Origin of the sequence: Rhodococcus wratislaviensis (assembly GCF_900455735.1) — a bacterium.
Lineage (GTDB): Bacteria > Actinomycetota > Actinomycetes > Mycobacteriales > Mycobacteriaceae > Rhodococcus_F > Rhodococcus_F wratislaviensis.
The window spans coordinates 911,989-961,375 of the sequence record NZ_UAUI01000011.1 but is presented as its reverse complement, the minus strand read 5'-3'; the positions used below and the strand labels follow the sequence as shown (position 1 = coordinate 961,375).

Here is a 49,387-nt window from a genome sequence, read left to right as displayed (position 1 = left end):
GCCCGAAGCCAAGTTCGGGCGGGCGCTGAGTCGCCTGGCCCCCGGCAGCATGCGGCTCGGCGCCCGCTTCGACCTCGGCTGATCCGAAGCATCAGGGGGTCGGGGCCTGCACCCGGCCGGTGTAGGCGTCCATGCTGTGGTACACACCGAGCCGGTCGGCCAGACGGTCCCAGGCACGCACGGGCAGGACGGCTTTCGCCACCCGCGACAAATACAGCGACCGCGGCAGCATCAGCAGCGGCCTCCCCTGCTTCATCGCCCGCCAGGACCGGGCCGTGACGTCCTCCGGGCTGAGGATCGGGGCGAACATGGGGTTCTTCACACCGTCGAACATGCCGGTGGAGATGTAGCTCGGGCACACGGTGGTGACCTTGACGTGCCCGTGGCCGGCCTGGACCAGTTCGAGTCGCAGCGAATCGCTCCACCCCAGGGCAGCCCACTTCGACGCGGCGTACACGGCCATCCTCGGCGTCGCCACGGTCCCGGCGGCGGACGCGATGTTCACGATGCGGCACTCCCGGCCCCGGTCCTCGATCATGGCGGGCAGGAACTCGTTGGTGACGTACATCGGGGCGAGTGTGTTGACGTCCATCACGAATTTCGTGTCCGACTCGTGGTCGTGGTCCCAGAAGTACTTGCCGCGCACCACACCGGCGTTGTTGACGAGCACGTCGGGGCGGCCGAACGCACCCCGCACCTCGGCGGCCGCCGTGCGGACGGATTCGAGGTCGGCGACGTCGACGACCTGTGCGCTGACGATGCACCCCGATTCGCGCAGTTCCTGCGCCGTGCGTTCGAGCGCGTCGGCGTCGATGTCCCACAACACCACCGCGCCCGCGTGCTCGGCGGCGGCGAGCCGGGCGAACAGACGTCCCATCCCCATTGCCGCCCCGGTGATCAGGACCGTCTTGCCCGCTGCCGAGAATCCCACGTCATGCTCTCCTTCGGTCGAGACCGGCCGGGTCGGCGGGCTCGTGGTAGAGGGTTTCGATCCGGTCCTTCAACGTCACCTGTGCGCGTCGCAGCGCCTGCCACACCATCGGTGCGGCCACACCGCCGAGCAGTTGTCCTGCCGGTCTGCCGGGAGAGTGGTAGCGGAAGTCGACGGTGAGCTCCGTTTCGTCCGGGCTGAGCGCGTCGAACGTCCAGACCGATCCGTGCACGCCGTGATCGGCCTCGACGACGAGCCGGCGACCCGGGTCCGATGCGACGACCCGGGCACGGGACGGCAGCGCGATCGCATCGAGCACGGTCTCCGGATCACCGAGGTACTCGAGGGCCATCGCGGGCGGAACGACGATCACCGTGGTGCTGCGTAAGCCGATCATCGAACGCCCGGAACTGCGGGGGTCGGACAGGCAGAGCTGAATGGACAAGACGGATATCCCAACGTGTCGACGTCCGAGGCGGAGAGTGTGTGGTACATCGATGTACCGCATACTGCCGACGGTATACGGAAACCCACCGACAGGGAAGACTACGATTCGATCCGATGACGAAACCCCAGCAAGACGCCGGTGACGGGCGTGCTGCCCGGTGGCGCGGCCAACGCGAGAAGCGGCGCTCGGAGTTCGTCGAACGGGCACTCGTCGCCATCGACGCAGAAGGTCCCGACGTGTCGGTCGCGACGATGGCCGTCTACGCCGAGGTCGCGCGAACCCGCATCTACCGGCACTTCGACGACAGCACCGACCTCAGGAACGCCGTCGCCCGGCGGGTCGCGGCGATGATGCTCCTCGAATACGCGCCCGTGATCACCGTCGACGGCGCACCGCACGCGATCCTCACCCGCGCCGCCCGCACCCACCTCGACTGGGTCACCGAACACGCCAACCTGTACCGCTACCTGATGTCGTTCTCCCCCGCGGCCGGAGAGGTGCGGCGGGCCATCAGCACCGCGGTCTCCGACATGCTCCACCCGTACCTGGACGCCCTCGGCGCCCCCGCCACCGCGACACCGCTCGCCAATGCGCTGATCGGGATGGTCGAGTCGGTGTCCGCGGAGTGGATCGAACGTCCGGGCGGCACCGACGTCGGCGCGCTGACCGAACAGCTGGCCGCGTGGGCGTGGGCGCTGGTCGACACCACGATGCGCAGCCGCGGCGCGGTCCTCGACCCCGACAGTCCCCTACCGGCCCCCGACGACCTCCGCACGTGAGTGGGAAAGCGTGCGGGAACACACTTTCGCACTCACGTGCGGGACCAGCGGCTCAGGTACTCGCGCTCGGTGGCGGTGATGCGGCGTAGTCGCTGGGCATCGACATCCGCGACGGCCATCTGAGTGGTGGCGGTGACGGCGGGCGGATCGGTGATCGGGGTACGCGCACCCCGGACCTCGTAGCCGATCGTGAAGTCGACCGCCCGGTGCTTCGCGATCCACATCGTGATCCGCAGGGGACTGTCGGAGTGGCGCAACTGTCCCCGGTACTTCACGTGGATGTCGGCGATGAATGCGCTCGTGATGAGCGACGAGTTCTCGCTGCCCTCGCTGAGCAGCCAGTCGATCCGGGCCTCCTCGAGTAACGTCACCATCCGCGCATGGTTGATGTGCTGGAAGGCGTCCATGTCGGACCACCGAACGGTCACGAAGGCGTCGTAGCCGACGACAGCGGCAGGGGTGTCAGTCACGTCGGACATCATCCCCTGCCGCCGTCAGCCGAACTCACGCGATGTCGCGCAACCAGTTCCTCAGCCACGTCGTGGCGGGCGTACCCGATCCGTCGACCGCGTAGCTGGTGTAGTCCTGGTGAGCCTGCGACTTGTAGAACTGCTCCAGTTCGTCGATGCGCTTCTCGTTGGACTGCTCGTCCAGCTGAGCCATCAGGGCCGGAACACCGCCGACAGCGAGGATGTCGTTCCAGATCGCGAGCGCTTCCTGCTGGTAGCGGCCGAACAGTGTCGGCGTCGGATCCGACGTCTGCGCGAGGAATCCCGCGAGCCGGGTCACGAAGTCTTCCTTCGGCGTGGAGCAGTACAGGTCACCGTATGCGCAGAACGTGCGGGTGTTCTGGCTGACCCAGCCGAACCCGCCGATGCGGGGACCGCCGGCACCGCTACCGGCGACGGCAGGGCCGACGAGGGCATCGGTCGGCGACCGCCGCGGATCGGAGACGAGTCCGACGGCCGCGATCTTGTCGGCGGGGACGACACCGAGGCCGGTGCCGATCTCCGCAGCGAGATCACCTGCGGCGTCGGCGCCCTGGCTGTACCCGATGATCGACAGCTTCGTGTCGGGGCACTGCTGCGACATCGACGACAGCATGCCCTTGGCATTGCTGACCGCCTGCGCCTTCGAGCGCCCGTACACCTCGGACTCCCACGGGAAGGCCGTGGCGGCGTACGTGACGTAGTCGGTGCGGATCGACGACGGCAGACCGTTCGTCACCGCGGACAGCAGACCCGGCGTGGGCCTGACGTTGTCCTTGGTGGACGTTTCCCACGTCCCCGGAATCGCGACCACGTACAGACTCGGGCAGGGGTCAGCGTTCGCCACTGCGCTCGTGCCCGCTACTCCCGATACCACCGGGATGGCTGCCGCAGCAGCCACTGCGGTCAGAAATGCGACAACCCGTTTCATTGCCATGGCCTCAACCTGTTCTCCCCTTCGCCGTCCTGCAGACGGGATGCTGCCAGGGCGACGTGACCTAAAGATGCACGATCGGTAAATGAACGTTACCGACCGAACGTGACCCCCGCACGATAAACCGACACCCCGGTAGGAAAACCTACCGGGGTGCGGATTGTACGAGCAGTTACAGCTACCGCTGCGGGGCGGTGGTGGTCTCGATCGGAGACGGCAGCGCCGACTCGCCCTCGAGGTACGCATCGACCGCGGCGGCCGCGGAGCGACCCTCGGCGATGGCCCACACGATCAGCGACTGTCCACGTCCCATGTCGCCGGCCACGAAGACGCCGTCGACGTTGGTGGCCCACTTCGCGGAGCGGGCGACGTTGCCGCGCTCGTTGAGGTCGACGCCGAGATCTGTGAGCAGGCCCGGCTTCTCGGGTCCCACGAAGCCCATCGCCAGCAGGACGAGGTCGGCCTCGAGCTCGAAGTCCGAACCCTCCACCTTCTCGAAGCGACCCGACTTCATCTCGACCTCGTGGGCCTTCAGTGCGGTCACCTTGCCGTCGGCACCGACGAACCGTTCCGTGTTCACGGAGAAGAGACGTTCGCCGCCCTCCTCGTGTGCGGACGCGACCCGGTACATCAGCGGGTACGTCGGCCACGGGGTGTGCTCGGCGCGGGTCTCGGGAGGTCTCGGCATGATCTCGAACTGGTGAACGCTCTCGGCACCCTGACGGTGCGAGGTGCCCAGGCAGTCCGCGCCGGTGTCGCCGCCGCCGATGATGACGACCTTCTTGCCCTCCGCGGTGATGGTCGGCTCCTCCAGGTCGCCGAGCTGCACGCGGTTGGCGATCGGCAGGAACTCCATCGCCTGGTGGATGCCGTCCAGCTCGCGGCCGGGGATCGGCAGGTCGCGGGCCTCGGTGGCACCGCCGGCCAGGACCACGGCGTCGAACTGCGCGCGCAGTGCATCCGCGGTGATGTCGACACCCACGTTGACACCCGTCTTGAAGACGGTGCCCTCGGAGTTCATCTGGTCCAGACGGCGGTCGATGTGCCGCTTCTCCATCTTGAACTCGGGGATGCCGTACCGCAGCAGCCCGCCGATGCGGTCGGCCCGCTCGAACACCGTGACCATGTGCCCGGCACGCGTCAGCTGCTGCGCTGCAGCGAGACCCGCGGGACCGGAACCGACGACGGCGACCTTCTTGCCCGTCGAACGGGTCGGGTGGACCGGCTTGACCCAGCCCTCGTCGAAGGCGCGGTCGATGAGCTCGACCTCGACCTGCTTGATGGTGACGGGGTCCTGGTTGATGCCCAGGACGCACGACGCCTCACAGGGTGCGGGGCACAGCCGCCCGGTGAACTCCGGGAAGTTGTTGGTCGCGTGCAGACGCTCGATGCCGTCGTGCCACCGGTCCCGGTACACCAGGTCGTTCCACTCGGGAATCAGGTTCCCCAGCGGACAGCCGTTGTGGCAGAACGGGATACCGCAATCCATGCACCGGCTGGCCTGAGTCTTCAGGGTGTCCGACGAGAACTCCTCGTAGACCTCGTTCCAGTCGAGCAGGCGCAACGGCACCGGCCGGCGAACCGGAAGTTCGCGTGACGTGTGCTTCAGGAAGCCGCTTGGATCACCCACGAGCTGCCTCCATCACTGCCTCGTCCACGTTCTTTCCATCCTTCTTCGCGGCCTCGATGGCCAAGAGCACCTTCTTGTAATCGCGGGGCATCACCTTCGCGAAATGATTGACCTGCTGCGACCAGTCGGACAGGATGCGCGCGGCAACCTCGGAGCCCGTCTCGTCGCGGTGACGCTCGATGGCGGCCTTCAGCCAGGTGAAGTCGTCACCCGTCAGGTCCTCGAGATCCACCAGTTCCGTGTTGAGGTTGTCCTCGAACACCTTGTCCGGGTTGTAGACGTACGCGACGCCACCGGACATGCCGGCACCGAAGTTGCGTCCCGTCGCACCGAGGATGACGACCTTTCCGCCGGTCATGTACTCGCAACCGTGGTCGCCGACTCCCTCGACCACCGCGGTGGCGCCGGAGTTACGGACCGCGAATCGCTCGCCCACGACACCGCGGAGCAAAGCCTCACCGCTCGTGGCACCGAACAGGATCACGTTGCCGCCGATAATGTTGTCCTCGGCGACGAAGCCGGGGGCGGTCTCCAGCGGCGGGCGCACCACGAGGCGTCCACCGGACAGACCCTTGCCGACGAAGTCGTTGGCATCGCCGTGCAGGCGCAGGGTCATGCCCTTGGGGACGAACGCACCGAAGCTGTTACCGGCCGAACCGGTGAACGTGATGTCGATCGTGTTGTCCGGCAGGCCCTCGCCGCCGTACGCCTTCGTCACCTCATGGCCGAGCATGGTGCCGACCGTGCGGTTGACGTTGGTGATCGGCGACTCGAACGTGACCTTCTGGCCCTTGTCGAGAGCGTTGCGGCTCTGGACGATCAGCTGCTGGTCGAGCGCCTTGTCGAGGCCGTGGTCCTGGGTGCCCGTGCAGTACAGGTCCTGATCCATGAACGCCGACTCGGTCTCGTGCAGGATCGGCGACAGGTCGAGATTGCCGGCCTTGCTGCCCTTCCAGTGCTCGAGCGCCTTCGTGGTGTCGAGGACGTCGACCTGTCCGACGGCCTCGTCGAGGGTGCGGAAGCCGAGCTCGGCGAGGAGTTCGCGCACCTCTTCGGCGATGAAGAGGAAGAAGTTCTCCACGAACTCCGGCTTACCGTTGAATCGCTTGCGCAGAACAGGGTTCTGCGTGGCGACACCCACGGGGCAGGTGTCGAGGTGGCAGACCCGCATCATGATGCAGCCCGACACCACCAGCGGAGCGGTCGCGAAACCGAACTCCTCGCCACCGAGCAGCGCGGCGACCATGACGTCGCGGCCGGTCTTGAGCTGGCCGTCGACCTGCACGACGATGCGGTCGCGCAGACCGTTGAGCAGCAGCGTCTGCTGGGTCTCGGCGAGGCCGAGCTCCCACGGGGCGCCCGCGTGCTTCATCGACGTCAGCGGGGTGGCACCGGTGCCACCGTCGTGACCGGAGATCAGCACGACGTCCGCGTGTGCCTTGGACACACCTGCGGCGACGGTGCCGACACCGACCTCGGACACCAGCTTCACGTGGATCCGGGCCTGCGGGTTGGCGTTCTTCAGGTCGTGGATCAGCTGCGCGAGATCCTCGATCGAGTAGATGTCGTGATGCGGCGGCGGCGAGATCAGCCCGACGCCGGGCGTGGAGTGCCGGACCTCGGCCACCCACGGGTACACCTTGTGCGCCGGCAGCTGGCCGCCCTCACCGGGCTTCGCTCCCTGCGCCATCTTGATCTGGATGTCGGTGCAGTTGGTCAGGTAGTGCGACGTGACACCGAAGCGTCCCGACGCGACCTGCTTGATCGCGGACCGCCGCCAGTCGCCGTTCTCGTCCGGGGTGAAGCGGGCCGGGCTCTCGCCGCCCTCACCGGAGTTGGACCGACCGCCGAGGCGGTTCATGGCGATGGCGAGGGTCTCGTGCGCCTCGGCGGAGATGGAGCCGTAGCTCATCGCACCCGTCGAGAAGCGCTTGACGATCTCGGTGGCGGGCTCGACCTCGTCCAGCGGGACGGGCTCGCGGACGCCCTTCTTGAACTCGAAGAGGCCGCGCAACGCTGCGAGGCGCTCGGACTGGTCGTCGACCAGCTTCGTGTACTCCTTGAACACCTCGTACTGCCCGGTGCGCGTGGAGTGCTGCAGCTTGAACACGGTGTCCGGGTTGAACAGGTGGTACTCGCCCTCACGACGCCACTGGTACTCGCCGCCCACCTCGAGCTCGCGGTGCGCGCGCTCCTCGGGACGGTCCAGGTACGCGTTGGAGTGGCGGACCGCGACGTCGGCGGCGATCTCGTCGAGACCGATGCCGCCGAGGCTCGACTGCAAGCCGGTGAAGTACTCGTCGACCAGTTCCTGCGACAGGCCGATGACCTGGAACAGCTGGGCGCCGGTGTAGGACGCGAGGGTGGAGATGCCCATCTTGGACATCACCTTGAGCACACCCTTGCCCGCGGCCTTGATGTAGTTCTGGATGGCCTTGTCGAGCGTGACACCCTGCAGTTCGTTGTTCTGCACCGCCTCGTCGACGGTCTCGAATGCCATGTACGGGTTGACCGCTGCCGCACCGAAGCCGATGAGGAGCGCCATGTGATGCACCTCGCGGGCGTCGCCGGCCTCGACGATGAGGCCGACCTTGGTGCGGGTCTTCTCACGCACCAGGTGGTGGTGCACGGCCGACGTCAGCAGCAGCGACGGGATGGGCGCGTACGTCTCGTTCGACTCGCGGTCGGACAGGACGACGAGGCGCGCACCGCCGGCGATGGCCTCCGACACCTGGTAGCGGACGTCGTCGAGGGCCTTGCGCAGACCCGCTCCGCCCTCGGCCACCGGGTACAGACCGCGGACGATGACGCTGCGGAAGTTCGGGAATTCACCGTCGTCGTTGACGTGAATGAGCTTCGACAGGTCGTCGTTGTGCAGGATCGGCTGCGGCAGGAAGATCTGCCGGCAGGACTCTGCGGTGGGGTGCAGCAGGTCGTGCTCGGGGCCGATGGTGCCGCCGAGGCTGGTGACGACCTCCTCGCGGATGGCGTCGAGCGGCGGGTTCGTGACCTGCGCGAACAGCTGCGAGAAGTAGTCGAACAGCATCCGCGACCGGGAGGACAGCACGGCGATCGGGGTGTCGGTGCCCATGGAGCCGAGGGCCTCGGCGCCAGAGAGCGCCATCGGCTTGACGAGGAGGTTGACCTCTTCGTTGGTGTACCCGAACATCTGCTGACGCAGAACGACACGCTCGTGCGACATGTAGGTGTACGGGCGGTCCGGCAGGTCGTCCATGTGGGTCAGACCCTGGTCGAGCCACTCCTGGTAGGGGTGCTCCGCGGCCAGTTCCGACTTGATCTCGTCGTCGCTGATGATGCGACCCTCGGCGGTGTCGACGAGGAACATGCGGCCGGGCTGCAGCCGGATCTTCTTCACGACGGTGGCGGGGTCGATCGGCAGGACGCCGACCTCGGAGGCCATGACGACGAGGCCGTCGTCGGTCACCCAGAGACGCGAGGGACGCAGCCCGTTGCGGTCCAGGACGGCGCCGATGACGGTGCCATCGGTGAAGCACACCGACGCCGGTCCGTCCCACGGCTCCATGAGCGACGAGTGGTACTGGTAGAACGCCCGGCGTGCGGGGTCCATGCTCTCGTGACGCTCCCAGGCTTCCGGGATCATCATCAGCACGGCGTGCGGCAGGCTGCGGCCACCGAGGTGCAGCATCTCGAGCACCTCGTCGAACCGCGCGGTGTCGCTGGCGCCGTTCGTACAGACCGGGAAGATCTTCTCGAGCTGCTCGCGGCCGCCGAAGATGTCGCTGTCGATGAGCGCCTCACGGGCACGCATCCAGTTCTCGTTGCCGGTGACGGTGTTGATCTCACCGTTGTGGGCAACCCGCCGGAACGGGTGGGCCAGCGGCCACGACGGGAACGTGTTGGTGGAGAAGCGCGAGTGCACCAGGCCGAGGGCCGACTCGACGCGCTCGTCCTGCAGGTCCAGGTAGAAACCCTTGAGCTGCGGGGTGGTCAGCATGCCCTTGTAGACGAACGTCTGGCTCGACAGGCTCGGGAAGTACACGGTCTCGCGGCCGGGGCCGTCCTTGCCGGCGCCTTCGCTGCCCAGCTCGTGCTCGGTGCGCTTACGGACCACGTAGGCGCGACGCTCGAGGTCGAGTCCGGTGAGGGCGTCGTTCTCGCTGCCGATGAAGATCTGCCGGAACGTCGGCATGGCGTCGCGGGCCAGGGCGCCGAGCGACGAGTCGTCGGTCGCGACCTCACGCCAGCCGAGGACCTTCAGGCCCTCGCTCTCGACGATCTTCTCGACGGCGTCGGCTGCGCGCTGCGCGTCGGCCTTGCTCTGCGGCAGGAACGCGATGCCGGTGGCGTACGTGCCTTCCGCGGGCAGCGGGAAGTCGACCACGGCGCGGAAGAACTTGTCCGGGACCTGGAGGAGGATGCCGGCGCCGTCACCCGTGTTGGGTTCGGAGCCTGCGGCACCACGGTGCTCGAGGTTCACCAGCGCGGTGATCGCCTTCTCGACGATGTCCCTGCTGCGGCGGCCCTTCATGTCCACGACGAACGCGACACCACAGGAATCGTGCTCGTTCGACGGGTGATACAGCCCCTGGGGGCCTGGAAGTTGCTTCATACCTAGCCTTCGTATGCCAAAAGATGCACCGACGACCAGCAGCGCTGATGGCCATCAACTTGCAAAGCAGGTGCCGTCACGACGTGATCGGCACCACCGATCGGCTATCGCCCTTTTGCAGCACGCTGGGTGTGGTCCTCGCACCGGGCGACGTGGCTTTTCGGTCGGGTCGGACTTTCGTGGGTCCAACGTGTAACGAAAACGATAATTCAGAACCCCCGACGAAACACAACTTAGGTTGGCCTATTTACCCTCTGAACTGGGCATTGTCGAGGGCGGACCTCGTCCGACTGCACTGAGTACATGTTAAGTGAGAGCGCCGAGCACCGCTGTAATTCCCGCAGTCGGATCGAAATCGGGATCCGGGACGGTGAGTTGATGAAGGATTACACCGTCCAGGTAGTCGGTGATCACCACTGCGTCGGACGCCGGATTCCTCGAACCCACGAGGGCCAGCATGTCCGCGCCCCATTCTACGAGCGCTCGGCGCGCCGACCCGATCTTCGCGTCCAAGCCCGGTGTCACGGACGCCTCGACGAAGAGCGCGTAGCGGGCACTCGTGCGCACGCGGTCCGGACCAGTGGAGAAAGTCACGAAGGCCACCAGCGCCTCGACCAGCGCATCCGTGCCGGCGGGCCGGAGGTGCGCGAACTTCTGCCAGTCCTCCCGGTCACGTTCGACGAGCCGTGTGACGATCCCCTCGAGCAGCGCGCCCCGGCTGCGGAAGTAGTTGGATGTGGACCCCTGCGGCATTCCGACCAGTTCGTCGACGCCGCGATGCGTGAGAGCCCGGACCCCTCTCGTGCCGAGCAGGGCGATGGCCGCGTCGAGCACCTGCTCCCGTTTGTCTGCCATGCCCCGACACTACAACGGTAGTAAATTCACTACACCCGTAGTAGGGTGGCGAGCATGACGCACTCCGCAGCAGTCCTCGGCGGCGGCATCGGTGGACTTGCCGTCGCCCGCTACCTGTCCCGCGCCGGCTGGCACGTCGAGGTCTTCGAGCGTGCCGAGACCCTGCCCACGTCGGGCACCGCGCTCGGCATGTGGCCGCAGGCCCTCGACGCGCTGGACGCGATCGGCGCAGGTGATCGGGTGCGCGCACTGGGATCGCCCCAGCACCGCGGTTCGCTCCTGCGGCCCGACGGATCCGTGATCGGCACCATCGACAACCGCAACCGAACCGCCTTCCTGCTGTCGCGGCCCGCCCTGCTGGCCACACTGGCCGAGGCCCTGCCCGACGGAATGATCTCGTTCGGCACACCGGCACCCGCCCTCGACGCGCTGACGGACCACGACGTCGTGATCGGCGCGGACGGCCTGCGCAGCCCGACCCGCCGTCAACTGTTCGGCGAGAAGTTCGAGCCGCGGTACGTAGGCGCGACCGCCTGGCGCGGGTGGGTGCCCGGACATCGGGACACCGTCAGCGAAACCTGGGACACGGACGCACTTTTCGGCATCACCCCGCGCGATGGCGATCTCGTCAACTGGTTCGCGTGCGTCCGCACCGACGCCGGACACCCCGGCGGCCTCGACTACCTCCGCTCACGGTTCGGGAACTGGCACGCCGACGTCCGGGCAGTACTGGATGCCGCCACCCCCGACGCGATGCTCCACCACGACCTGTACGAGTCGCCCGCGCTGCCGTCGTACGTGTCGGGCAACGCGGCCCTGCTCGGTGATGCGGCCCACGCAATGGCGCCGAACCTCGGTCGGGGCGCCTGCGAGGCCCTCGTCGACGCCGTCGCGCTCGGCCGATTCCTCACCGCCGACACCGACATTCACACCGCGCTGCACCGGTACGACCGCGCACGGCGGCCCGCGACGCGGCGACTGGTGCGTGGATCCCGAGCCATGTCCTCCGTCGCGATGACCGGCCGTCTCCATCCGCTGCGCGATCTGTCGGTGAAGCTGGCCGCGAGCCTGGCCTGACCGGACTGCGGGGGCGCGGGAACGCTTGCCCGTCTGGTACTTTGCCGCGGTAGGGGGACGAGAAAGAACCGGGGGCGGTCATGGGGGCGGTGGACGACGGCTGCGGCAGTGCGCCGGCAGCACGGACGTATCTCATCGGGGAAACAACACATCCACCTGGTCGGTGGACGCATTCTGCTGTGCTCGCTTCCCTCTTCCGGTGCCTCTGATCTGCACCACTCTTGCGTTTGCTTCGTCAGCACCAGTCCGTTCGATCACCATGCCCGTTCGACTTCAGGAGTCACAGACTTGAGAATCCGCATGCACGCTCTGGCAGCCGCGATTTCGGTATCCGCCGCCGCACTGCTCGGCGCCGCGACGGCACACGCCGCTCCGACCGCCCCGCCGTCCACGTCGCAGCCGGGCGTCACCGACCCCTCGGCTGCGCCCACCACGTCGCAGCCCGGCGTGACGGTCCCGACGACGCCGCCCACCACGTCCCAGCCGGGCGTCACCGACCCGGCCGTTCCGGCCGCGACGACGCCCGCTCCCCCGCAGGCTCCGCTGGCGGTGCCGGGTGCCGAGACGGTCGTGCCTGCTGCTCCCGACCTGGCAGCGCCCGCCGCCGAGGGAGTCGTCGAGGCACCGGCGGCCCAGCCGGCGACCGTGTGGATCGACCCCGACGACATGCCGAAGGCACATCAGGCACCCGTCGCCCCCGTACTTCCGGTGCCGAAGCCGGTCGTCGAGGTCAATGCGGCCGTCGACACGCTGGTCGGTGCGGTGCCGGTGGCCGTCAACGGACGCCAGTACGGCAACCCCGAGGGCTACGTCGGCACCATCGGCTGGCGCGTCGGTGACGCCACCGGAACCGCGGGCATCGCCGTGGACCCGTCCTCGCCGACGGCGGCCACCGTCTCCGCGTTCTCGGCCGACTCCAACGCCGAGCACCCGACCAATTGGTCTGCGCCCGTCGACGTCACACCCGTCGCCGCCGCGATCACGGATGCGGCCGACCGGTACCCGGCCTTCGGGGAACTGGTTCGGACGATCGCGTCTCTGCCCGCACCGCAACTGCCGCAGCTGCAGTCCACCGACAGCGGTCCGGCGGCCACCACGATCGGCGGCGTGAACGTGCGCAGCCAGGCGACGCTGCACGTGTGATCCGATTTCCTCGCGCGGAGCCCGCCAGGGGTCGGCTCCGCGCGAGGGAATGAGGTGTGGAGGATTCAACTGTGACAGAACCGCCGAACAGGGCACCCCTCGACCGCTTCTCGCACTGGTTCCCGCCCTTCGCATCGGCCGCGGTACCGGGGTCGACGGTTCCCGCCGCGGAACCCGAACAGCAACCCCCGGCTCCGACGTGGCTGACCGCGGACGATGAGCCCGATCCTGCACCACCTGTTCGCGGTAGTCAGAGGCTCGTCGTCGCCGGCGCCGCCGCTGCGGTGACCGCCGTCATCGCCGGTGTGGTCGCCGTGTTCGCCTCGACGTCCGGCGATGCGAGCGGAACCCCCGTCGCCGCTGCCGATTCGGGCTGGTGCGTCGAATCCCGCGACGGCTCGACGGTTGTCGGCAACGGTCCCGGCGGTACCTCCGACGGCGTCGCCGCGATCCTGGCATTCGACCACGCCTATTACGTCGCACGGAGCGGCGCGAAGGCCCGCGAGGTGGTCGCCCCCGATGCGCCGCTGGGGTCCGCCGAGACGATCCAGGGCGGCATCGACTCCGTGCCCGAGGGCACCGAGCACTGCCTCGCCATCACCGAAACCGAACCCGGCCGCTACGCGGTGACGCTGTCGGAACTGCGACCGGACCGGTCTACGAAGAAGTACGAGCAGGTCGTAACCACCGCGGACCGCGACGGCCGCACGTACATCACATCCATTGGAGACGCCAAGTGACCGACCCACTACTGCAAGCACTTCCGGTGTCGACCCTCGTCCTGGGGGCATGCGGAGGAGCAGGCGCCACCACGACGGCGCTCGGGCTCGCCAACACCGCGGCGGCTCGCGGCGGCGCGGTCGTGGCCGTCGACGCGACACCCGCCGGCGGCGACGTCGCCGAGCGCGGCGCCGACGCCGTGCTCTCCGTGAGCGGCCTCGAGCAACTGGTGGCATCCGCGGCCGCCGGCCCCGTCGCGGACGACGTATTCGACGGGTACTGCTCCCGCACGAGCGCCGGGACCCGCATCCTGAACCGCATCGGGAATCAGACCGCATCGGAACGTGAATTCCACACTGTCACAGGGTCACTCCGCGCCCGGGGGGTGAGTGCCGTTCACGATCTCGGTCACCGGTTGCGTGCCGCATACCTCGCGCCGCTGCTGGCCACTCCGTCGCCCATCGTCCTCGTCGTGCCGTGCCGGGCGGACGCGTTCAACCGCCTCCGCTCCGCGTTGCAGTCGATCGGTGACACGCTCGGCGCACCCGGGCTCGCCCGCACCGTCGTCACCGTGTCGAATCAGGACGCCACCGGCTGGCAGGTGGACGTCGACCTCCTCCGCGAGTACCTGGGCGGACAGGTGTGGGGCATCGAGACCATCCCCTACGACGAACATCTGGGCATGGGGATCGTCATCGATCACAGCCGGCTGGCACCGGACACCCGGGCGGCGTACGAGCGGGTGTCCGCGGCGGCGTCAGCCGTGGCCGAAGGTCGTCCGGAACTGGTCTGAGCGGGGCACGTCCAGTATCCTTCCGGTTTTATCGCGACTATTCTCACTGCCGCACTTCGGTACGAATAGCGGAATACCGTTCCAACCGGAGGGGCACATCAAGGCCACTCACATTCGCGCAAGTTTTAGTTGCTTGCGTCCGCCGGGAGATATGCCAGGACCTTGAACATCAACGTCGGCAGCATGATTAACATCAAGGATTCGCTCCTGCTCCGCTAGAGACACCGTATGCCGCTCGAGACATCCGCCCACGGTTTTGCTGTTTGCACCCGCAATTGCGTGTGCATTTGGCTAATCGGTGTGCAGATGTGCGGCAGGAGGCCGTCCCTGACGTCGAGCGGCAGTAGCTGAGCGCAGTCACCACATCCGCACACATTTTGGCCAGCTTCACACGCAATTGCATGCGCGTTTGACCAATCGGTGTGCAAACGCGACGGACACGCGGACAACCCTCACCCCTCCAGCAACCCCTTCAACCGCTGCAGGTCGGCGTTGACGGCTGCCGCGTCCTGCGCGAATTCTTCGGCGGTGACGCCGTCGCGTCGCCGGATGGTGAAGATGACTTCGCTGTGGTCGCCGTCGGGGATGACGCGGACGGGGTTGTAGACGGTGTCGCCGCTGGGGAGGGTGACGTCGTGGTCGAGGACGCCGTAGTCGTTGGCGGGTGCGAAGGCCACGGCGACCTGCCCCATCGGGGAGTCTGCGAGCCAGCGGTCGCCGTCCCGGGTGATGTTGGTGCTCAGGCCCGCCGCCCAGGCGGGGAGGTTGGCGGGGTCGCTCGCGTAGGAGTAGACGTCGGCGGCGGTCCGAGCGATGAACACACTGACATGGGTTGATTCGGTGGTCATGGCTCCCAGCATCCCTGCCGCAGCGCCCGGATGATTGAAGAAATCGGACTCCGGTGCTCGATGTCCGAAACCTTCAATGCGGGTCGGTCTGAGGTCGTTAGCGTTCTCGGTATGACCGCAACATTCAGTGCCATCGAACTGGTCGTCCACGACCTGCCCACCTCGCTCGCGTTCTACCGGCGGCTCGGACTCGACATTCCCGCCGACGCCGATCAGGCGCCGCACGTCGAATTCGAGTTTCCCGGTGGGATCCGCCTGCTGTGGGACACGGTCGAAACCATCCGCTCGTTCACACCCGACTGGGCCGAACCCACCGGCGGGCATCGCACCGCACTCGCCTTCGATTGCGGAACCGCCGCCGACGTCGACACGCTCTTCGACGAGATCACGGGCGACGGCTACAACGGTCGGAAGAAGCCGTGGGACGCACCGTGGGGGCAGCGCTACGCCACCGTCGACGATCCCGACGGCAACCCCGTCGACCTGTTCGCCGCGCTCACGCCGTAACCAGCTGACCGAACGTGCGGCCGGTCAACTCGTGCGCCTCACGGATCAGATGGGCCTGATCCGCGAACCCGGCCATGCCGGCCGCCTGAGCTGCGGGAATGGACGAACCCGCCAGCCCCAGCGCCGACTGCAACCGAAGGATCCGGGCCAGCATCTTCGGCCCGTAACCGAATTGCCGTCGGCACAGGCGGTGCAGTTGCCGTTCGCCGACACCGATCCGGTCCGCGACCTCACGGACGGACGCCTGCTGCTCCAGAAGTCGGACGATCGCGGGGATCCTGCGGTCCGGTGGCGGCCCGAGAAGCCGCCGAGACCGCGCGAACTCCTCGAGTGCCCTGCCGCGGTCGGCCTCGTCGGCGATCCTGCCGAGGAACTCCGTGGTGGCGCGGTCGCTCAGGACCTCGGCGAGTGGCACCCGCAGATTGGTCAGCTCCTCTGCCGGCGTACCCAGGAGATCCGGAAGAGTTCCTGGGGAACAACGCAATCCGACGTAGAGGTCGCCCTCGCGGCTGCGGGTGAGATACGGCCGCGAGTCGGGGCCGGCCACGACGACGTCACCGTTCATCCAGATGAGGTCCATGCAGCCGTCGGGTAGGATGGCGGCCGCACCCCCGGGCGCGGTCTTCTGCCACACCACAGCGCCGGGGAACACCGACCGCCGCTCCGTGTACATGACCCCATGCTAGGCAGGCTACGACACTCGGCGCGGCGTCAGATCTCCGGCTCGCCGGCATGCAGATCCGGCTCCCAGTCGTAGACGACGGCGGTCCGCAGCAGAATGTCCTGCAGGGACCGGCGCCGGCTGTCGACAGCCGCCCAGAGCAGTCCGAACCCGAACATCACGCACAGCACCGCCCGGAGAAGGGCGCGCAGCCAGCCGATCAGTTCACCGTTGCGGCTGACCACCCGCAACCCCATCGTCACGGCGCCGACGGTGCGGCCGCTCACCGCCCAGCACGCCGTCAGGTACAGCACCGACAGGACGATGAACATGGTCACCGACAGCACGGCATTGGCGTCGGGGAACGAGAACTCCTGTGGTGAGAACAGCAACCGCACGAACAGCACGCCCACGTAGATGCCGCCCATCACGGCCAGGACGACCGCCAGGTCGATGCCGGTGGCCAGACCCCGGGTGACGATCCCGGCCGCACGATGCGCCGGCGTGCTCATGCATCGCCCGGTTCGTGCCCGCGCCCGAAAAACTTGCCCACGAAACCGGCGACGGCGTCGTCGGCCTGCATGCCCTGGGTCCGCACCCCGCGGACCGCCTCGTTCGACATCGAGTCGGTCGACTCGCGGATGATGCGCGGCAGGTCGACGCCCTCGATCACGGTGTCGGCGAGCACCACCAGGTCGACACGCCCGATGACGGAATCCACGTCGACACGGTCGACGATCGCATCCACGTCGACCCGGGCGGCGACGGCGTCGATATCCACACGATCGAGAATCAGCGGGATGTTCACCCGGGCGGCGATCGCGTCCACGTCCACCCGGTCGATGATGCGCTGGATGTCGATGCCCTCGGCGACCACGTCCAGGTCGACGTGATCCCGCACGATCGCGGTGAGGTCCACCTCCTGAAGAGCGACCTGCACGACCCTCCGCAGCACCGCGTGCAGCACCCGGTCCGCGAGTTCGTCGGCGCTGCGGAGTGTCTGGGTGCCGCGTTCCTCGAGGGTGACCAGCAGCGGGTCGACTCCGGGGAGGAGTCGCGCCGTGTCGACGCCGAATCCGATCACACGCTGCAATGCACCGCCGGCTGTCGCGGCGACGCCGGCCGCGAGACGCAGCGGATCAGGGGCTCTCCTGCCGTCCATACTCGATATCCAAGCCGGTCGACGGCGGGGACGCAGGGGTTCCCGATATCTGGGTCACCCGCGGGGTGCGCCGGGGCCGTGCACGATTCGTGGGGCGGGCTGTCCGGACGCCGGACGAGGCGCCCAGTCGGCAAGTTCGGTGAGCAACTCGGCGACCCGATCCGAGCAGTGCGCGGGGTCCGGTGCCGGTCCCAATCCGAGTCCCTCGACCACCAGCACATTCCCCTGGGTGAGTCCGTGGACTCCGAGCGACCACCCGAAGTGGCGGTTCCAGGCCAGAACGGCCTTCCGTCCGCGGTAGTAGGGAATCTCGCTGGACAGTGTCACGACCGCGTCGAACGCGGGGGTGCACCACCAGTCGACCGACAGGGCGCCCACCGTCGTCGCGACGGAACCGACATACTCACCGACATTCGCCGAGCTGGTGGCCCGGACCTGGCTGATGCTCATACACAACCCACTCTCGACGTTCGCAGAAACCCAGCGGAAGAAGCCGGACGGCAGGTTCACACTCGAGTCATTCGTCACGGACCGCCGGGAGGACGGGTTCGGGTCCGGAAGGGCTTGAGGTTCGCGACGAGGCTTCTACTCCATCGTCGGCCTGGGGCGGGGCGCCCGATAGCCACCCTGGGGTGGGGATGCATCACCCCGCTCTTTCGGGGGAAACACAAAGGCCACGAACTCGTGGAGTTCGTGGCCTCGATGTCGCGATTCCGGAGAATCGCTGGTGGTGGGCGAAGGGGGACTTGAACCCCCACGTCCCGAAGGACACTGGCACCTGAAGCCAGCGCGTCTGCCATTCCGCCACTCGCCCGAGCGACCCGGAAACATTAACACGAGGTCGCCAGAAATTACGATTCGTACAGGTCAGGACCCGAAAAGGCCACAAAAACACCCGTCCAGGCAAAGACCGATATCATGCAATGGCGTAGACCCGCGTCGTGGCTCGAGGCAATGACAGTACCGTGGGATACACGCACGGCAGTGGCGCGACACGGACATGTCTCGTCACAGCCACCGCGCACCGAGGACAGAAGACCCGACAGCCAGGCACCGTGAGGAGGTTCCGATGGGGATAGTTCAACGTTTCGAGCGGAAGCTCCAGGGAGCCGTGGGTGACGCGTTCGCCCGGGTCTTCGGCGGCGGCGTCGTGCCACAGGAGGTGGAGGCCGCGCTTCAACAGGAAGCCTCCGACCGAATCCAGCAGTTGGACGGTGGGCACGTGCTCGCGCCGAACAGCTATGTCATCGCCATCAACAACTCGGACCACGAAGAACTTGCCGCCGACAGAGACTTGACGGTCAAGGCCTTCGCCCGACACCTCGAAGACTTCATTCGCGACCAGGGCTGGCAGACGTATGGTCCCATTCATGTCGCGTTCGAACCGTCGCCTTCACTGCACACCGGGCAGTTCCGCACCCGGGGTTCGGTGGATCCGGATGCCGGCCGCCCAGGTGCGGCCACGCCGGGGCGACCCGAACCGCCACGCGGTCCCGCACCGCGACCACAGGCACCGTTTGTACCCGTCACGTCGAACCCAGGAGCTGGCCCCATGACGCAGAACTCAGGCTACGACCCCAGCCGCGAACCAGCGGGCAACCGCAATCCCGACCCGCAGTACGCGCGCAACGGTCATGCCCATGCGGGTCAGGACCAGCGGTACCCGCAGGGCTACCAGAACGGTTACGACCGCGGCGGCTACCAGCAGGGCGGCTACGACCAGCAGCAGTACCCCGACGACCAGCGCGGCGGATACCCCCAGGATGCCGCGTACGGCCAGGCGTACGACCAGGGCGCGCAGGCTCCCGGCTACGAGCAGCCCGCGGACGCCGGCTACGACTACCAGCAGGGCGGCTACCAGCAGGACTACCAGGGCGGTTACGACCAGCAGGCGGCTCCCGCGCGCTACCCGGACGGTTCCTACGCCGACGCGGGATACCAGCAGCCGCAGGGCTACGACCAGGGTTACGACCGCGGCGGTTACCAGCAGGGCGGTTACGACCAGCAGGCATACGACCAGCAGGGCTACGCCGACTACGACCAGGGCGGTTACGGGCAGCAGGCCTACGCACCCGACGGTCACACGTTCACGGCGACGCTGCAGCTCGAAGACGGCAGCGGACGCCACTTCCAGTTGCGTGAGGGCAACAACATCATCGGCCGCGGCCAGGAGGCACAGTTCCGCCTGCCCGACACCGGTGTGTCGCGCCGCCACATCGACATTCGCTGGGACGGACAGGTCGCGATGCTGTCCGACCTCGGCTCCACCAACGGAACCACCGTCAACGGTGCCCCCGTGCAGGACTGGCAGCTGGCCGACGGAGACATCATCCGGGCGGGTCATTCGGAGATCCTGGTCCGAATCCTCTGAGGCACCACCGAGTTAGGACTCCGAGTAGATTCCGCCGATACCCGACCCCGAACTGCCTCACCGAGACCCAACCGAGACGGCTTCGATACTCGACCGACATCGCGTCGGAGCCCGTGTCGGACGTAACACGGTGGGGACTCCGTATCGTTGTGGGCTGTCCGTATCCTGATCCCAGGGTGCGGGTTGCCCATATGATGCTGCCAGAAAAAGACGCTGGAACCTCGAACGTTCCCGCCACAGAAGGAGGTGGACTGCCGTGCAAGGTTTGATTCTGCAACTCACACGAGCAGGTTTCCTGCTTCTGCTGTGGCTTTTCGTGTGGACCGTTCTGCGGGCGTTGCGCGGCGACATCTACGCGGGATCCGGCGTCCGTGTGCCGCCCCGGTATTCGCGCAGCGGCAACGTGCTGCCGTCGCTGGGGAAGACCAAGACGGCCAAGTATCTGGTGGTGACGCAGGGCGGCCTCGCCGGCACGCGCATCACTCTCGGCACCCAGCCCGTCCTCATCGGACGGGCCGACGACTCCACCCTCGTTCTCACCGACGACTACGCCTCCACCCGCCACGCTCGGCTCTCCCCGCGAGGCGCCGACTGGTACGTCGAAGACCTCGGCTCGACCAACGGCACGTACCTGGATCGCGCCAAGGTCACCACATCTGTCCGCGTGCCGCTCGGTACCCCCGTACGGGTCGGCAAAACGGTAATCGAGTTGCGCCCGTGACCCTCGTACTCCGCTATGCCGCCCGCAGCGACCGTGGCCTTGTCCGTTCCAACAACGAAGATTCCGTGTATGCCGGTGCCCGCCTGCTGGCGCTCGCGGACGGCATGGGCGGTCACGCGGCCGGTGAGGTCGCGTCGCAGTTGATGATCGCGGCCCTCGCGCATCTCGACGACGACGAGCCCGGCGAAGATCTGCTCGGCAAGCTCGAGGCCGCCACCCGGGAGGGCAACGACTCCATCGCCGACCACGTCGAGGAGGACCCCGAACTCGACGGCATGGGCACCACGCTCACCGCAATCCTGTTCTCCGGCAACAAGCTCGGGCTGGTCCACATCGGTGACTCCCGCGCCTACCTGCTCCGCGACGATTCCCTCGCACAGATCACCCGGGACGACACGTTCGTGCAGTCCCTCGTCGACGAGGGGCGAATCACCGCCGAGCAGGCGCACACCCACCCGCAGCGGTCGCTCATCATGCGCGCCCTCACCGGCAACGAGATCGAGCCGACGCTGACGGTTCGCGAGGCGCGCGCAGGCGACCGCTATCTGCTGTGCTCCGACGGACTGTCGGACGTGGTCAGCGACGAGACCATCGAGAACACGATGCGTGAGGGCTCGCAGGACGAGTGCGCCGACCGGTTGATCGAACTCGCCCTGCGCAGCGGCGGCCCGGACAACGTGACGGTCGTCGTCGCGGACGTCATCGACCTCGACTACGGGCAGAGCCACCCCATCGTCGCCGGTGCCGCCTCCGCCGACGACGAAGAGGACACACCGCCGCCCAACACGGCTGCGGGGCGCGCCGCCGCGATGCGTCCGCCGCGGGCCACCCCGAAGCGGGTCGTCCCGCAGGTCGAGGAACCGCCGACGAAGAAGAAGCGTCACCGCATGTGGTGGGCTGCGCTCGCGCTCGGTCTGATCGTCGTGGTCGCCGTCGCTGCCTTCGTGGGGCGGGCTCTGGTCCGGAACAACTACTACGTCGGCGCCGACGGCGAACGCGTCACCGTGCTGCGCGGAGTTCCCGGTTCGGTGCTGGGTTACTCCCTGCAGGAAGCGAATCTCGTCGGCTGTGTCAGCGATGCCGGCGACCTGACGTTGATGTCGCCGACCGAGTCACCGAACGGGTGCACCATCCTCGAGGTCGACGACCTCCAGCCGTCGGCCCGCGAGCAGGTACGTGCCGGGCTCCCCTCGGGCAAGCTCGACGACGTCCGCAACCAGATGACGCGCCTCGCCCAGAACGATCTGCTTCCGGTCTGCGAGTCGGAGTCGTCCACCACCACGACGACCACCCCGGCTCCGACCCCGGCCCCCGTCCCGGAGACCACGCCGCCGCCCGCGCCTGCACCTGTGCCCCCGGCCGAGGTACCGCCGGTTCCGGCGCCGACCACACCCCCGACTCCGACCGCCACCCCGGCGCCGACCGTGACCCAGGTTCCCGGTCAGAACTGCAGGACGGCTAGCTGATGTCGGTCGCAAGTGCATCACCGGGGGCTCAGTTTCCCAGTCCCCCCGGCGGGTTCGCGCCAGCCCCCGTCCAGTCGACGCGCCGGGGCACCGAGCTGATCCTGATCGGTTTCGCGATCCTGATCACGACGATCTCGCTGGTCCTGGTCGAGGCCAGCCAGGAACAGAGCATCACCTGGGACCTCGCCAAGTACGCCGCCGCCTACTCGGCGCTGTTTCTGATCGCGCATCTCGCGGTGCGCCGGTTCGCGCCGTACGCCGACCCGCTGATCCTGCCGATCGTCGCGCTGCTCAACGGCCTCGGACTGGTGTTGATCCACCGACTCGACCTCGCCGACGCACAGTCCGCCGCCTACTTCGGGCTGCCCGTCCCGTCGCCGGACGCCAACCAGCAGGTGCTGTGGACGACGCTGGCCATCGCCGGTTTCGTGGGCGTGCTGGTGCTGCTCAAGGACTACCGCCTCCTGGCCCGCTACAGCTACACGCTGGGCCTCGCCGGACTGGTGTTCCTCGCCATCCCGGCGATCCTGCCGTCCAGCTTCTCCGAGGTGAACGGCGCGAAGATCTGGATCCGCCTCCCCGGCTTCAGCATTCAGCCCGGCGAGTTCGCGAAGATCCTCCTGATCATCTTCTTCGCGTCGGTGCTGGTCGCGAAGCGCGATCTCTTCACGACCGCAGGCAAGCACGTGTTCGGCATCGACCTCCCGCGCGCCCGCGACCTCGGGCCCATCCTCGTCGCGTGGATGGTGTCGGTGGGTGTGCTCGTGCTGGAGAAGGACCTCGGCACGTCGCTGCTGCTGTTCAGCACCGTGCTGGTGATGCTCTACATCGCCACCGAACGCGTCGGGTGGCTGCTGATCGGTGCCGGACTGCTCGGAATCGGCTTCTTCTTCGCCTACCAGCTGTTCGGCCACGTCCGGGTCCGGGTCAGCACCTGGCTCGACCCGCTGGCCGACTACAACAACACCGGTTACCAGATCTCGCAGTCGCTGTTCGGGCTCGCGACCGGTGGTGTCGCCGGTACGGGACTCGGCAGCGGACGACCCGCTCAGGTGCCGTTCGCGAAGACCGACTTCATCGTCGCCACCATCGGCGAGGAGCTCGGTCTCATCGGACTCGCCGCCGTCCTGATGCTGTTCCTGATCCTCGTCATCCGCGGTCTGCGCACCGCGCTGGCCGTCCGGGACAGCTTCGGCAAGCTCCTCGCGGCCGGTCTGTCGTTCACGATCGCGGTGCAGGTGTTCGTGGTGGTCGGCGGCGTCACCAAGCTGATCCCGCTCACCGGTCTGACGACGCCGTTCATGTCGTACGGTGGGTCGTCGCTGCTCGCCAACTATCTCCTCCTCGCGATCCTGATCAAGATCTCCGACGCAGCGCGTGAGCCGGCGGTCCCGAAGAAGAAGGGCCCCGCACCCATCGCCGACGCCCCGACCGAGATGGTGCCGCGCTCATGAACACACCGCTGCGTCGCGTCGCGATCGCCGTCATGGTGATGGTGGTCGCCCTCCTCGCCAACGCCACCTACGTCCAGGTCATCAAGGCGGACAACCTGCGGGCCGATCCGCGGAACTCGCGCGTGCTGCTCGACGAGTACTCGCGTCAGCGCGGCCAGATCTCGGCGGCCGGCCAGGTGCTCGCGGCGTCCGTCCCGACCGACGACCGCTACAAGTACCTGCGCACCTACCCGCCGAACCCGGCGGCACCGTCCAGCCCGCTGGCCAACGCGCCGGTCACCGGGTTCTACTCGATGCAGTACGGCAGCACCGGTCTCGAGCGGACCGAGGACCCGGTCCTCAACGGTTCCGACAACCGGCTGTTCGGACGTCGCTTCTTCGACCTCGTGTCCGGCCGCGACCCGCGCGGCGGCAACGTGGTGACCACCATCAACCCGGTCATGCAGCAGGTTGCGTACGACGAGCTGACGGCGAAGGGCTACACCGGTTCGGTCGTGGCGATCGAGCCGAGCACCGGACGCATCCTCACGATGGTCAGCACCCCGAGCTACGACCCCAATTCGCTCGCCAGCCACGACGGCACCGAGACCACCCAGGCGTGGGAGGCCCTCAACGCCGACCCCGAGAAGCCGCTGATCAACCGGGCGGTGTCGCAGACGTACCCACCCGGCTCCACGTTCAAGGTGGTGGTGACCGCTGCCGCGCTCGCCGCCGGAACCACCCCCGACACCCAGCTGACCGCGGCCCCGCAGATCACCCTTCCCGGCACGTCGACGACGCTCGAGAACTACAACGGCTCCACGTGTGGCGGCGCACCCACCGCGTCGCTGCGTGAGGCGTTCGCGCGGTCCTGCAACACGGCGTTCGTCGAACTCGGTGTGAAGACCGGCACCGACGCCGTCAGCGACCAGTCCAGCGCGCTCGGCATCGGTGGGCAGATGCCCGGCGTCCCGTTCCCCGTCGCGGACAGCACGATCGGGTCGATCCCCGACGACGCCGCACTCGGCCAGAGCAGCATCGGCCAGCGTGACGTCGCGCTCACTCCGCTGCAGAACGCGATGATCGCGGCTACCGTCGCCAACGGTGGCGTACGGATGCAACCGCAACTGGTGTCCGAACTGCAGGGGCCGGACCTGTCCAACCTCGCGACCACCAACCCGGTGTCCGAAGGCCAGGCGATGTCGTCCCAGGTGGCGGCCACCCTGACCGACCTGATGATCGGTTCCGAGAACAACACCAGCGGCGAAGGCAAGATCCCGGGCGTCCAGATCGCGTCCAAGACGGGCACCGCCGAGCACGGGACCGACCCTCGGAACACCCCGCCCCACGCCTGGTACATCGGATTCGCACCCGCCCAGAACCCGACCGTGGCCATCGCGGTCATCGTCGAGGACGGCGGAGATCGTGCACTGGCCGCAACCGGCGGCTCGGTGGCTGCACCTATCGGCCGTGCCGTCATCGCAGCCGGACTACAAGGGGGCTGATTGTGGCACTGAACAACGGCGCGCTGATCGCCAATCGATACCGCCTGATCCGGCTCATCGCCACGGGCGGAATGGGACAGGTCTGGGAAGCGACGGACAACCGGCTCAACCGTCGTGTCGCGGTGAAGGTGCTGAAGTCCGAGTTCTCGTCCGACCCGGAGTTCGTCGAACGTTTCCGCTTCGAGGCGCGCACCACCGCACAGCTGAACCATTCCGGCATCGCCGGAATCTACGACTACGGCGAGGTCCGCGACGCCACCGGCGATTCCACCGCCTACCTGGTGATGGAACTCGTCAACGGTGAGCCGCTCAACGCCGTCCTCGCGCGGGTGGGCCGTCTCGCGGTGCCGCACGCCCTGGACATGCTCGAGCAGACCGGCCGGGCGCTGCAGGTGGCGCACGACGCCGGAGTCGTGCACCGCGACGTGAAGCCGGGCAACATCCTGATCACCCCCACCGGTCAGGTGAAGATCACCGACTTCGGCATCGCGAAGGCCGTGGAGAACTCGCCCATCACACGCACCGGCATGGTGATGGGCACCGCGCAGTACATCGCCCCCGAGCAGGCGCTCGGACAGGACGCGACCGCGGCGAGCGACGTGTACTCCCTCGGCATCGTCGGCTACGAGGCGCTGTCGGGACGGCGTCCGTTCGTCGGCGACGGCGCGATCACGGTCGCGATGAAGCACGTGCAGGAGGCGCCGGCACCGTTGCCGAGCGACCTGCCGCCGAACATCCGCGAACTCATCGACATCACCATCGCGAAGGATCCGAGCACCCGCTACGCCAGTGGCGGAGAGTTCGCCGACGCGGTCGCGGCGGTCCGGGCGGGCAGGCGTCCCCCGCCGCCCGGCGTGTCGGGCACCGGGGCCGCCCGGGTTCTGCCCCCGCCGATGACCGGGGCAACCCAGATGATGCCGCCTTCCCAGACCGCGTACGCGGGACCGGTCACGGGGCAGGTGCCGCCGGACGACTCGAACGGTGACGGCAAGAAGGGCGGGCTGACCAGCGGCCAGAAGGCCGTGGCCTGGGGTGCGGGTGGCCTGCTCCTGCTGGCGGCGATCATCGCGCTCGCGCTCGTCCTGTTCGACGGGGGTGACACGAAGGAACCGACGTCGCCGGCGGTGACCTCGTCGCTGCGGACGATCACGACGACACCGCGGCCGACGACGACCACGACGACCGAGGAACAGACGACCACCACCGAGCCGCCGACATATACGACCACCACCACCGAGCCGCCGACCACGACGACGACCGCCCCGACCACCACGACGACGACAGAGCCGACGACGACTACCACCACCACGACCGCCCCGACCACCACGACGACGACCACGACGACCACGTCGGAGGAGTCAGCTACTCCGACCCCACAAGGACTGCCATGACGACACCGCGCAACCTCTCCTCACGCTACGAGCTGGGTGAGATTCTCGGCTTCGGTGGCATGTCCGAGGTCCACCTCGCCCGTGACGTCCGGCTCAGCCGTGATGTCGCGATCAAGGTCCTGCGCGCCGACCTGGCCCGCGACCCCACGTTCTACCTGCGGTTCCGCCGCGAGGCGCAGAACGCGGCGGCGCTGAACCATCCGGCGATCGTGGCCGTCTACGACACCGGCGAGGCGGAAACCGACGCGGGACCGCTGCCGTACATCGTGATGGAGTACGTCGACGGTGACACGTTGCGGGACATCGTGCGCAGCGAGGGCCCGATGGCACCGCGCCGCGCGATGGAAGTCATCTCGGACGTGTGCGCGGCGCTCGACTTCAGCCACCGCAACGGCATCGTGCACCGCGACGTGAAGCCCGCCAACGTGATGATCAACCGTGCGGGCGCGGTCAAGGTGATGGACTTCGGCATCGCGCGAGCGATCTCCGACGCGTCCAGCCCCATGACGCAGACAGCCGCCGTGATCGGCACCGCCCAGTACCTGTCGCCCGAGCAGGCCCGCGGTGAGCAGGTCGACGCCCGCTCCGACGTGTACTCGCTCGGGTGCGTGCTGTTCGAGATCCTCACCGGCGAACCCCCGTTCAAGGGTGACTCCCCGGTCGCGGTCGCGTATCAGCACGTGCGGGAGGACCCGCAGACACCGTCCGCGGTCAACCCGGACATTCCGCGCGAGCTCGACTCGGTGATCCTCAAGGCGATGAGCAAGAACCCCGCCAACCGCTACCAGACCGCCGCGGACATGCGCAGCGACCTGGTCCGGGTGCTCGGCGGGCAGCGCCCCAGCGCGCCGATGGTCATGAGCGACGAGGACCGCACCACGATCCTCGGTGCCGTCGACTCCGGCGCGGGAAACTACCGGCGCCCGCAGTCACCCACCCCGGCCACCGCGTCGAAGACGGACGGTGGTGAGCCCGACAAGAAGAAGAACCCGATGCGGGTGGCGCTGATGGCGCTGGGCGCGCTCATCGTCGTCGGCATCGTCGGCGCGTTCCTGTGGTCCGTGGGACCGGGCTCCAAGGCCGATCAGGTGACCATGCCGGACGTCACGAACCAGGCCGCGGACGACGCCGAGACGACACTGCAGAACCTGGGTTTCCGCGTCGCCCGGCAGCAGAAACCGGACGCCGTCGTGGCGACCGGCAACGTCATCACCACCCGGCCCGTCGGCGGGGTGCAGGTGGACGAGGGCAGCACGATCACCCTCGAGGTGTCGTCGGGCCCCGAACAGGTGAAGGTCCCGCGGCTCGCCGGCCTCACCCAACAGGAAGCGCAGCAGGAGCTGAACGCGGTCGGACTACGGCTCGACACCGCCGTCGCCCGCGCGCCGTCCGACGTGTCCGACGTCGACAAGGTGATCGAGCAGAACCCGTCCTCCGGGGCGAGCATCTCCCTCGATTCCGAGGTCGCCGTCACGCTGGGCACCGGGCCGGAGCAGATTCGCATCCCGGACGTGACCGGCCAGAAGGTCGAGGTCGCGCAGGCGAACATCGAGGGTGCCGGCTTCAAGGTGCAGATCCAGAACATCGATTCCGGTGTGCCGAAGGGTCAGGTAGTCTCCACCGACCCCGTCGGCGGCTCCTCCGCCGCCAAGGGCGACACGATCCAGATCCGGGTGTCGAACGGCAACAACATCGAGATGCCCGACCTGACGGGCAAGACGGTGTCGCAGGCGCTCGCCGAGCTGCGCAGCGCCGGCTGGAGCGGGTCGTCGGCCTCGCTGAATCAGACGCAGACGTCCACCCTGGACCCGGAGATGGTCGGCAAGATCATCAGCCAGGAACAGCCGCCGGGATCGGAGATCACCAAGAACGGTGTCGTCTCGGTCGGTGTCGGCGCGCTGGGCATCCCGCGGTAGGCGGCTCCGCCGCCTGTGAGTGGTCGAGGAGTCTCTGGACTCGTCAACCACTCACGGGTGCTACGCGCCCAATGCCTGCGCGACCTCGGCCTCGAGGGTGGCGACGAGGGATTCCTTCGGTGCCTCGCCGCAGACGGTGAGCCAGTTGGCGAGCATGCGGTGCCCGCCTTCGGTGAGTACGGACTCCGGGTGGAACTGAACGCCGTGGATCGGGAGCTCCCGGTGCCGCATCGCCATGACGATGCCGCTGTCGGTGTGGGCGGTGACCTCGAGTTCGTCCGGGATGGTGTCTTCCAGAACGGTCAGCGAGTGGTAGCGGGTGGCGGTGAACGGGTCGGGCAGACCCGCGAGAACACCCTGGCCGGTGTGGTGGACGACGCTGGTCTTGCCGTGCAGGAGTTCGGGTGCCCGGTCGACGGTGGCGCCGAAGGCGGCCCCGATCGCCTGATGACCGAGGCACACCCCGAGTAGCGGTGTCTTGGCGGCGGCGCACGCCGTGACCAGGTCCATCGTCGCACCGGCGCGCTGCGGTGTGCCGGGGCCGGGGCTCAGCAGAATGCCGTCGAATTCGGCCGCTGCCGCCGCGACGGCGTCGGGTCCCGTGAGGTTCGGATCGTCGTTGCGCCAGACCACGGCCCGGGTTCCCAGCTGTCCGAGGTACTGGACCAGGTTGAACACGAAGCTGTCGTAGTTGTCGACGACGAGAATCCTCATGGAAGCAGGGTATTCTGCCCGCTTCCCGCTCTGCACGGCCGGGGACCGTTCAGGTCAGTGCCCCGCGTATCCGGGCACGGTCAACTGGCCGGACGCCGCCTCCGAGTAGCCGAGACCGAACCGCGACGCGTACTGCTTGAACACCCGGATTCCGGGTTCGTTGGCGAGCGCCGCCTCCAGCCGCGCGGGATCCCCGATCGCCGACATCACGTACGGCGGGCTGTAGGTGCGGCCGTGCAGCAGCAGGGTGTTGCCGATGCAGCGCGGCGCCGACGTGTTCACGATTCGCTGGTCCTGCATGCTGATCGCCTCGGCACCGCCCACCCACAGCGCGTTCAGCACACTCTGGACGTCCTGCTGATGGACGACGAGATCGTCCGGCGACGCGTCGACGGGGTATTTGCCGTCCGCGTCGCGGGGGGCGTCGGTGAGCGTGACGGTGACTCCGGGACCGGTCATCGGTGTGAGTCCGGCATCCGTGGCGAGCGCCTTGGAGTCGGCGAGCGCCTGCGCGACACCGCTGTCGGACGCCGCGGCGTCCTGCTGCAGCGACTCGACCTGCGCCGCCAGCCGATCGCGGGTCTCGGCCACCTGGTCGGTCTCGGATTGCGCGTTCCGCACGAGGTCGGACAGCCGGGTGGAATCGCCGGCGCGGATCTCGTTGCCGTGCGACACCTGACGGGTGGTGGCCACCAGCAGACCGGCCACGAGACACACCACCAGCACCGCGATCCGCCAGAAGATCGACCTGGTCACCGGTGTTTCCGTCCCCTCGTCCTCGCCGCGCGAATCGCGGCTACGTTAGCGTGTACACACGCAGGTATTTCCGAATCTACCTGCCCACATTCCCGTAGAGCCGCACGAACGAGGACGTCATGCCGAAGTCGAAGGTCCGAAAGAAGACCGATTACACGATCAACCCTGCGAGCCGCACCCCGGTGAAGGTGAAGGCCGGCCCCTCGAGCACCCTGTACGTCTCGGTGATGCTCGGGTTCATGCTGGTCGGCCTGGTGTGGCTGCTCGTCTACTACCTGGCCGCCGACCAGCTCGAGTGGATGAACAACCTCGGTGCCTACAACTTCCTCATCGGATTCGGCTTCATGGTGGTCGGTCTGATCATGACGATGCGCTGGCGTTGACGGTCACAATTACACCCATGTCATTCATCCCCAATGTGGACAACCCCTGTGGATAGCCGCAGGTCGAGTGCTGATGTCTGCTGACGAGGCACCGTTGGAGTGGTCGACGCCCCTCGGCGCGGTGATCGCGCTCGCTGCGGGCGGACTCGCGCTGGGGGTCGCGGGACTCGCCGTGTCGACCGAGCCGGCGGGCCGTGTCCTCGTGTGCGTCGCCGCCCTCGGACTGCTGCTGACCGCCGCGTCGGCGCTTCGGCAACGCCCGCGCCTCGCCGTCGACAAGGAGGGCGGCGGGATCGTGGTGAACCGGCTGACCGGCCGCCACGGGTATGCCCGCTCGGAGATCGACCGCGCGCGGCTCGTGCGCTATCCCCGGCTGGGCCGCCGGGTACCGATGCTCGAGATCGACGTGCGCACCGAGGACGGCACCGAACGCCTCCTGATCTTCGGCCGCTGGGATCTCGGCACCAATCCGGAGGACGTGTTCGATGCCCTCGCGGTGCATCGTCTGGTGGGCCGGGGTCAGTAGCCGAAGCTCGCGCGCAACTGCAGGGTGCGGACGGCGATGACGGCCAGTGGCACCAGCACCACGACGCCGAGGCAGACCCAGCCGACGATGACGGCCTTCTCCCGGTTGTTCCCGACGCCCAGCAGTTGGGGCCCGTAGAGGATTCCTGCGGTGGCCGCGGCTCCGGCGACCAGGCCGCCGAGATGCCCCCACAGTGAGATGCCCGGGATCGTGATGCTGATGATCACGTTGATGGCGATCACCGAGATCACCGGTGCGGGGCTTCGTCGCAGACGCAGCAGGATGACGGCCTGAGCGCCCATCAGGCCGAAGACGGCGCCCGACGCACCTGCGGTGACCGCGCCGAGTTGGAACAGCATCACCGCGGCGGAACCGCCGAGCAGCGACGCGAAGTACACGCAGGCGTAGCGGGCACGCCCGAGGACCAGTTCGGTGTCGCGGCCGATCACCCACAGCGCGAACATGTTGACGGCCAGGTGAATGATGCCGAAGTGGAGGAATCCGCTGCCGAGCACGCGGACGATCTGCCCGTCCACGACGGCGGGTGGGAACAGAGCCCAGTCCGCGAAGAGCTTCGATCCGGCCTGGTTCTGCATGATGCTGCGGGATTGCGCCGCGGTGATCAGGAAGATGCCGACGTTCGCGGCCATCAGGATGTACGTCACGAGCGGTGTCGCACGCTGCGTGGTGACGGCGCCGGCGACGTTGCGGACCGGCCGGACATCACGCTGCCCGGCGGCGACGCAGTCGACACACTGGTAGCCGACGGCCGCTTCGCGCAGGCATTCGGGGCAGGCGGGACGACCACACCGATTGCACGACAGTGCAGTGGGGCGATCGGGGTGGCGGACGCACCGCGGCTGGGGCGGAGTGCCCTCGTTCGCGGCACCGCCCCAGCCGGGGTTGGTCATGTGCTGCGGTTCCCTACGCGATGGTGACGCTGTTGATCACGACCGGCTCGAGCGGACGGTCCGCGCGATCGGTGGCGGTGGTGGAGATGGCGTCGACGACCTTCTTCGACTCCTCGTCGACGACCTCACCGAAGATGGTGTGGCGACGGTTGAGGTGCGGCGTCGGGCCGGTGGTGATGAAGAACTGCGAACCGTTGGTTCCCGGGCCTGCGTTCGCCATGGCCAGGATGTATGCGCGGTCGAACTGCAGTTCCGGGTGGAACTCGTCGCCGAACTTGTAGCCCGGGCCACCGGCGCCGGTGCCCGTGGGGTCGCCGCCCTGGATCATGAATCCGTCGATGACGCGGTGGAAGACGGCGCCGTCGTAGAACGGTCCGGAGTCGGTGCCACCGGCGTTGGCGGTGCTGTAGTCCTTCGAACCGTCGGCCAGGCCGACGAAGTTCTCGACGGTCTTGGGCGCGTGGTTGCCGAACAGCGCGATCTTGATGTCGCCGCGGTTGGTGTGCAGCGTTGCGGTTGCGGTCTGATGAGGTGAAGTCACACCACCATGTTGCCATTGTGGGGTTCCGTGTGGTTCCGCCGCGGTGACTCGAGTACTTCGGATCGGTTCGTGCTCGCGGTTCTTGTGACAAAGTGGGGACATGACACGAGCGACGGAGTCCCTCACGAATCTGCTTCCGACCGAACGCGCCGAGACCCTGCAGGAGCAGGTCTCCGAACGAGTCGAGACCGCTCTGGCCCACGTCGAGGATTCGGCTTCCCGCGTCAAGGAATCCGAGGCTGTCGATCAGGCGCGGCGCTACGCACGCGCGGCGGCACTCGCGACGGCCCGCGGTGCCGGCCAGCTCAGTCTGTTCCTCGGCCGTCAAGGGGCCTCGCTGGCCAAGAAGGGCTACGAACGCGCCCGGACCGTACCGGTGAAGAAGGTCGCCCAGGATGTCGTTCGCCCCCTGACCTCGGCCGTAGCACCGGTCGAGGAGAAGAAGTCGCGGAAGGGCCGTCGCATCGCGATCGTCGTCCTCGTGGGTGCCGCCGTCGCCGGTGGCGCGGTGTTCGTCAAGAGCCGCCGCCGCGAGCAGCCGCGCGTCGCGTCCGCTCCCCCGAACCTGCGCGACCTCGACAGCGCGGACACGCAGGAGCCCACGCCGCCCACGGCGACGAAGCCCCTCACCCCTACTGACCCGTCACTCCCCGGCCAGTAGGGCGCGCGCTCGCTCGGTGTCGCCCGGCGTCCAGCCGGGCGGCTGCAGGATCGCGGCCCACATGTCGACGGCGTCCTCCCCGTAGTTGTGCCCGTGCCCGGGGGGAACGTCCGCCGAGAACACCATGTCGAGGGTGACCTGCCAGAACGTCACGAACGGGATCCACCGCATTCCGGGATCCACGTCCGGACCGTGGGGCTCGCGTAGCCAGTCGGGGCGGTTCAGCAGGAGGTCGAGCGACCACCAGGTGATGGGGTCGCCGGCGTGCTGCCAGTAGACCACCCGACTGTCGCCCCACGGACCGTCGAGTTCGAGGTCGGCGGGATTTCCGGCGAAGCGTATTCCGGCGCCGTCCTCGATCACCGGGACCCGCTGGAACGACCCGGGGTCGCGGTTCTCGGTTATCCGGGTCCACTGTTCGGTGAAGTTGGGCGTTCCCACCCACAGTGCGCCGTCGACGCGGGCCAGCATGTCCTGGCCCGCGACGAACGCGGCCTGTCCCCCGTACGAGCCGAGGCTCTCGCCGAACACCACCAGCTTCGGCCGCGACTCCTGCGGCAACGCAGCCCATTCGGCGTAGACGGCCTCGAACAGCGCCCTGCCTGCCACCATCGGTGTCTCCCGGTCGGCGATGAACGCGAGTGGGCTGGGGAGGAACGAGTACTGCATCGACGCGATCGCGGTGTCGCCGTCGTTCAGGTACTCGAGCGAGGACGCGACGTCCTGGTTGACCCAGCCGCGACCGGTCGTCGTGGCGACGGCCAGGACCGCGCGGTCGTAGGCGCCGGTGCGTTTCAGTTCGGCCACCACGTGGTGCGCGACCTCCTCGACGGTGTCCGCGGAGTCGCGACCCGCGTACGCGCGGATCGGTGTGAGCGCCGGGCGCCCGGTGAGGGCGGTGATGTCTTCCGCCGACGGACCACCGGCGACGAAGGTGCGCCCCTCCTTGCCCAGTGAATCCCAGGGTTCCGCCGAGTCCGGTGAGCCCGACCGTTCCGGCGCGGTGGGCTGGGTGACGCCGGCGGCCGTGTCGTGGTCGGCGGCGGCGAGGCTGCCGTTGGCGAGGGCGAGCAGGCCCGCGTAGAGGGCGCCGTTGACGACGAAGAAGAGGACGGCGACCAGTACGACGACGCTCGCGATCTTCGCGACCGGCGCGGGTACGTAGCGCAATCCGACGGCGGTCAATCGCCGTGCGGCATTGCGGAGTCCCCTCCCGGCGGCCAGCAGCAGTGCCGCGACGGCGAACGAGATCATAAGGATCAGCAGGTAGTAGGTGCGGTTCGCGCGATCGGTGCCGACCAGATCGCGGACGATCTGCTGCCACCACGACCCCAGCACCAGGAAGGTGGGAACGAGGATCACGGCGGCCCCCAGCAGAACCCACCACCCGATCCGACGGGCCTTCGGTGAGTAGTGCGGTTCGACCCCGCACTTACGCACCACCCAGGCGACGAAGCAGCCGACGGCGTAACCGGTGGCCAGGCTGATGCCCGTCGCCACCGCCTGCAGATACCACGGCCGGGGCAGCAGCGACGGCGTCATCGACCACACGAAGAACAGCAACGCGAACGCGAGGCCGACGGGGTGGAGCGACCGTGCGTAGCGCACGGACCCGTCCCGCAGTCGGGAGGGAACGGAAGGCGCTGTCTCCGGCATCTGCGAATCCTAGGTGGACAACCGTCCTGGTGTCCTGTCTTCGTTTCACGGCTTGTACCAGGGGTATCCCGCAGGCAGATGCGCACCAGCGCGAGGATCCGTTCCGAGGAGCAGACATGACCGCCAGACGTATCGTCCATCGCATCGCCGCCGTCACCTTTCCGATCGCCGCCGCCGCGGCTGTGCTGACGGCCGGCCCCGCCGGCGCCGACCCACCCCACCCGTTCGGCGGGCCGGCCCTGACCATCGGCTGTCCGAACCAGGGCAGCCTGATGTCGTTGACGGCGCTCACCGGACAGTCCGGGCCGGAGGCGTCACCGCCCATCGCCGACGGCGACATCCGCTTCGAGTCACGCCCCGCCGCGCCACCGATCCCGGCAGCCGCGCAGGTCACCGTGGCCTGGGTCAACACCGACAGCGGACGTTCGGGGATCGTGAACCTCGGCGGCGTCTACCCCTTCCTGTCCGCGACGGTGAACACCGGCGTCGGGAACGTGGTGGCGACGGCGTTCGGATCGATCAACTTCGGAAGCAGCCCGATCTGCCAGGCGAACCCGGCCATCGGCACGTTCATTGCGTGAGTTCGGCCGTGTTGCAGCCGAACCGGCGTCGATAGTCGGCGGGCGCGACGCCGACCACCCGGTTGAAGTGGTGCCGCAGCAGGGCACCGGACCCGAAACCGCTGCGTCTCGAGATCGCCTCGAGACCGAGGTCGGTGCCCTCGAGTAGCTGCTGCGCGTAGAGGACCCGCTGTGTCGTCAGCCACTTGACGGGGGTGGTGCCCGTCTCGGCCGCGAATTTGCGGGCGAACGTGCGCGTCGACATGGACGAGCGGGTCGCGAGCTCGTCGACCGTGTGTGGCAACTCGAGATTTTCGCTCATCCACGCCATCGTCTCGCTGAGGCTGTCCGACGTGCACGCGACCACCGGCTGCTCGATGAACTGGCGCTGTCCCCCGTCGCGTTGCGGCGGAACGACCATCCTGCGGGCGATCGTGTTGGCGACGGTGGAACCGAGCTCGCGGCGGACCACGTGCAGGCACGCGTCGATGCCTGCCGCGGTACCCGCACTGGTGACGAGGTTGCCCTCGTCGACGAACAGGACGTCGGGGTCGACGGTCGCCGTCGGGAACCGGGTGGCCAGTTCGTCGACGTACTCCCAGTGGGTGGTGCATTTGCGCCCGTCCAGCAGTCCGGCCTCGCCGAGCAGGAAGACACCCGAGCACAGGCTGAGGACGATGGCGCCGGCACCCGCCGCGGCGCGCACCGCGTCGAGCGCCTCCACCGGGAAGTCGGACTGCGCCCCCGGCGGCGGGACCACGACGAGATCGGCGTCGCGCAGGGAATCCAGCCCATAGTCGGCAGACAGCGTCAGCCCCGGCGTGATCGACGCGAGCGGTTCGTCGGGACGGATCCCGCAGATGCGGAAGTCGAACGGCGGAACCCCGTGTTCGGTGCGGTCGATTCCGAACACTTCACAGACCACCCCGAACTCGAACATCGAGACACGATCGAGGAGGAGCGTCGCGACCTTGGAGATCATGCCCCCAGTCTAGTTGGCGACATCTTGTCGGACCATGTCGAAACGGCCAGTCAGTCGCGGACCGGCCCGCAGATCGACACGAGCGCACGCGCCAGCGTGGCCTGATGCAGTGGGTCGAGACGCTGTTCGGCCGCCACCGCGACCGCGGCGTCGACGAGTGCGGGCACGCAATCCGGGCCGGCGAGCACGGCCTCCTGCTCGCGCAGCTGCAGCAGGATGTCCGTGTTCTGGCGGTCGATCACCGGACGGACCTGCGTCAGGTCCGGCCGGACGGTCGGCGCGGAGCCGGGTGCGACACTCCACCAGCCGAAGAGGGCGCGCTGCACCTCTTTGTTGGCCTCGATCTGATCCCGGAAGATCTGCTGCACCCGCACCGCGCTCAGGCCCTCGTCGGCCGCCTGCGCCGCGACCGCACCCAGAACCTGCGCCTCGCGCGCGGGATCGTCGATCGGTGACGGCGTGCCCCACTTGGCCGCCGCCACCGCGTCCGCCGTCGCGAGGCGCAGGGAGACCGCCAGGGCGATCGGTTGGAGTGGACGGGTCTGCGCACTCGCGGGCGCGGCACCGCCGGCGATCAGCATTCCGAGCATCACCGCGGCGGCGGCCACGCGGCGGGCGAGTGCGGGCCGGACCGTGGTCATGGTGCGAGTGTAGGGCCGGTCAGTCGTCCAGCCCCGCGACTCCGCGTTTCCAGTATCCGGTGAACAGCGAATCCATCCGGTCCCGGCTCCACGCGCGCAGAGGCTTGATGTCATTCGCCTCTCCTGCCGCGAACAGGAACGAGCGGCCTTCGGGCAGCGCGAGCGACTGCACCGTCGACGCCAGGGCGGACTCGCTGCCGTCGCGGACGAGCCACGTGACGTCCAGGTTCTCGCGCACGGCCAGCGGGTAGCCGTGCCCGACGTCGTCGTCGGTCTCGATGACGACGTGCGCCGAGACGTCCGCGGGGGACTCGTCGAGCCACCGCGCGACCGCCGGAAGCGCAGTGGAATCGACCGCGAAGACGTAGTGGTCGAAATTGTGGGCGAATGCCTTCGCACCGGGCGGTCCGGCGATGGTCACGTCGTCGCCGATCGCGACCGTCGTCGCCCAGGACGATGCGAGACCGCCGTCGTGCAGCACGAAGTCCAGGTCGAGTTCGCGGGTGTCGGCGTCGTAGCGGCGGACGGTGTATTTCCGCGTGGTCGGGAGCGGTCGCGGCCAGTCGAGCATCATCGCGTCGTTCACCACCGGAACGCGGCGGGTCCCGTCCGGATCGGGGAACACGATCTTGACGTGATCGTCGGCCTGATAGGTGTGGAACCCGTCGAGGCCGGGGCCCCCGATCGTCAGACGCAGCATGCGGGGTGTGACGTACTCGCGTGCACGGACCGTGACCGTGCGGACTCCGATCGGGTAGCCGATTCGTGCGGTTCCCTCGCCGGTCCGGTGGTGGGATGCGACGCGGCTGCGCGGGTCGAGGCGTTCACGGGCTCCGGGATCGAGTGCGGTCATGAAGTAAGGGTAACCTCACCCGTTCCAGCCTCGCACAGCAGTGTGCCCCGGACTCTTCCGAATCCGGGGCACACTGTTCTGTATTCGTACTTGTGGAGCCTAGGAGATTCGAACTCCTGACATCTGCCTTGCAAAGGCAGCGCTCTACCAACTGAGCTAAGGCCCCGTTACCTCGTGCCACACCTCGTTGCCGCGAAGCAACTTGGTCAGTCCGATTGCCACCAGCACTCCGGCTCCCACGAACAGGAGGACCTTCATGCGAATGACCTTTCACCGGCACCAGGAGTGGGCCTAGGAGGACTTGAACCTCCGACCTCTTCGTTATCAGCGAAGCGCTCTAACCGCCTGAGCTATAGGCCCCTGAAGTCTGGAAACTCATCTCGCGCAGTTCCCTGAACCGAGTCGGAAGATTACCCCACCGGACCGGCAACTACCAAAACCGGTCCGGCGAGACGCTCTTTTCCCAGCTCAGCCCCCGTCGTTTTCCACGTTCAGTCCCGGTCGGCGAGCGTCACTTCGACGCCCCCGACGAGGTCGGAACACAGGTTGTAGATGAACGCGCCGATCGTCGCCAGTGCGGTGAACAACACCATGTTCGCGAGACCGATGACGGCGGCGTATCCGAAGACCTGCCCGGCCGTCACGAGCCCGTCAGAGCTCGACTCGGCGACGATATCGGTGAATGCGTTGTTCAGCCGGTCCCACACGCCCATCCCGTCCAGGACGACGTACAGCAGACCGACGGCCACCATCCACACGAAGAACAGCGACACCGAGATGACGGACGAGATCTTCAGCGTCGACCACGGATCGATCTTGCGGACCTGCACCGTCGCCCGGAGAGCCTCACCCTCCTCGACCCGCTGCGGAGCCACGGCGATCTTCGGCTGCTGGCCCGTGGCCGTTGCCGCCCCGGGCAAGGGGTGCTTGGCCTCGGACAGGTCCGGCATGTCCTTGGGGAGCACGTCCCGGTTGATGTGCCGGGTGGGTCCGTCGATCGCGGACGCCTTCGCCTTCGCGGCCTCCCGCTGACCCACGGCACCGGCCGCGGCTGCACCGGACACCGCGCCGACCGCTGCCGTGGCCGCAGTCGAGGACGGTGTGCGATCGGACCCCTGCTTGGGTGCGGGCTGACCCTTCGCCGGCGACGACGGGTTCTGCGCGGGCGCCTTCTGTGTGGGCACCGCCTGGGTGGGAGCACCCGAGTTCTGCGCGCCCTGGGGTCGCTGACCCGGCGCCTGCGTCTTCTGCGTCGGAGCGGTCTGCGGCTTCTGGACGTCCTGGCTTCCAGGAGCCTTCGCTGCCGCGGCACCCGAGCCGTTGGCCGCGCTCGGCTGGCCCTCCGGGCGCGGAGCCTGCTTGGCACCGGCCCCGCCCTGCACGGGACGCTTCAGGTTGGTCTGCGGCTCACGCTGCATTCCCCGCTGCCACGGCGGAGCCTGATTTCCCCGGATGGACTCGGTGGGAGCACCGCCCGCGGGAGCCCGGTTGCCGGGCGCCTGCTGAGGCGGGCCCTGATGCCCGGGAGCCTGCTGATTCGGAGCGTGACCCTGCTGCGGCGGCACGGACCGCCCCTGCGGGGTCTGCGTGCGCGGACCCTGATGCTGGGGCGTCGACGGCGACCGGGCCGGATCGGCCGGAGCCTGCCGATCCGGTCTCGCGTCGGGAGCACCGCCCGGCCGGGCAGCCGGCCCCGCCTGAGCGGGACCACGACCGGCGGACGCCTGCGGCCCCTGCGGCGCGGAACCCGGCTGCGGGTTCGGTCGCGCCGACCCGTTCTCGGGAGTGCGGGAGGCCTGCTGCTCGGATTTCGCCTGATTGGCGGAACCCGGGTTCTGCCGGTCACTGCCTGGCTGGTTGGGAGTGCTCACTAGGACTCCTTAGCTCCTTTGCCGCTGCTCTCGGCGTTGTCGTCGGGTTCATCGGGTTCGTCGGCATTGCGCGCGATCGCGAGCAGGGTGTCGCCTTCCCCGAGGTTCATCAAACGAACGCCCTTGGTCTGCCGACCGGCCTTGCGGACCTGCTTGGCGGCGGTGCGGATGACGCCACCGCCCGACGTGATCGCGTAGAGCTCGTCGTCGTCGTTCACGATGAGCGCTCCGACCAGGGTGCCACGTTTCCTGTCGTATTGAATCGTGAGTACACCCTTTCCGCCGCGACCCTGGACCGGGTAGTCCTCCATGCCGGTGCGCTTCGAGTAGCCACCCGACGTCGCCACCAGCAGATAGGTGCCTTCGCGCACGACGTTCAGCGACAGCAGTTCGTCGTCGCCGTTGAACCGCATGCCCTGGACACCGGACGTGGCTCGGCCCATCGGACGCAGCGCCTCGTCGGTGGCGGAGAAGCGGATCGACTGTCCCTGCGCGGAGACGAGCAGCAGGTCATCGTCGGAGGAGCAGAGCACCGCCCCGACCAGTTCGTCCTCGCCGCGCAGGTTGATGGCGACGATGCCGCCGCTGCGGTTCGAGTCGAAGTCGGTGAGCTTGGACTTCTTCACCAGACCGTTGCGGGTGGCGAGAACCAGGTAGGGCGCGTCCTCGTACGTCTTGATCTGGATGACGCTCTGGATGCGCTCGTCGGGCTGGAACGCGAGCAGGTTCGCCACGTGCTGTCCGCGGGCCGTGCGGCTCGCCTCCGGCAGCTCGTACGCCTTGGCCCGGTACACGCGGCCCTTCGTGGTGAAGAACAGCAGCCAGTCGTGAGTGGAGCTGACGAAGAAGTGGGAGACGATGTCGTCCTGCTTCAGCCCGGCGCCCTGCACGCCCTTGCCGCCGCGCTTCTGCGAGCGGTACAGGTCGGTCTTGGTGCGCTTGGCGTAGCCGGTCTCGGTGATCGTGACGACGACGTCCTCGCGGGCGATCAGATCCTCGTCGGCCACGTCGCCGTCGGCCGCGATGATGCGGGTGCGGCGGTCGTCGCCGTGCTTGTCGACGATCTCCTTGAGCTCGTCGCGGACGATCCGGCGCTGACGCTCGGGCTTCTCGAGGATGTCCTTGAGGTCGGCGATCTCCCGCTCGATCTCGGCGAGTTCGTCGATGATCTTCTGACGCTCGAGGGCGGCGAGGCGGCGCAGCTGCATCGCGAGGATCGCGTCGGCCTGGATCTCGTCGACAGTGAGGAGCTCGATCAGGCCGGCCCGCGCGATGTCGACGGTCTGCGACGCCCGGATCAGCGCGATGACCTCGTCGAGGGCGTCGAGGGCCTTGACCAGTCCGCGCAGGATGTGAGCGCGTTCCTCGGCCTTGCGGAGCAGGTACTCGGTGCGCCTGCGGATGACCTCGACCTGGTGGGCGACGTAGAGCCGGATCATCTGGTCGAGACGCAGGGTGCGCGGCACGCCGTCGACGATGGACAGCATGTTGCAGCCGAAACTGGTCTGCAGCTGGGTGTGCTTGTACAGGTTGTTGAGCACGACCTTCGCGACCGCGTCACGCTTGACGGTGACGACGATGCGCATACCCGCCCGGTCCGAGGACTCGTCGTGGATGTCGGAGATGCCGGCGATCTTCGCGTCGCGCACCTGCTCGGCGATCGACGTGATCAGGTTGTCCGGGTTCACCTGGTACGGCAGTTCGGTGATGACGATCGTGGTGCGCCCCTTGGCGTCCTCCTCGATCTCCACCACACCGCGCATGCGGACCGAACCGCGTCCGGTGGTGTAGGCGTCGTGGATGCCCTGGCCTCCGACGATCAGGCCGTGCGTCGGAAAGTCGGGTCCCTTCACACGTTCCATGACCGCGGTGAGGGTGGACTCCTCGTCGGCTTCCCAGTTCTCCAGCGCCCAGTAGATGGCCTCGGCGACCTCGCGCAGGTTGTGCGGCGGGATGTTGGTGGCCATACCGACGGCGATGCCGCCGGAACCATTGATCAACAGGTTGGGGATACGGCTGGGGAGAACTGACGGTTCCTGTGTACGACCGTCGTAGTTCGGGGTGAAATCGACCGTCTCGTGGTCGATCTCACGCAGCATTTCCATTGCCAGCGGAGTGAGCCTGCACTCGGTGTATCGCATGGCGGCGGCGCCGTCGTTGCCGCGTGAACCGAAGTTGCCCTGGCCGTCGACGAGCGGGTACCGCAGCGACCACGGCTGGGCCATGCGGACGAGCGTGTCGTAGATCGAGGCGTCACCGTGGGGGTGGTAGTTACCCATCGTCTCGGCGACCGGTCGCGCAGACTTCACATAACCGCGATCGGGCCGGTAACCGTTGTCGTACATCGCGTACAGAACGCGGCGGTGCACCGGCTTGAGGCCGTCGCGCACGTCGGGCAGCGCGCGACCCACGATCACGCTCATCGCGTAATCGATGTAGCTGCTCTGCATCTCCTGCTGAATGTCGACGGGCTCGATGCGGTCGTGCCCCGGTCCCTCCGGCGGCAACGTTGTGTCAGTCATGAGCTCCTTCTTCTACTCGGCTTGACGTCTCCTCGCGGACTCGCGGTCCTGCACGACGTCGCGCAACCACCCGAGTCTATAGGTGCAGGTCAGCTGTGAGGGTGAAGGACTCGGGTGCGCTCATGAATCGTTGCCGCAGGAGCCGTCCGATCTACTGGAGTTCGAGCTCCCTGCCCTGGGTTTCGGCGGCGAGGGATTCGGCGGCGAGCATGTCGGCCTCGAGTTCCAGCTCGGCGGCCACGCGGTCGGGCGCCATCAGCAGGGCGGTGATCGGGATCGTGACCACGAGCATGCCCAGCACGAAGACGGGGAACAGGATCGAGAACACCTCGAGCCCGTCCGGGCGCGCCACGGCGGGGTCGACGGTGACGCTCAGCCCGAACACGCCGGTGTAGTGCATGGCCACCAGTCCGGCCGCCACGACCACCGACGCCACGAGTCGCAGCGTGCGGGACTCGAGGGCGGAGATCGACCACATGATTCCGGCGCCGACGACCAGGCCGATCACAGCCGACGCCACCGTCAGCAGGATGTCGGTGTCCACCGAACCCTGGATCTCGAGGGACGAGACGATGGCGAGGTCCATTCCGGTGAAGCCGACGCCGAGGAGCACCGCACCGCCGGCGAGGCGGCCGATCTCCACCGACGCGCTCGGCAGCCGGTGTTTCGTCGGCGGCGGGCTGATGATCAGCAACGCCACCGCGGCGGCCGCCACGGGCACCACGAACGAGACTGCGATCCACAGGACGTCGTAGCGCACCACGCTGCCGTAGACCTCGAACCCGACCATCGCGATGTAGTGCGGCAGCCAGGCGCCGATGCCGCCGATGGACAACGCGCCCCAGGCCAGCCAGAGGTACCGCTGCCTCGGGTTCGGCGCGGTCACCGCCTTGCGGGCGCTGGCGATACCGACGAACACGCCGATGAACGACGTGACCGCGGCGAGGGCGACGATCCACGTGCCCATGGAGAAGTGCTGCAACTCGTCCGACATGTTCGAATCCTCAGTACGCGGCCGTGTGGAGCTTGGTCAGTGCGTATTCGGTGATCGCGACCAGGGCGCGTTTCGCCGATTCCCGGTCACGCGCGTCGATCGGGATGATCGGCACGTCCTCGGAGATCGCGAGGGCCGCGCGGATGTCCTCGATGGGGTAGCGCGGGGCGTCGTCGAATTCGTTGATCGCGACGAGGAACGGCAGTTGCCGGGCCTCGAAGAAGTCGACGGCCGCGAAACTCTCGTCCAACCGGCGGGTGTCGATCAGGACGATCGCGCCGATCGCACCGCGGATCAGGTCGTCCCACATGAACCAGAACCTGTGCTGACCGGGGGTACCGAACAGGTACAGCACCAGGTCGTCGGCCAGGCTGATGCGACCGAAGTCCATGGCGACGGTGGTCGTGCCCTTCTGCGGTGTCGCAGCCAGGTTGTCGACGCCGTCGCTGGCGTTGGTCACGAGCGCCTCGGTGCGCAGCGGGACGATCTCGGAGACAGCCCCCACCAGCGTGGTCTTGCCGACGCCGAACCCGCCGGCGATCACGATCTTGGTCGAGGTCACCCGATTGCGGGGATCAGATTTCGCGAAGTCCACTGAGGACCCTTTCGATGAGTTCACGACGTTCGGAGTCGGTCGAGTCTTCCTTCAGGGTGGCCAGGATCTGGAGATGACCGGCCTCGACCAGGTCTGCGACCAGGACGCGTGCCACTCCGAGGGGTACGCCCACCCGGGCGGCGATCTCGGCGACCGAAGGCGACTGCTGGCACAACGCGACGATCGCCGCGTTGACGTCGTCGAGTTCCCACTGCCGGTCCACCGACTGCGGCAGTGCCTGAATCAACGCTTCGAGCGCGAGCTCGACCGCAGGCCGGGTCCGGCCCGACGTCAGCGAGTACGGGCGCACGATGTTCGGGCCCGGCTGCTCCGAGTGGTGGTCGTTCATGGGCATGGGCTGGTCAGAGACCCTGCGGAGTGCGGGCCGTGGCCTGCACCGATGCGCCGACGCGGTCGACCAGGATCGCCATCTCGTAGCCGACCTGTCCGATGTCGCACTCGGCGTCCGTGAGGGTCGCCAGATGCGAGCCGTCGCCGACGCTCATGAGCAGCAGGTACCCGTGCTGCATCTCGACCACCGACTGCAGCACCCCGCCGCCCTCGAACAACCGGGACACACCGGCCGACAGGCTGGCCAGCCCCGACGTGACCGCGGCCAGCTGCTCGGCCCGGTCGATCGGGAGATGGGCGCTGGCTGCCATCAGGAGACCGTCCGCGGACACGAGCACGGCGTGGGAGACACCGGGCACGTCACTGGCGAAGTTCGACACCAACCAGTCGAGCGGTCGCGTGACGTCGGATCCATGAGCGGTGTTCATCGGTCTCCTTCAATGCTGTTACGTTCCGCGAGCCTCGTGGCCCTGCCGTTTCGGACACCCTGCTGGTGACGACTGAGATTGGCGCGAATTGTCTCAGGGTCACGCATCCGGCGCAGTGTCCCCGTATTGTGCGCGCCTTCGACCGTGCCGGGAACCAGTCGGTCGCCGGGACGCCGCTTGGGCAGTCCGATCTCCGGGTCGACCTCGACGGGAGTCTCGCTGACCCGTTCCGCGGCGGACCATCCGGCGTCGCCGGCGGAATGCCAGACGCCGGGTGCGCCTTCGGCGCCGGTCGGATCGGTCAGCCAGTCGGACACCATGTCGGAGAAGATCGGGGTGCCGCCGCCGGGCCGGGGTGTGGCCTCGGCCGGTGGCGGATCGATCCGCGACTGGAAGAACGACGCGGTCTTCGCCGAGTTGGTGCGGTAGCGGTGCCGGACCGGTGCCTGGTCGTCGCCGTTCGACGACGGGGGCGCCGGCTGTTCCGCGGTCCGGTTCTCGCTGCGGTTCTCGCTGCGGGGTGCGTGCGGTGCGTGCTGCGGCTGCGATTCCGCCGGTGCGGTCTCCGCGGGCGCCGCCTGCGGCCGCCGCACGGGCAGCTTCGGCATCGCCCCGGATCCCCGGACGTTGACAGTGTCCTGGGACTGCGCGGCCGGAGCACCGGCCGGCGATCCCGCGCCGGCCGCGATGCCACTGGCACCGGGCTGACGACGGGGCAGGCTCGTGCCCGACGCCGTCGTCACCGCGCCCGCAGGTGCCGGGCTCGGTGCGGGCGGGGGCGTGGACGGGGTGCGCGTCGGCAGTCCGTTGCGGGTCGCCGGCTGCTGCTGTCCGTTGTCCTTGCGCTGTGCCGGGGCCGCGGGTGCGGGGATGGCGGTCCGGACCGGTGCCGCGGGGATCTTCCGCTGCGGTCCCGTGTCCTGCCGGGCGGCCTGCGACACGATCAGCGCATTCGGGATGTGGATGCTCACGGTCACACCCGGGTTCCGGGCGGTGTCGAACGTCGACCGCAGGCGAACGGTCAGACCGTGACGCTTCGCGAGCCGGCTCACGACGAACAGACCCATGTGGCGGGCCGTCTCCGGACCGACCTCACCACCCGACGCCAGGCGTTCGTTGACGGCGCGCATGTCGTCGGACGGGATACCGATGCCGCGGTCCGCGATCTCGAGGAGCACCCCGCCGTCGACGGCGCGAGCGAAGCTGAACGTCACCACCGTGTCGGGCGGCGAAGCGCGCAGCGAGTTGTCGACGAGTTCGGCGAGCAGGTGCACGACGTCCGTGACGACGGTGCCGCTGAGCGCGCCTTCGGGGGTCGCGCCCATCTGGACACGCTGGTAGTCCTCGACCTCGGAGATCGCGGCACGCAGCACGTCACCCAGCGGGATCGGCGCTGCCTGCGAACGACGCACCCGGGTGCCGGCGAGAATCAGCAGGTTCTCACCGTTCCGCCGCATACGCGCGGCCAGGTGGTCGAGCCGGAACAGGCTCTCGAGCCGCTTCGGGTCCTTCTCCTCGAACTCGAGATTCTCGATCAGGCCGAGCTGCTGGTCGACGAGGGACTTGCTTCGGCGCGCGAGCGTTTCGAACATGTCGTTGATCTGCAGGCGCAGTTGCGCCTGCTCGCCGGCGAGCTTGAGTGCCTGTCCGTGGATGTCGTCCACGGCGCGGGCGAGCTGGCCGATCTCCTCGGAGGAGTGCACGGCCACCGGCTCGAACGACAGTGCCCGCGGATCGTCACTGGCCTTGATCTGCTCGATCGCCTCCGGGAGGTCGCGGCGAGCAGCCTTCAGCGCGCCGTACCGCAGGCGGCGGATCGGACCGATCAGCGACCGCGACACGAGGAGCGCGAGGACGAGGGCGGCGAGCAGGGTTCCGAGGACGATCGCCGTGTCACGCAGCGCGGCGGACCGGGTCTCGGCTGCGCGGACCTGCACGGTGGACGCGATGTCCTTCGCCGCTTCGCTGGTCAGCTCCTGGTAGACGTCACGGCTCGCGATGAGCGAGGAGCGCAACTGCAGGATGGGCAGCATCCCGCCGCGCGCCGCGTCCGCCAGGCCCTGGTCGATGAGGGCGTTGCGGTCGTTGATGTTGTTTCGCAGCGTCTCGAGACGGGCATCCCCCTTGGGGTAGTACCGGTCGAGGACGTCGAGGAGGCTCGATTCGGCGCCGGCGGCCGCGACGACGGCCGAGGTGGGAATGTCGCCCGTGCGGGCCTTCTCCCGTCCGTCGGGACCGGCGTAGACGTCCTTCACGATCACGAGGCCCATGGCCTGTTCGAACAGTCGCCGCTGCGCCTGCCACGCGTTGGTCAGCTGGTAACCCTTGTCGACGACTTCGCTGTCTTCGATGGGACGGACGATGTCGTCCACTTCGCGGATGAAGTCCGCGGCGAACGCGCGCTGGCGTTCCGCGAGCAGGTCGGTGGCGACACCTGGGGAATCCATCAGATTCAGGAGGGCGCGGCCGTCCGAGACGGTCTGGTTGATGGAACTCGCGACGGCGGGATCCAGTTCGGGGTTCCGGGCCTGCTCGGACACGTCGTTCATCAGGGCTTCCGCGTCCTCGCGGTCCTGCTTGGTGAGGGTGCCCGAGGCGTAACCACTGGTCACGGTACCCATCGAGGCTTCGAGGGCCACGATGTCCGGGACGACGACGATCTGGTCGGCCGCCTCGGTGAAGTGGACGGCGTTACTCAGCTCGCCCTGCACACGGAGCCCGCCGAGCACCATGGCGACGGTGACGGGAACTGCGAGAACCGCGGTGACCTTCCACCGCAGGCCCCAGCCCTCGATATCCCAGAACTTTGCCCGGGGCGGCGAATCGTCGCTCATCCCACGCTTCCTTTCCAACCACTCATAGCTTGTCGCTCTGTGCTCGTGACCGCGTCTGCGGCGGGACAGTCGTACCGGCCCGGACGACACGCGTCGACAGAGGAAAGTGATCGATCAGTTGCGCTGTGCGCAGCGCTGCCCGACGCACCGATTTCCGAATGTAACGAGTTCATCACATCCCCATGGGGAACGTTCTTACCACAGAAATTCCCCGATCCTTACTTCTAAGTAACATGCGCACCACCGATCCCAGACGTTGCCGTCGCGGGGTGGATCAGCGGACCAGGCTACACAGAATCGCGGTTCACAGTCGAGGACGGATTTCTGCGTGACCCGGTCCCGCAACCGGCCCAGACGGGTGCAGCCACCGGGGTCTTCCGACCGCCGGTGGCTGCATGACATCCGTAATCTCTTGTGCCGGATACCTAGACGTCGAGGAAGCGGACGTCCTTGGCGTTGCGGGTGATGAAGCTACGCCGGGCCTCGACGTCCTCACCCATGAGAACGCTGAACAGCTCGTCGGCTGCGGCCGCGTCGTCCAGCGTCACCAGACGCAGGACGCGCACCGTCGGATCCATCGTGGTCTCCCACAGTTCCTTGGCGTTCATCTCGCCGAGACCTTTGTAACGCTGGATGCCGTCGTCCTTATTGATCTTCTTGCCGGACTCGAGGCCCGCCTTGACCAGGACGTCGCGCTCGCGGTCGGAGTACGCGAACTCCGGGTCGCTGCGCTGCCACTTCAGCTTGTACAGCGGGGGCTGCGCCAGATAGACGTGACCGTGCTCGACGAGCGGCCGCATGAAGCGGAACAGCAGCGTGAGCAGCAGCGTTGCGATGTGCTGGCCGTCGACGTCGGCGTCGGCCATCAGCACGATCTTGTGGTACCGCAGCTTCGCGATGTCGAACTCGTCGTGGATGCCCGTGCCGAACGCGGTGATGATCGACTGGACTTCCGTGTTCTTCAGCACACGGTCGATGCGTGCCTTCTCGACGTTGATGATCTTTCCGCGCAGCGGCAGGATCGCCTGGTACATCGAGTCGCGGCCGGACTTGGCCGAGCCGCCTGCGGAGTCGCCCTCCACGATGTAGATCTCGGACTTGCTCGGATCGTTGGATCGGCAGTCGGCGAGCTTGCCAGGCAGACCGCCGAGGTCGGTGGCGCTCTTGCGGCGCACCAGTTCGCGGGCCTTGCGGGCGGCGACGCGGGCCTGTGCCGACGACACCGCCTTGTTCACGATGGTCTTCGCGTCGGCCGGATTCGCTTCGAACCAGTGCGACAGGTGCTCGTTGCTCGCCTTCTGGACGAACGACCGGACCTCGGTGTTGCCGAGCTTCGTCTTCGTCTGACCCTCGAACTGCGGTTCACCAACCTTCACGGAGATGATCGCCGCGAGGCCCTCTCGGATGTCGTCTCCGGTGAGCTTCGGGTCCTTCTCCTTGAGGAGCTTCTTGTCGAGCGCGTACTTGTTGACCGTCGCCGTCAGAGCGGACCGGAATCCCTCTTCGTGGGTACCGCCCTCGTGGGTGTTGATGGTGTTCGCGAACGTGTGGACCGACTCCGAGTAGCCGGAGTTCCACTGCATCGCGATCTCGAGTTCGTGGCCGGTGCCCTTCGCGGTGAAACCGACGACGGAATTGTGGATCGGCTGCTTCGTGCGGTTGATGTGCCGCACGTAGTCCTCGAGGCCACCCGGGTAGTGGTAGACGCGGGTCTTCACCTTGTGCACGGCAGGCGCATCCGCCTCGGCCGACTCGTCCTCGGCGGTCTTCGGCGCGTCGGCGACCTGGCTGACGACCTCTTCGGTGACCTCGGCGTCGCTGACGCGCTCGTCGGTGAGGGTGATGGTCAGGCCCTTGTTGAGGAAGGCCATCTCCTGGAGGCGGCGCGCGACCGTCTCGAAGCTGTAGACCGTGGTCTCGAAGATGTTCGGGTCGGCCCAGAACGTGACCGTGGTGCCCGTCTCCTTGGTGGCCTCACCCTTGACGAGTTCACCCGGCTTCGAGTCGGTGTACGTCTGGTTCCACTGGAAGCCGTCGCGCTTGATGTCGACGTCGAGCCTGGTGGACAGCGCGTTGACGACGGAGATACCGACACCGTGCAGACCGCCGGACACGGCGTAGGAGTCGGAGTCGAACTTGCCACCGGCGTGGAGCTGGGTGAGGACGACCTCGACGGTGGGGACACCGGAGGCGTGCATCCCGACGGGGATGCCTCGACCGTCGTCGACGACCTTGACG

The 49,387-nt window shown here is 67.9% G+C and carries 45 protein-coding genes and 3 tRNA genes (1 of these 48 cut by a window edge); 17 read left to right on the top strand and 31 right to left on the bottom strand.

All coding sequences use genetic code 11. The features are described from left to right. Positions 1–91: 91 nt before the first annotated feature. Entirely contained in the window at positions 92–931 is an 840-nt protein-coding gene (locus DTA22_RS18180) for an SDR family oxidoreductase (protein WP_112300332.1), read from the bottom strand. A 1-nt stretch (position 932) separates the two neighbouring features. After that, on the bottom strand, positions 933–1,376 hold the full coding sequence (locus tag DTA22_RS18175) for an SRPBCC family protein (protein ID WP_112300330.1): 444 nt from the start codon (positions 1,374–1,376) through the stop codon (positions 933–935). 116 nt (positions 1,377–1,492) lie between these two features. Between DTA22_RS18175 and DTA22_RS18170 the strand changes: the two genes are divergently transcribed. After that, positions 1,493–2,158, top strand: coding sequence for a TetR/AcrR family transcriptional regulator (locus tag DTA22_RS18170; RefSeq protein WP_112300328.1), 666 nt, complete (start codon positions 1,493–1,495; stop codon positions 2,156–2,158). Between the two features lie 32 nt (positions 2,159–2,190). Here DTA22_RS18170 and DTA22_RS18165 read toward each other — a convergent pair whose 3' ends face one another. The 5 genes from DTA22_RS18165 to DTA22_RS18140 all read right to left on the bottom strand — a co-directional run bounded on the left by DTA22_RS18165 (position 2,191) and on the right by DTA22_RS18140 (position 10,656). Then, positions 2,191–2,640 carry an acyl-CoA thioesterase gene (locus tag DTA22_RS18165; protein ID WP_112300326.1) on the bottom strand — a complete coding sequence of 150 codons (450 nt, stop codon included), beginning with the start codon at positions 2,638–2,640 and terminating at the stop codon, positions 2,191–2,193. Positions 2,641–2,662: 22 nt separating this feature from the next. Then, a complete protein-coding gene (locus DTA22_RS18160) occupies positions 2,663–3,577 on the bottom strand; it encodes a cutinase family protein (RefSeq protein WP_037206801.1) in 915 nt (304 codons plus the stop codon). 181 nt (positions 3,578–3,758) lie between these two features. Then, complete coding sequence (locus DTA22_RS18155) at positions 3,759–5,210, bottom strand: glutamate synthase subunit beta (protein ID WP_037240390.1); 1,452 nt, start codon at positions 5,208–5,210, stop codon at positions 3,759–3,761. Next, on the bottom strand, positions 5,203–9,801 hold the full coding sequence (gltB, locus tag DTA22_RS18150) for a glutamate synthase large subunit (RefSeq protein WP_037240391.1): 4,599 nt from the start codon (positions 9,799–9,801) through the stop codon (positions 5,203–5,205). Before gltB ends, DTA22_RS18155 begins: the two co-directional genes overlap by 8 nt. Before the next feature lie 306 nt (positions 9,802–10,107). Continuing rightward, positions 10,108–10,656 carry a TetR/AcrR family transcriptional regulator gene (locus tag DTA22_RS18140; protein ID WP_037240392.1) on the bottom strand — a complete coding sequence of 183 codons (549 nt, stop codon included), beginning with the start codon at positions 10,654–10,656 and terminating at the stop codon, positions 10,108–10,110. A gap of 54 nt (positions 10,657–10,710) precedes the next feature. Between DTA22_RS18140 and DTA22_RS18135 the strand changes: the two genes are divergently transcribed. The 4 genes from DTA22_RS18135 to DTA22_RS18120 all read left to right on the top strand — a co-directional run bounded on the left by DTA22_RS18135 (position 10,711) and on the right by DTA22_RS18120 (position 14,389). Further along, complete coding sequence (locus DTA22_RS18135) at positions 10,711–11,733, top strand: FAD-dependent oxidoreductase (protein WP_112300325.1); 1,023 nt, start codon at positions 10,711–10,713, stop codon at positions 11,731–11,733. A 300-nt stretch (positions 11,734–12,033) separates the two neighbouring features. Further along, complete coding sequence (locus DTA22_RS18130) at positions 12,034–12,876, top strand: glycoprotein (protein WP_112300323.1); 843 nt, start codon at positions 12,034–12,036, stop codon at positions 12,874–12,876. Positions 12,877–12,947: 71 nt separating this feature from the next. Beyond that, a complete protein-coding gene (locus tag DTA22_RS18125) occupies positions 12,948–13,616 on the top strand; it encodes a hypothetical protein (RefSeq protein WP_245973406.1) in 669 nt (222 codons plus the stop codon). Beyond that, positions 13,613–14,389 carry a hypothetical protein gene (locus DTA22_RS18120; RefSeq protein WP_112300319.1) on the top strand — a complete coding sequence of 259 codons (777 nt, stop codon included), beginning with the start codon at positions 13,613–13,615 and terminating at the stop codon, positions 14,387–14,389. Before DTA22_RS18125 ends, DTA22_RS18120 begins: the two co-directional genes overlap by 4 nt. Before the next feature lie 452 nt (positions 14,390–14,841). Here the strand turns inward: DTA22_RS18120 and DTA22_RS18115 are convergent, their stop codons facing one another. Further along, a complete protein-coding gene (locus DTA22_RS18115; protein WP_037235046.1) occupies positions 14,842–15,237 on the bottom strand; it encodes an SRPBCC family protein in 396 nt (131 codons plus the stop codon). Positions 15,238–15,348: 111 nt separating this feature from the next. Here DTA22_RS18115 and DTA22_RS18110 point away from each other — a divergent pair, with 111 nt between their 5' ends. Continuing rightward, positions 15,349–15,744 (top strand): VOC family protein, encoded by a 396-nt coding sequence (locus DTA22_RS18110; RefSeq protein WP_037235018.1) that lies wholly within the window; start codon positions 15,349–15,351, stop codon positions 15,742–15,744. Here DTA22_RS18110 and DTA22_RS18105 read toward each other — a convergent pair. From DTA22_RS18105 to DTA22_RS18085, 5 genes are all read right to left on the bottom strand, one after another. Continuing rightward, a complete protein-coding gene (locus tag DTA22_RS18105; RefSeq protein WP_112300316.1) occupies positions 15,734–16,417 on the bottom strand; it encodes a helix-turn-helix domain-containing protein in 684 nt (227 codons plus the stop codon). The genes DTA22_RS18110 and DTA22_RS18105 overlap by 11 nt on opposite strands. Positions 16,418–16,455: 38 nt before the next feature. Further along, positions 16,456–16,917: an RDD family protein gene (locus DTA22_RS18100; RefSeq protein WP_037235014.1), complete on the bottom strand. Its 462-nt coding sequence runs from the start codon at positions 16,915–16,917 to the stop codon at positions 16,456–16,458. Beyond that, complete coding sequence (locus tag DTA22_RS18095; RefSeq protein WP_037235012.1) at positions 16,914–17,567, bottom strand: hypothetical protein; 654 nt, start codon at positions 17,565–17,567, stop codon at positions 16,914–16,916. Before DTA22_RS18095 ends, DTA22_RS18100 begins: the two co-directional genes overlap by 4 nt. A 54-nt stretch (positions 17,568–17,621) precedes the next feature. Next, positions 17,622–18,017, bottom strand: coding sequence for a DUF6292 family protein (locus DTA22_RS18090; protein WP_037235010.1), 396 nt, complete (start codon positions 18,015–18,017; stop codon positions 17,622–17,624). Between the two features lie 278 nt (positions 18,018–18,295). Continuing rightward, positions 18,296–18,381, bottom strand: a tRNA-Leu gene (locus DTA22_RS18085). 255 nt (positions 18,382–18,636) lie between these two features. On the opposite strand from DTA22_RS18085, the gene DTA22_RS18080 reads away from it, so the two are divergent. The 7 genes from DTA22_RS18080 to pknB all read left to right on the top strand — a co-directional run bounded on the left by DTA22_RS18080 (position 18,637) and on the right by pknB (position 28,370). After that, on the top strand, positions 18,637–19,938 hold the full coding sequence (locus tag DTA22_RS18080) for a DUF3662 and FHA domain-containing protein (protein ID WP_037235008.1): 1,302 nt from the start codon (positions 18,637–18,639) through the stop codon (positions 19,936–19,938). Between the two features lie 256 nt (positions 19,939–20,194). Continuing rightward, on the top strand, positions 20,195–20,659 hold the full coding sequence (locus DTA22_RS18070) for an FHA domain-containing protein FhaB/FipA (RefSeq protein ID WP_005249074.1): 465 nt from the start codon (positions 20,195–20,197) through the stop codon (positions 20,657–20,659). Next, the gene (locus DTA22_RS18065) at positions 20,656–22,125 is read left to right on the top strand and encodes a PP2C family protein-serine/threonine phosphatase (protein ID WP_037235006.1); all 1,470 of its coding nucleotides are present in this window, start codon (positions 20,656–20,658) and stop codon (positions 22,123–22,125) included. The genes DTA22_RS18070 and DTA22_RS18065 overlap by 4 nt, the downstream gene beginning before the upstream one ends. Then, on the top strand, positions 22,125–23,579 hold the full coding sequence (locus tag DTA22_RS18060; RefSeq protein ID WP_037235003.1) for an FtsW/RodA/SpoVE family cell cycle protein: 1,455 nt from the start codon (positions 22,125–22,127) through the stop codon (positions 23,577–23,579). Before DTA22_RS18065 ends, DTA22_RS18060 begins: the two co-directional genes overlap by 1 nt. Beyond that, on the top strand, positions 23,576–25,063 hold the full coding sequence (locus DTA22_RS18055; protein WP_037235000.1) for a penicillin-binding transpeptidase domain-containing protein: 1,488 nt from the start codon (positions 23,576–23,578) through the stop codon (positions 25,061–25,063). Before DTA22_RS18060 ends, DTA22_RS18055 begins: the two co-directional genes overlap by 4 nt. A 2-nt stretch (positions 25,064–25,065) precedes the next feature. Beyond that, positions 25,066–26,454 (top strand): protein kinase domain-containing protein, encoded by a 1,389-nt coding sequence (locus DTA22_RS18050; RefSeq protein ID WP_112300314.1) that lies wholly within the window; start codon positions 25,066–25,068, stop codon positions 26,452–26,454. Next, complete coding sequence (gene pknB, locus DTA22_RS18045) at positions 26,451–28,370, top strand: Stk1 family PASTA domain-containing Ser/Thr kinase (protein ID WP_037234994.1); 1,920 nt, start codon at positions 26,451–26,453, stop codon at positions 28,368–28,370. The genes DTA22_RS18050 and pknB overlap by 4 nt, the downstream gene beginning before the upstream one ends. Positions 28,371–28,430: 60 nt before the next feature. Here pknB and DTA22_RS18040 read toward each other — a convergent pair whose 3' ends face one another. Beyond that, complete coding sequence (locus DTA22_RS18040) at positions 28,431–29,084, bottom strand: aminodeoxychorismate/anthranilate synthase component II (RefSeq protein ID WP_112300312.1); 654 nt, start codon at positions 29,082–29,084, stop codon at positions 28,431–28,433. 54 nt (positions 29,085–29,138) lie between these two features. Then, positions 29,139–29,840, bottom strand: a complete 702-nt coding sequence (locus tag DTA22_RS18035; RefSeq protein ID WP_037234988.1) for a DUF881 domain-containing protein — start codon at positions 29,838–29,840, stop codon at positions 29,139–29,141. A gap of 119 nt (positions 29,841–29,959) precedes the next feature. Here DTA22_RS18035 and crgA point away from each other — a divergent pair, with 119 nt between their 5' ends. Both crgA and DTA22_RS18025 read left to right on the top strand, forming a co-directional pair. Further along, complete coding sequence (gene crgA, locus DTA22_RS18030; RefSeq protein ID WP_005249082.1) at positions 29,960–30,223, top strand: cell division protein CrgA; 264 nt, start codon at positions 29,960–29,962, stop codon at positions 30,221–30,223. Between the two features lie 67 nt (positions 30,224–30,290). Then, positions 30,291–30,749 (top strand): PH domain-containing protein, encoded by a 459-nt coding sequence (locus DTA22_RS18025; protein WP_081792442.1) that lies wholly within the window; start codon positions 30,291–30,293, stop codon positions 30,747–30,749. Here DTA22_RS18025 and DTA22_RS18020 read toward each other — a convergent pair. Together DTA22_RS18020 and DTA22_RS18015 are read right to left on the bottom strand one after the other, a co-directional pair. After that, on the bottom strand, positions 30,743–31,660 hold the full coding sequence (locus DTA22_RS18020; protein WP_037234985.1) for a rhomboid family intramembrane serine protease: 918 nt from the start codon (positions 31,658–31,660) through the stop codon (positions 30,743–30,745). The genes DTA22_RS18025 and DTA22_RS18020 overlap by 7 nt on opposite strands. Before the next feature lie 13 nt (positions 31,661–31,673). Continuing rightward, entirely contained in the window at positions 31,674–32,201 is a 528-nt protein-coding gene (locus DTA22_RS18015; protein WP_025431550.1) for a peptidylprolyl isomerase, read from the bottom strand. Between the two features lie 100 nt (positions 32,202–32,301). Here DTA22_RS18015 and DTA22_RS18010 point away from each other — a divergent pair, with 100 nt between their 5' ends. Then, complete coding sequence (locus DTA22_RS18010; protein ID WP_112300311.1) at positions 32,302–32,862, top strand: hypothetical protein; 561 nt, start codon at positions 32,302–32,304, stop codon at positions 32,860–32,862. Here the strand turns inward: DTA22_RS18010 and DTA22_RS18005 are convergent. After that, the gene (locus tag DTA22_RS18005; protein ID WP_174233817.1) at positions 32,845–34,518 is read right to left on the bottom strand and encodes an alpha/beta hydrolase; all 1,674 of its coding nucleotides are present in this window, start codon (positions 34,516–34,518) and stop codon (positions 32,845–32,847) included. The two genes, DTA22_RS18010 and DTA22_RS18005, sit on opposite strands and share 18 nt — an antisense overlap. Positions 34,519–34,634: 116 nt before the next feature. Between DTA22_RS18005 and DTA22_RS18000 the strand changes: the two genes are divergently transcribed. Beyond that, the gene (locus tag DTA22_RS18000; protein WP_037234975.1) at positions 34,635–35,099 is read left to right on the top strand and encodes a hypothetical protein; all 465 of its coding nucleotides are present in this window, start codon (positions 34,635–34,637) and stop codon (positions 35,097–35,099) included. Here DTA22_RS18000 and DTA22_RS17995 read toward each other — a convergent pair. The 13 genes from DTA22_RS17995 to gyrB form a co-directional block, all read right to left on the bottom strand. Then, the gene (locus DTA22_RS17995; protein ID WP_112300309.1) at positions 35,089–36,060 is read right to left on the bottom strand and encodes a helix-turn-helix domain-containing protein; all 972 of its coding nucleotides are present in this window, start codon (positions 36,058–36,060) and stop codon (positions 35,089–35,091) included. The genes DTA22_RS18000 and DTA22_RS17995 overlap by 11 nt on opposite strands. A 50-nt stretch (positions 36,061–36,110) precedes the next feature. Then, positions 36,111–36,701, bottom strand: coding sequence for a chorismate mutase (locus DTA22_RS17990; protein WP_112300307.1), 591 nt, complete (start codon positions 36,699–36,701; stop codon positions 36,111–36,113). A gap of 19 nt (positions 36,702–36,720) precedes the next feature. Beyond that, positions 36,721–37,554 carry a siderophore-interacting protein gene (locus DTA22_RS17985; RefSeq protein ID WP_112300306.1) on the bottom strand — a complete coding sequence of 278 codons (834 nt, stop codon included), beginning with the start codon at positions 37,552–37,554 and terminating at the stop codon, positions 36,721–36,723. Positions 37,555–37,647: 93 nt separating this feature from the next. Next, a tRNA-Ala gene (locus DTA22_RS17980) sits at positions 37,648–37,720 on the bottom strand. A 120-nt stretch (positions 37,721–37,840) separates the two neighbouring features. Beyond that, a tRNA-Ile gene (locus DTA22_RS17975) sits at positions 37,841–37,914 on the bottom strand. Between the two features lie 131 nt (positions 37,915–38,045). Next, positions 38,046–39,425: a DUF3566 domain-containing protein gene (locus DTA22_RS17970; RefSeq protein WP_037234964.1), complete on the bottom strand. Its 1,380-nt coding sequence runs from the start codon at positions 39,423–39,425 to the stop codon at positions 38,046–38,048. Then, positions 39,425–41,947, bottom strand: coding sequence for a DNA gyrase subunit A (gene gyrA, locus DTA22_RS17965; protein WP_005249092.1), 2,523 nt, complete (start codon positions 41,945–41,947; stop codon positions 39,425–39,427). Before gyrA ends, DTA22_RS17970 begins: the two co-directional genes overlap by 1 nt. A gap of 151 nt (positions 41,948–42,098) precedes the next feature. Next, positions 42,099–42,941: an MHYT domain-containing protein gene (locus DTA22_RS17960; RefSeq protein WP_112300305.1), complete on the bottom strand. Its 843-nt coding sequence runs from the start codon at positions 42,939–42,941 to the stop codon at positions 42,099–42,101. A gap of 10 nt (positions 42,942–42,951) precedes the next feature. Next, positions 42,952–43,503, bottom strand: coding sequence for a GTP-binding protein (locus DTA22_RS17955; RefSeq protein WP_005249094.1), 552 nt, complete (start codon positions 43,501–43,503; stop codon positions 42,952–42,954). A 13-nt stretch (positions 43,504–43,516) separates the two neighbouring features. Continuing rightward, a complete protein-coding gene (locus tag DTA22_RS17950; protein WP_005249095.1) occupies positions 43,517–43,891 on the bottom strand; it encodes a DUF742 domain-containing protein in 375 nt (124 codons plus the stop codon). Between the two features lie 7 nt (positions 43,892–43,898). Then, entirely contained in the window at positions 43,899–44,315 is a 417-nt protein-coding gene (locus tag DTA22_RS17945) for a roadblock/LC7 domain-containing protein (RefSeq protein WP_005249096.1), read from the bottom strand. Next, on the bottom strand, positions 44,312–47,149 hold the full coding sequence (locus tag DTA22_RS17940) for a sensor histidine kinase (RefSeq protein WP_112300304.1): 2,838 nt from the start codon (positions 47,147–47,149) through the stop codon (positions 44,312–44,314). Before DTA22_RS17940 ends, DTA22_RS17945 begins: the two co-directional genes overlap by 4 nt. 425 nt (positions 47,150–47,574) lie before the next feature. Next, positions 47,575–49,387: the 3' portion of a DNA topoisomerase (ATP-hydrolyzing) subunit B gene (gene gyrB, locus DTA22_RS17935; RefSeq protein ID WP_037234957.1), read on the bottom strand. It continues 230 nt past the right edge of the window; only the last 1,813 of its 2,043 coding nucleotides appear in the window; its start codon lies off the right edge, out of view — the gene reads right to left on this strand; its stop codon occupies positions 47,575–47,577.

What these genes read in the sequence shown, in the direction of transcription:
- DTA22_RS18170 (WP_112300328.1), top strand. Translation starts at nt 1,493, where the DNA reads ATGACGAAACCCCAGCAAGACGCCGGTGACGGGCGTGCTGCCCGGTGG.
- DTA22_RS18000 (WP_037234975.1), top strand. Translation starts at nt 34,635, where the DNA reads ATGACCGCCAGACGTATCGTCCATCGCATCGCCGCCGTCACCTTTCCG.
- DTA22_RS17945 (WP_005249096.1), bottom strand. Translation starts at nt 44,315, where the DNA reads ATGAACACCGCTCATGGATCCGACGTCACGCGACCGCTCGACTGGTTG.
- DTA22_RS18115 (WP_037235046.1), bottom strand. Translation starts at nt 15,237, where the DNA reads ATGACCACCGAATCAACCCATGTCAGTGTGTTCATCGCTCGGACCGCC.
- DTA22_RS18140 (WP_037240392.1), bottom strand. Translation starts at nt 10,656, where the DNA reads ATGGCAGACAAACGGGAGCAGGTGCTCGACGCGGCCATCGCCCTGCTC.
- DTA22_RS17950 (WP_005249095.1), bottom strand. Translation starts at nt 43,891, where the DNA reads ATGCCCATGAACGACCACCACTCGGAGCAGCCGGGCCCGAACATCGTG.
- DTA22_RS18060 (WP_037235003.1), top strand. Translation starts at nt 22,125, where the DNA reads ATGTCGGTCGCAAGTGCATCACCGGGGGCTCAGTTTCCCAGTCCCCCC.
- DTA22_RS18055 (WP_037235000.1), top strand. Translation starts at nt 23,576, where the DNA reads ATGAACACACCGCTGCGTCGCGTCGCGATCGCCGTCATGGTGATGGTG.
- crgA (WP_005249082.1), top strand. Translation starts at nt 29,960, where the DNA reads ATGCCGAAGTCGAAGGTCCGAAAGAAGACCGATTACACGATCAACCCT.
- DTA22_RS17990 (WP_112300307.1), bottom strand. Translation starts at nt 36,701, where the DNA reads ATGACCACGGTCCGGCCCGCACTCGCCCGCCGCGTGGCCGCCGCCGCG.
- DTA22_RS18080 (WP_037235008.1), top strand. Translation starts at nt 18,637, where the DNA reads ATGGGGATAGTTCAACGTTTCGAGCGGAAGCTCCAGGGAGCCGTGGGT.
- DTA22_RS18135 (WP_112300325.1), top strand. Translation starts at nt 10,711, where the DNA reads ATGACGCACTCCGCAGCAGTCCTCGGCGGCGGCATCGGTGGACTTGCC.
- DTA22_RS18010 (WP_112300311.1), top strand. Translation starts at nt 32,302, where the DNA reads ATGACACGAGCGACGGAGTCCCTCACGAATCTGCTTCCGACCGAACGC.
- DTA22_RS18105 (WP_112300316.1), bottom strand. Translation starts at nt 16,417, where the DNA reads ATGTACACGGAGCGGCGGTCGGTGTTCCCCGGCGCTGTGGTGTGGCAG.
- DTA22_RS17985 (WP_112300306.1), bottom strand. Translation starts at nt 37,554, where the DNA reads ATGACCGCACTCGATCCCGGAGCCCGTGAACGCCTCGACCCGCGCAGC.
- gltB (WP_037240391.1), bottom strand. Translation starts at nt 9,801, where the DNA reads ATGAAGCAACTTCCAGGCCCCCAGGGGCTGTATCACCCGTCGAACGAG.
- DTA22_RS18100 (WP_037235014.1), bottom strand. Translation starts at nt 16,917, where the DNA reads ATGAGCACGCCGGCGCATCGTGCGGCCGGGATCGTCACCCGGGGTCTG.
- DTA22_RS18110 (WP_037235018.1), top strand. Translation starts at nt 15,349, where the DNA reads ATGACCGCAACATTCAGTGCCATCGAACTGGTCGTCCACGACCTGCCC.
- DTA22_RS18005 (WP_174233817.1), bottom strand. Translation starts at nt 34,518, where the DNA reads ATGCCGGAGACAGCGCCTTCCGTTCCCTCCCGACTGCGGGACGGGTCC.
- DTA22_RS17940 (WP_112300304.1), bottom strand. Translation starts at nt 47,149, where the DNA reads ATGAGCGACGATTCGCCGCCCCGGGCAAAGTTCTGGGATATCGAGGGC.
- DTA22_RS18020 (WP_037234985.1), bottom strand. Translation starts at nt 31,660, where the DNA reads ATGACCAACCCCGGCTGGGGCGGTGCCGCGAACGAGGGCACTCCGCCC.
- DTA22_RS17960 (WP_112300305.1), bottom strand. Translation starts at nt 42,941, where the DNA reads ATGTCGGACGAGTTGCAGCACTTCTCCATGGGCACGTGGATCGTCGCC.
- DTA22_RS18165 (WP_112300326.1), bottom strand. Translation starts at nt 2,640, where the DNA reads ATGATGTCCGACGTGACTGACACCCCTGCCGCTGTCGTCGGCTACGAC.
- DTA22_RS17995 (WP_112300309.1), bottom strand. Translation starts at nt 36,060, where the DNA reads ATGATCTCCAAGGTCGCGACGCTCCTCCTCGATCGTGTCTCGATGTTC.
- DTA22_RS18130 (WP_112300323.1), top strand. Translation starts at nt 12,034, where the DNA reads ATGCACGCTCTGGCAGCCGCGATTTCGGTATCCGCCGCCGCACTGCTC.
- DTA22_RS18160 (WP_037206801.1), bottom strand. Translation starts at nt 3,577, where the DNA reads ATGAAACGGGTTGTCGCATTTCTGACCGCAGTGGCTGCTGCGGCAGCC.
- DTA22_RS18040 (WP_112300312.1), bottom strand. Translation starts at nt 29,084, where the DNA reads ATGAGGATTCTCGTCGTCGACAACTACGACAGCTTCGTGTTCAACCTG.
- DTA22_RS18095 (WP_037235012.1), bottom strand. Translation starts at nt 17,567, where the DNA reads ATGGACGGCAGGAGAGCCCCTGATCCGCTGCGTCTCGCGGCCGGCGTC.
- pknB (WP_037234994.1), top strand. Translation starts at nt 26,451, where the DNA reads ATGACGACACCGCGCAACCTCTCCTCACGCTACGAGCTGGGTGAGATT.
- DTA22_RS18090 (WP_037235010.1), bottom strand. Translation starts at nt 18,017, where the DNA reads ATGAGCATCAGCCAGGTCCGGGCCACCAGCTCGGCGAATGTCGGTGAG.
- gyrA (WP_005249092.1), bottom strand. Translation starts at nt 41,947, where the DNA reads ATGACTGACACAACGTTGCCGCCGGAGGGACCGGGGCACGACCGCATC.